Annotated in this window: 54 protein-coding genes and 1 pseudogene (2 of these 55 running past the window's edge); 35 read left to right on the forward strand and 20 right to left on the reverse strand. The window is 66.1% G+C overall.

Annotated elements, in window-relative coordinates:
• From NATOC_RS18920 to rnz, 3 genes are all read right to left on the reverse strand, one after another.
• On the reverse strand, positions 1-660 hold the 5' portion of the coding sequence (locus NATOC_RS18920) for a glutamate-cysteine ligase family protein (RefSeq protein ID WP_015323091.1). Its footprint begins 534 nt before the window's first position; 660 of the gene's 1,194 nt are visible here — the first part of the coding sequence; its start codon is at positions 658-660; the stop codon falls past the left edge of the window.
• 359 nt (positions 661-1,019) lie between these two features.
• Positions 1,020-1,286 carry a DUF7571 family protein gene (locus tag NATOC_RS18925; RefSeq protein ID WP_015323092.1) on the reverse strand — a complete coding sequence of 89 codons (267 nt, stop codon included), beginning with the start codon at positions 1,284-1,286 and terminating at the stop codon, positions 1,020-1,022.
• A gap of 88 nt (positions 1,287-1,374) precedes the next feature.
• The gene (rnz, locus tag NATOC_RS18930) at positions 1,375-2,301 is read right to left on the reverse strand and encodes a ribonuclease Z (RefSeq protein ID WP_015323093.1); all 927 of its coding nucleotides are present in this window, start codon (positions 2,299-2,301) and stop codon (positions 1,375-1,377) included.
• 154 nt (positions 2,302-2,455) lie between these two features.
• Between rnz and NATOC_RS18935 the strand changes: the two genes are divergently transcribed.
• From NATOC_RS18935 to NATOC_RS18945, 3 genes are read left to right on the forward strand one after another with little or no spacing between them, the layout of a single operon-like run.
• Complete coding sequence (locus tag NATOC_RS18935) at positions 2,456-3,580, forward strand: DUF7282 domain-containing protein (protein WP_015323094.1); 1,125 nt, start codon at positions 2,456-2,458, stop codon at positions 3,578-3,580.
• A 51-nt stretch (positions 3,581-3,631) separates the two neighbouring features.
• Positions 3,632-4,636, forward strand: coding sequence for an AAA family ATPase (locus NATOC_RS18940; RefSeq protein WP_015323095.1), 1,005 nt, complete (start codon positions 3,632-3,634; stop codon positions 4,634-4,636).
• A gap of 48 nt (positions 4,637-4,684) precedes the next feature.
• Entirely contained in the window at positions 4,685-5,122 is a 438-nt protein-coding gene (locus tag NATOC_RS18945; RefSeq protein ID WP_015323096.1) for an acyl-CoA thioesterase, read from the forward strand.
• Between the two features lie 7 nt (positions 5,123-5,129).
• Here the strand turns inward: NATOC_RS18945 and NATOC_RS18950 are convergent, their stop codons facing one another.
• Together NATOC_RS18950 and NATOC_RS18955 are read right to left on the reverse strand one after the other, a co-directional pair.
• Positions 5,130-5,549 carry a nucleoside 2-deoxyribosyltransferase gene (locus tag NATOC_RS18950; protein WP_015323097.1) on the reverse strand — a complete coding sequence of 140 codons (420 nt, stop codon included), beginning with the start codon at positions 5,547-5,549 and terminating at the stop codon, positions 5,130-5,132.
• 86 nt (positions 5,550-5,635) lie between these two features.
• A complete protein-coding gene (locus NATOC_RS18955) occupies positions 5,636-6,712 on the reverse strand; it encodes a methyltransferase domain-containing protein (RefSeq protein ID WP_015323098.1) in 1,077 nt (358 codons plus the stop codon).
• Positions 6,713-6,935: 223 nt separating this feature from the next.
• On the opposite strand from NATOC_RS18955, the gene NATOC_RS18960 reads away from it, so the two are divergent.
• Positions 6,936-7,496, forward strand: a complete 561-nt coding sequence (locus tag NATOC_RS18960) for a TATA-box-binding protein (RefSeq protein ID WP_006671604.1) — start codon at positions 6,936-6,938, stop codon at positions 7,494-7,496.
• A gap of 289 nt (positions 7,497-7,785) precedes the next feature.
• Complete coding sequence (locus tag NATOC_RS18965; RefSeq protein WP_015323099.1) at positions 7,786-8,184, forward strand: DUF7344 domain-containing protein; 399 nt, start codon at positions 7,786-7,788, stop codon at positions 8,182-8,184.
• Positions 8,185-8,246: 62 nt separating this feature from the next.
• On the opposite strand, the gene NATOC_RS18970 is transcribed toward NATOC_RS18965, so the two are convergent.
• The 3 genes and pseudogenes from NATOC_RS18970 to NATOC_RS18980 all read right to left on the reverse strand — a co-directional run bounded on the left by NATOC_RS18970 (position 8,247) and on the right by NATOC_RS18980 (position 12,062).
• Entirely contained in the window at positions 8,247-9,017 is a 771-nt protein-coding gene (locus NATOC_RS18970; protein ID WP_015323100.1) for an SDR family NAD(P)-dependent oxidoreductase, read from the reverse strand.
• 167 nt (positions 9,018-9,184) lie between these two features.
• Positions 9,185-10,042, reverse strand: a complete 858-nt coding sequence (gene hisG, locus NATOC_RS18975; protein WP_015323101.1) for an ATP phosphoribosyltransferase — start codon at positions 10,040-10,042, stop codon at positions 9,185-9,187.
• A gap of 186 nt (positions 10,043-10,228) precedes the next feature.
• A pseudogene (locus NATOC_RS18980) lies at positions 10,229-12,062 on the reverse strand (HAD-IC family P-type ATPase).
• Between the two features lie 219 nt (positions 12,063-12,281).
• On the opposite strand from NATOC_RS18980, the gene NATOC_RS18985 reads away from it, so the two are divergent.
• A complete protein-coding gene (locus tag NATOC_RS18985; RefSeq protein WP_015323103.1) occupies positions 12,282-12,857 on the forward strand; it encodes a helix-turn-helix transcriptional regulator in 576 nt (191 codons plus the stop codon).
• Positions 12,858-13,071: 214 nt separating this feature from the next.
• On the opposite strand, the gene NATOC_RS22070 is transcribed toward NATOC_RS18985, so the two are convergent.
• Complete coding sequence (locus NATOC_RS22070; protein WP_049888858.1) at positions 13,072-13,353, reverse strand: hypothetical protein; 282 nt, start codon at positions 13,351-13,353, stop codon at positions 13,072-13,074.
• A 182-nt stretch (positions 13,354-13,535) separates the two neighbouring features.
• Between NATOC_RS22070 and NATOC_RS18995 the strand changes: the two genes are divergently transcribed.
• Entirely contained in the window at positions 13,536-16,154 is a 2,619-nt protein-coding gene (locus NATOC_RS18995; protein ID WP_015323104.1) for a heavy metal translocating P-type ATPase, read from the forward strand.
• 81 nt (positions 16,155-16,235) lie between these two features.
• On the opposite strand, the gene NATOC_RS19000 is transcribed toward NATOC_RS18995, so the two are convergent.
• The gene (locus NATOC_RS19000; RefSeq protein WP_015323105.1) at positions 16,236-16,523 is read right to left on the reverse strand and encodes a DUF5789 family protein; all 288 of its coding nucleotides are present in this window, start codon (positions 16,521-16,523) and stop codon (positions 16,236-16,238) included.
• Positions 16,524-16,672: 149 nt separating this feature from the next.
• Between NATOC_RS19000 and NATOC_RS19005 the strand changes: the two genes are divergently transcribed.
• Positions 16,673-17,458, forward strand: a complete 786-nt coding sequence (locus NATOC_RS19005; protein ID WP_015323106.1) for a PHP domain-containing protein — start codon at positions 16,673-16,675, stop codon at positions 17,456-17,458.
• 50 nt (positions 17,459-17,508) lie between these two features.
• Positions 17,509-17,673: a DUF6757 family protein gene (locus NATOC_RS22545; RefSeq protein WP_007141157.1), complete on the forward strand. Its 165-nt coding sequence runs from the start codon at positions 17,509-17,511 to the stop codon at positions 17,671-17,673.
• Here the strand turns inward: NATOC_RS22545 and NATOC_RS19010 are convergent, their stop codons facing one another.
• Both NATOC_RS19010 and NATOC_RS19015 read right to left on the reverse strand, forming a co-directional pair.
• Positions 17,674-17,997 (reverse strand): 4Fe-4S dicluster domain-containing protein, encoded by a 324-nt coding sequence (locus NATOC_RS19010; RefSeq protein ID WP_015323107.1) that lies wholly within the window; start codon positions 17,995-17,997, stop codon positions 17,674-17,676.
• Between the two features lie 91 nt (positions 17,998-18,088).
• The gene (locus NATOC_RS19015) at positions 18,089-18,877 is read right to left on the reverse strand and encodes a TrmB family transcriptional regulator (protein ID WP_015323108.1); all 789 of its coding nucleotides are present in this window, start codon (positions 18,875-18,877) and stop codon (positions 18,089-18,091) included.
• 379 nt (positions 18,878-19,256) lie between these two features.
• Between NATOC_RS19015 and NATOC_RS19020 the strand changes: the two genes are divergently transcribed.
• From NATOC_RS19020 to NATOC_RS19050, 7 genes are all read left to right on the forward strand, one after another.
• Positions 19,257-20,741, forward strand: coding sequence for a sodium:solute symporter family protein (locus tag NATOC_RS19020; protein ID WP_015323109.1), 1,485 nt, complete (start codon positions 19,257-19,259; stop codon positions 20,739-20,741).
• Positions 20,742-20,835: 94 nt separating this feature from the next.
• Positions 20,836-22,437 carry a succinic semialdehyde dehydrogenase gene (locus NATOC_RS19025; protein WP_015323110.1) on the forward strand — a complete coding sequence of 534 codons (1,602 nt, stop codon included), beginning with the start codon at positions 20,836-20,838 and terminating at the stop codon, positions 22,435-22,437.
• A complete protein-coding gene (locus tag NATOC_RS19030) occupies positions 22,434-23,531 on the forward strand; it encodes an SDR family oxidoreductase (RefSeq protein ID WP_015323111.1) in 1,098 nt (365 codons plus the stop codon). Before NATOC_RS19025 ends, NATOC_RS19030 begins: the two co-directional genes overlap by 4 nt.
• Positions 23,532-23,580: 49 nt before the next feature.
• Positions 23,581-24,606 carry a porphobilinogen synthase gene (gene hemB, locus NATOC_RS19035; RefSeq protein WP_015323112.1) on the forward strand — a complete coding sequence of 342 codons (1,026 nt, stop codon included), beginning with the start codon at positions 23,581-23,583 and terminating at the stop codon, positions 24,604-24,606.
• Positions 24,607-25,067: 461 nt separating this feature from the next.
• Positions 25,068-26,870 (forward strand): ammonium transporter, encoded by a 1,803-nt coding sequence (locus tag NATOC_RS19040; RefSeq protein ID WP_049888859.1) that lies wholly within the window; start codon positions 25,068-25,070, stop codon positions 26,868-26,870.
• A 115-nt stretch (positions 26,871-26,985) separates the two neighbouring features.
• Positions 26,986-28,263 carry a glutamate-1-semialdehyde 2,1-aminomutase gene (hemL, locus tag NATOC_RS19045; protein ID WP_015323114.1) on the forward strand — a complete coding sequence of 426 codons (1,278 nt, stop codon included), beginning with the start codon at positions 26,986-26,988 and terminating at the stop codon, positions 28,261-28,263.
• An 82-nt stretch (positions 28,264-28,345) separates the two neighbouring features.
• A complete protein-coding gene (locus NATOC_RS19050) occupies positions 28,346-29,032 on the forward strand; it encodes a hypothetical protein (protein ID WP_015323115.1) in 687 nt (228 codons plus the stop codon).
• A 2-nt stretch (positions 29,033-29,034) separates the two neighbouring features.
• On the opposite strand, the gene NATOC_RS19055 is transcribed toward NATOC_RS19050, so the two are convergent.
• A complete protein-coding gene (locus tag NATOC_RS19055) occupies positions 29,035-29,400 on the reverse strand; it encodes a group I truncated hemoglobin (protein WP_015323116.1) in 366 nt (121 codons plus the stop codon).
• Between the two features lie 218 nt (positions 29,401-29,618).
• Here NATOC_RS19055 and hemC point away from each other — a divergent pair, with 218 nt between their 5' ends.
• The 6 genes from hemC (at position 29,619) to NATOC_RS19085 (ending at position 34,583) form a co-directional block, all read left to right on the forward strand.
• Positions 29,619-30,746, forward strand: a complete 1,128-nt coding sequence (hemC, locus tag NATOC_RS19060; protein ID WP_015323117.1) for a hydroxymethylbilane synthase — start codon at positions 29,619-29,621, stop codon at positions 30,744-30,746.
• On the forward strand, positions 30,747-31,544 hold the full coding sequence (gene cobA, locus NATOC_RS19065; protein ID WP_015323118.1) for a uroporphyrinogen-III C-methyltransferase: 798 nt from the start codon (positions 30,747-30,749) through the stop codon (positions 31,542-31,544).
• Between the two features lie 4 nt (positions 31,545-31,548).
• Positions 31,549-32,292: a uroporphyrinogen-III synthase gene (locus NATOC_RS19070; RefSeq protein WP_015323119.1), complete on the forward strand. Its 744-nt coding sequence runs from the start codon at positions 31,549-31,551 to the stop codon at positions 32,290-32,292.
• Positions 32,293-32,456: 164 nt separating this feature from the next.
• Entirely contained in the window at positions 32,457-32,816 is a 360-nt protein-coding gene (locus NATOC_RS19075) for a hypothetical protein (protein ID WP_015323120.1), read from the forward strand.
• A gap of 51 nt (positions 32,817-32,867) precedes the next feature.
• The gene (locus NATOC_RS19080; RefSeq protein ID WP_015323121.1) at positions 32,868-34,352 is read left to right on the forward strand and encodes a DHHA1 domain-containing protein; all 1,485 of its coding nucleotides are present in this window, start codon (positions 32,868-32,870) and stop codon (positions 34,350-34,352) included.
• A 48-nt stretch (positions 34,353-34,400) separates the two neighbouring features.
• The gene (locus NATOC_RS19085) at positions 34,401-34,583 is read left to right on the forward strand and encodes a hypothetical protein (protein WP_015323122.1); all 183 of its coding nucleotides are present in this window, start codon (positions 34,401-34,403) and stop codon (positions 34,581-34,583) included.
• Positions 34,584-34,769: 186 nt separating this feature from the next.
• Here NATOC_RS19085 and NATOC_RS19090 read toward each other — a convergent pair whose 3' ends face one another.
• A complete protein-coding gene (locus NATOC_RS19090; RefSeq protein ID WP_015323123.1) occupies positions 34,770-35,156 on the reverse strand; it encodes a hypothetical protein in 387 nt (128 codons plus the stop codon).
• Between the two features lie 163 nt (positions 35,157-35,319).
• On the opposite strand from NATOC_RS19090, the gene NATOC_RS19095 reads away from it, so the two are divergent.
• Both NATOC_RS19095 and NATOC_RS19100 read left to right on the forward strand, forming a co-directional pair.
• The gene (locus NATOC_RS19095) at positions 35,320-35,637 is read left to right on the forward strand and encodes a DUF5783 family protein (RefSeq protein ID WP_015323124.1); all 318 of its coding nucleotides are present in this window, start codon (positions 35,320-35,322) and stop codon (positions 35,635-35,637) included.
• Between the two features lie 48 nt (positions 35,638-35,685).
• Positions 35,686-36,042 carry a NifU family protein gene (locus NATOC_RS19100; protein WP_015323125.1) on the forward strand — a complete coding sequence of 119 codons (357 nt, stop codon included), beginning with the start codon at positions 35,686-35,688 and terminating at the stop codon, positions 36,040-36,042.
• Positions 36,043-36,097: 55 nt separating this feature from the next.
• Here NATOC_RS19100 and NATOC_RS19105 read toward each other — a convergent pair whose 3' ends face one another.
• The 4 genes from NATOC_RS19105 to NATOC_RS19120 all read right to left on the reverse strand — a co-directional run bounded on the left by NATOC_RS19105 (position 36,098) and on the right by NATOC_RS19120 (position 44,352).
• The gene (locus tag NATOC_RS19105) at positions 36,098-36,997 is read right to left on the reverse strand and encodes a ketopantoate reductase family protein (RefSeq protein ID WP_015323126.1); all 900 of its coding nucleotides are present in this window, start codon (positions 36,995-36,997) and stop codon (positions 36,098-36,100) included.
• A gap of 39 nt (positions 36,998-37,036) precedes the next feature.
• Positions 37,037-37,336 (reverse strand): DUF7130 family rubredoxin-like protein, encoded by a 300-nt coding sequence (locus NATOC_RS19110; protein ID WP_049888972.1) that lies wholly within the window; start codon positions 37,334-37,336, stop codon positions 37,037-37,039.
• 261 nt (positions 37,337-37,597) lie between these two features.
• A complete protein-coding gene (locus NATOC_RS19115) occupies positions 37,598-39,133 on the reverse strand; it encodes an alkaline phosphatase (protein ID WP_015323128.1) in 1,536 nt (511 codons plus the stop codon).
• A 95-nt stretch (positions 39,134-39,228) separates the two neighbouring features.
• Entirely contained in the window at positions 39,229-44,352 is a 5,124-nt protein-coding gene (locus NATOC_RS19120; protein WP_015323129.1) for a DNA polymerase II large subunit, read from the reverse strand.
• A gap of 340 nt (positions 44,353-44,692) precedes the next feature.
• On the opposite strand from NATOC_RS19120, the gene NATOC_RS19125 reads away from it, so the two are divergent.
• From NATOC_RS19125 to NATOC_RS22550, 6 genes are all read left to right on the forward strand, one after another.
• The gene (locus tag NATOC_RS19125) at positions 44,693-46,366 is read left to right on the forward strand and encodes an ABC transporter substrate-binding protein (protein ID WP_015323131.1); all 1,674 of its coding nucleotides are present in this window, start codon (positions 44,693-44,695) and stop codon (positions 46,364-46,366) included.
• Between the two features lie 81 nt (positions 46,367-46,447).
• Positions 46,448-47,449: an ABC transporter permease gene (locus tag NATOC_RS19130; protein ID WP_015323132.1), complete on the forward strand. Its 1,002-nt coding sequence runs from the start codon at positions 46,448-46,450 to the stop codon at positions 47,447-47,449.
• A gap of 3 nt (positions 47,450-47,452) precedes the next feature.
• Positions 47,453-48,451 carry an ABC transporter permease gene (locus NATOC_RS19135; RefSeq protein ID WP_015323133.1) on the forward strand — a complete coding sequence of 333 codons (999 nt, stop codon included), beginning with the start codon at positions 47,453-47,455 and terminating at the stop codon, positions 48,449-48,451.
• Between the two features lies 1 nt (position 48,452).
• Positions 48,453-49,568, forward strand: a complete 1,116-nt coding sequence (locus NATOC_RS19140) for an ABC transporter ATP-binding protein (RefSeq protein ID WP_015323134.1) — start codon at positions 48,453-48,455, stop codon at positions 49,566-49,568.
• On the forward strand, positions 49,561-50,880 hold the full coding sequence (locus NATOC_RS19145; RefSeq protein WP_015323135.1) for an ABC transporter ATP-binding protein: 1,320 nt from the start codon (positions 49,561-49,563) through the stop codon (positions 50,878-50,880). The genes NATOC_RS19140 and NATOC_RS19145 overlap by 8 nt, the downstream gene beginning before the upstream one ends.
• Before the next feature lie 171 nt (positions 50,881-51,051).
• Positions 51,052-51,207 carry a hypothetical protein gene (locus NATOC_RS22550; protein ID WP_015323136.1) on the forward strand — a complete coding sequence of 52 codons (156 nt, stop codon included), beginning with the start codon at positions 51,052-51,054 and terminating at the stop codon, positions 51,205-51,207.
• A gap of 12 nt (positions 51,208-51,219) precedes the next feature.
• Here NATOC_RS22550 and NATOC_RS19150 read toward each other — a convergent pair whose 3' ends face one another.
• Both NATOC_RS19150 and NATOC_RS22555 read right to left on the reverse strand, forming a co-directional pair.
• Entirely contained in the window at positions 51,220-51,720 is a 501-nt protein-coding gene (locus NATOC_RS19150) for a hypothetical protein (RefSeq protein ID WP_015323137.1), read from the reverse strand.
• A gap of 57 nt (positions 51,721-51,777) precedes the next feature.
• Entirely contained in the window at positions 51,778-51,939 is a 162-nt protein-coding gene (locus tag NATOC_RS22555) for a DUF7556 family protein (protein WP_015323138.1), read from the reverse strand.
• A 132-nt stretch (positions 51,940-52,071) separates the two neighbouring features.
• Here NATOC_RS22555 and NATOC_RS19155 point away from each other — a divergent pair, with 132 nt between their 5' ends.
• From NATOC_RS19155 to NATOC_RS19175, 5 genes are all read left to right on the forward strand, one after another.
• Positions 52,072-52,923, forward strand: coding sequence for a CBS domain-containing protein (locus NATOC_RS19155; RefSeq protein ID WP_015323139.1), 852 nt, complete (start codon positions 52,072-52,074; stop codon positions 52,921-52,923).
• A complete protein-coding gene (gene glyS, locus NATOC_RS19160; RefSeq protein WP_015323140.1) occupies positions 52,916-54,685 on the forward strand; it encodes a glycine--tRNA ligase in 1,770 nt (589 codons plus the stop codon). The genes NATOC_RS19155 and glyS overlap by 8 nt, the downstream gene beginning before the upstream one ends.
• A gap of 192 nt (positions 54,686-54,877) precedes the next feature.
• Positions 54,878-56,020 (forward strand): bacterio-opsin activator domain-containing protein, encoded by a 1,143-nt coding sequence (locus NATOC_RS19165; RefSeq protein WP_015323141.1) that lies wholly within the window; start codon positions 54,878-54,880, stop codon positions 56,018-56,020.
• Positions 56,021-56,066: 46 nt separating this feature from the next.
• Positions 56,067-56,393 carry a HalOD1 output domain-containing protein gene (locus NATOC_RS19170; protein ID WP_015323142.1) on the forward strand — a complete coding sequence of 109 codons (327 nt, stop codon included), beginning with the start codon at positions 56,067-56,069 and terminating at the stop codon, positions 56,391-56,393.
• A gap of 73 nt (positions 56,394-56,466) precedes the next feature.
• Positions 56,467-56,596, forward strand: partial view of a diacylglycerol/polyprenol kinase family protein gene (locus NATOC_RS19175; RefSeq protein WP_015323143.1) — the 5' end (the start) only. The gene runs 455 nt beyond the window's last position; 130 of the gene's 585 nt are visible here — the first part of the coding sequence; its start codon is at positions 56,467-56,469; its stop codon lies off the right edge, out of view.

A 56,596-nucleotide genomic window follows, 5' to 3' on the forward strand; every position in this document is an offset into this window, starting at 1 on the left:
AATCGCGGCCTCGGTCAGGAACTCCTCGTAGCAGCGGTCGACGCGCCTCGCCCACGTTTCCCTGTCAGCGGCGTACGGCCACAGTCCCCCCTGGTGGGAGAGCGCGGCGTAGGCCAGCCGGCGGTACAGCTGTGATCTCGCACCGGCGGCCAGCTTCGTCGTGCCGAAGTACGGCGAGGAGTTGACCAGCGCCAGCGCGGGATCGAGTGCGATGAGCGTGTTTAGCTGATCGATCTCGCGACCGGGTTGCTGTTCGATGTGGATGTGCGTTCCGGCGCAGTGTCGGACGTACTCGAAGTTCTCGCCGAGGACGCGGTCCTGAATCCGCGTGCGCTCGCTCGGACGGTCCTCGATCGGGCCGTGGTGGATCGGGGTGGCAAGCGGGACGAGCCGCTTACCTCTGTCCTCGGCCCGACGGAGAACGCGACCCAGCCGGTCGAACAGCTCGTCGCGGAGGGCGGCCGTTGACTCACACGGCGTCGTCTTAATCTCGAGCAGCGGCGCGACGAACTCCCGTTCGACGCCCGGGGAGGCATCGAGGAGGTCACCGGGCTCCGTCAGTCGGCCGCGATCGTCGATCACCCAGTACTCGACCTCGACGCTCCGTCGCACCGGTTCGCCGTCGTTCGACGAGGTTGCGGTATCGAGTGGGGCAGCCATCTCTCACCCACGGGAGACGCGCGTCGGTCGATCGCTGGGGAACGTCGGTCGCCGCAGAATCGAGGCAGTCGGATCCACGGCGATCGCCCCGCTCGCTCCGCGTCTCGGCCGTCGACAAATCGACGGGCCGGCGCTGCGGCCCGGACGGCTGTGCAGGATGTTCACGCGAAGCAAGAACGGATTCTGCCTAATAACCGTTGTGTACACACAGTGAATATACACCTTATACACTGTCGAGGTGGTCACTTATTTCCGAGAGGACAACCGATCCAGCGATATTCGTTGTTCGAGCTGCCCGTCATTCACAGCTCCCCGCCCCGTTCGAAGGGTCGAGGACGGACTCGCTCGCCGACTGGCCGTCAGGAGGTGTTCTCGACGGTCCAGCCGGGATCGCGACCCGTCCGCTCGATCCGGTCCGATCGACAGGCCGGGCAGTAGTCGGGAGTCACCGTTTCGTTTCGGGGAACGTAAACCGCGCCGCCACACTCCACGCAGGCGTCGGGAACGACCGTTACACAGTCCACACAGAGATTGAAATCGTCGACTGTGAGTCCGCGCAGGGGTTCGAGCTGTTTGTCCAGGATGTACTCGTCGATGATCGCCTGACAGTTCTGGCACGGTTGCATGTCGATACCTCCGATACTGTGTGATAGTCCCACAAAGTCCTATCGGCCGAACGCAGTACGGGACGCCCTTCCCCGCGGTCGGCCTCGTTCAGGCGTCCGGGTACTCGATCTCGACGGTCTCCCCGTCGTCGGGAACGATCACCTCGCCTGCGAAGACCTCCCGAGCCTGCTCGAGGTGAGCCGAGACGTCGCCGGCGTACCGCGAGGAGAGGTGCATCAGCGCCAGCCGCTCGGCGCCCGCGCGGTTACCGATCTCGGCTGCCTGGCGGGCCGTCGAGTGGGCCGTGTCGGCGGCCCGCTCGGCGCGGTCGTCCGCGAACGTCGCGTCGTGAATCAACAGTTCGGGCTCGTCTGCGGCCTCGATCGTCCCGGCCGTCGGACGGGTGTCGCCCGTGTAGACGATCGATCGTCCCGGCCGTGGGGCGCCGACTACCTGCTCGGGGTCGACGACGGTACCGTCCTCGAGCTCGACCGACTCGCCCTCGTGGAGCGTCGAGAACTTCGGCCCCACGGGGACGCCGAGCTCCTCGGCACGCTCGCGGTCGAACCGTCCCTTGCGGTCGTCCTCGACCAGCGCATAGCCGACCGAGCGGGTGTCGTGGTCGGTCGCAAACGCCCGTACCTCGTACTCGTCGGCGCGGTAGGCGACGTCACCCCCGCCGACCTCGTTGATTCGCACCGGAAACGAGGGGCGGTTCCCCAGCGCCTCGACCAGCGATTTCAGTTCCCGGCGCGTGCCACGCGGGGCGTGGATCGCCAGGGCGTCCTCGCGGTCGTTGAAATCCATCGTCTGGAGCAGCCCCGGAAGCCCGAGGACGTGGTCGCCGTGGAGGTGCGTGACGAAGATCTGGGAGACCGCAAACCCCGTCCCGAACCGCATCATCTGGCGCTGGGTCCCCTCCGCGACGTCGAACAGCAGTCCCTCGCCCTCGCGGGCGACGAAGAGTCCGCTGGGATTGCGCTCGGTCGTCGGAACGGCCCCGCCGGTCCCCAGAAACGTCACACGCAGTGGCATCACTGCGTGTTCGACGCGCTGAGACTAAACCGCCTTCGGATCCGGCGCGACCGTCGGTCGGACACGAAGCAGTCGGCCGTCGGTTCGGAACGGCGAACGGACTGTGCGTTTTACGTCCCTGCAGCCCTAACGTGTCGAGCATCACCACCACCAAATGAGTTCGAGAGCGACGTTCGGCACTATCAAGCGAGTTACCGCCATCCTGATCGCGATCGCGGTCGTCCTCGCGGCGGGAATCGTCGTCGGCCAGGCACCAGTCATCTTCGGCGTCGACGAGGACCCGTCGGCCTCGATCAGCTTCGAGGATCAAGAGAACGACGGTGTGAGCGTCGGCATCGACGAAGTTACCCTCTCCGACGGCGGCTTCGTCGTCATCACGGACGGCGGCGACGAACCCCTCGCCGTTTCGACGTACCTCGAGGACGGAACCCACGAGAACGTCACCGTCGAGAGCGAGGACAACGAGACCGAGCTCGCCGGCCAGCTGACCGCGACGGTCCACCAGGACACCACCGGCGACGAGACGTTCCAGTACTACGAGACCGACGGCGAGGAGGACCAGCCCTACCTCGAGGACGGCTACCCCGTCAGTGACACTGCGTCGGTGACCCTCGACGAGGACGAGGCGGTCTCCGACTCGTTCGTCGTCGAATCGATGACGGCGCCGGAGTCGGCGACGACCAACGAGACGATCTCGGTCACCGCGGAGGTCCGGAACCCGACCGAGTTCGCCCAGCAACAGATCGTCGAATTCCGGCTGAACGGCACCGTCCTCGAGCGCCAGATCCTCGAGCTCGACGGCGGCGAGGACCGCGAAGTCACGTTCGAGGTCGATACGAGCGGCACGCCGCCCGGAACACAGGCGATCGGCGTCTACACCGACGACGACGGCGAGATCGGCGAGATCGAACTCGAGTTCCACACCGATCCGTCGATCTCGGTCGTCGACGCCGACACCGACGAAGTGACCGTCGACGTCGCGACTCCCGAGGACGGCTTCGTCGCCGTCGAGGACGACGACGAGCTGCTCGGCACGAGCGACGAACTCGAGGCCGGCGAACACGAGAACGTCACCGTCGAGTTCGACGAGAACGCGAGCGTCGAGGATGACGACGAGCTCACGGCCGTCGTCTACGAGGGCGATCCCGACGACGTCGACGACGCAGAGCCGCTCGAGCACGACGACGAACCGGTCGAGGCGACGTTCAGTATCGCCGATATCGAAGCCGAGGACGAGTCGGACGACGAGGACGACGACGCGGGTGACGACGACGAGTAACGCGGCGTCCAACCGACCGATTCTTACCGCCCTCTCCCCTACCGACGAGCGATGGACGCGCCGCTGTGGACCGACACCCACGCCCCGGAGCTGGCCGAGTTGCCACAGGACGACGCTCGCGAGTACTTAGAGCGAGCCGTCGAGGAGCCGCTGAACCTCGTCCTGCAGGGACCGCCCGGCAGCGGGAAGACCGCGGCGGCGCGCGCGCTCGCTCGAGAAGCGCACGAGGACCCGGACAACGATCTGGTCGAGATCAACGTCGCTGACTTCTTCGGGCGAACCAAGACGGAGATCAAAAACGACCCCCGTTTCGCCTCCTTCCTAACTGGGCGGTCGTCGATGTCCAAACGCGACATGATCAACCGCGTTCTCAAGGAGTCGGCGAGCTACGCGCCCGTCTCCGGGGAGTACAAGACGATCCTGCTCGACAACGCCGAGGACGTCCGCGAGGACTTCCAGCAGGCGTTGCGGCGGATCATGGAACAACACCACCGGACGACCCAGTTTATCATCGCGACCCGCCAGCCGACCAAGCTCATCCCGCCGATCCGTTCGCGGTGTTTCCCCGTCTCGGTGCGGGCGCCGACCAGCGAGGAGACCGTCGCGGTGCTCGAACGGATCGTCGACACGGAGGAGGTCGACTACGACGCCGAGGGCCTCGAGTTCGTCGCCGGCTACGCGAACGGAAACCTCCGGAAGGCGATCCTCGCGGCCCAGACGACCGTCGAAGACGCGGGCGAGCTGACGATGAGCGCGGCCTACGAGACGATCGGCGAGGTCGGCCTCGAGGACGAGGTCGAAGAGATGCTCGACGACGCCGAGGCGGGACAGTTCACGGACGCCCGAAAGGCGCTGGACGACCTGCTCGTCGACGAGGGGCTCGACGGCGGGGAGGTACTGGATCTCGTCCTCGAGGTCGCGCGAAAACGCTACCAGGGCGAGAAGCTGGCCCGTACCCACCGGCTCGCGGCCGACGTCGAGTTCGAGATGCAGGAAGGGTCGAGCGATCGGATCCACGTCTCGCATCTGCTCGCGGAGCTCGGTCGGAACGCGTAGTCACGTTCCGGGCCCGGACTTTTCGTCACTCCGAACCGAGACGTGAGTATGCCGACCGTCTGCGAGACCCATATCGAGAACCGATTCCGCGTCCAGCCCAACCACGCGAACAACAACAACACGCTTCACGGTGGGAACCTGATGAAGTGGCTCGACGAGACCGCCGCGATGTCGGCGATGCGCTTTGCCGGCGAGACCTGCGTCACTGCCCGCGTGAACGAACTCGACTTCGAGCGGCCGATCAGGATCGGCGACATCGCGCTGGTCGAGGCCTACGTCTACGACGCGGGTCGTTCGAGCGTCCACGTCGCGCTCCGGGCCTGGCGCGAGGAGCCCCGAACCGGCGAGACCGAGAAGACGACCGAGTCCTCCTTTACGTTCGTCGCGATCGACGAAAGCGGAAAACCCCAGCCGGTGCCCGAACTGACCGTCGAGAGTGATTCGGGGCGGCGACTCCGGGAGCGCGCGCTCGGCGACGAGCCGTAGCCGACGATCACTCCCGTCGAAGGAACGCCTCGAGGACGGGTGCGACCTCCTCGAGGGTCCGGTACTCGGCCACCTCGACGGCGTCGTTGCCCCGCACCATCGCGGACAGTTCGTGCTCGCCGTCCGGACGGTAGAGCGCGAGGACGGGCGTCTCCCACGCGACGGCCCGGCCGAGCTCGTAGCCGACCCCGAGGCTCGGCGTCGTCACCTCGGCCACGACGGCGTCGGCCCGCCGGAGCCAGGCGACGTCCTGGTCGTGGATGTCGCCGTCGGTCAGTCCCGCCGCCTGCTCTTTCGTCTCGACGTCCTCGGTCCCGACGTGTTCGGTGAGGACCGTTCCGTGTTGCTCGAGGAGAGCGATGAGATCGGCGTACAGATCGACGTCGTCCCGCCCGCCGCGGATGGAGCCGCTGAAGAAAATATCCATGGCGGGTCGTTGTGATATCGGACCTTAACAGTCCCTTATCCGGTCCGTGAGAGCCGACGACGGTTCGGCTCGGTCCCGAACGGCCGTCACTCGAGTACCAGTACGTACCGCGTCAGCGACCGGTGGACGCGGCGTTCGAACGCGGCCTCGAGCTCCCAGCCGACCTCGCGAGCCTCCGCGGCCCACGAGCGGTCGGCGACGACGACGGCTCGAGAGGCGACCCGACGGGCTTCGGCGAGCGCGCCCGAAACGAGATCCTCGAGGCGGTGGGTGTCGACCTTCGACTGGCGACCGTAGGGCGCGTCGAAGACGACGCCGTCGACCGCGTCGTCGGCAAACGGCAACCGCGTCGCGTCGCCGCGGCCGACGTGCCACGACCCTCGGGAAACGCCCGTCGGCGAGGGGTCGTCCCGGTCGAGGAAGTGCTCGAGGTTCCGGCGTGTGCCCACTGCCATCTTCTCTTGGGCGTCGGTGCCGACGACGTCGGCTCCGACCAGTCCTGCCTCGACCAGCACGCCGCCTGTCCCACACATCGGATCGAGAACGGTCGCGCCGAGGCGGGCGCCCGCGACGTTCGCGACCGAACGGGCCAACAGCGGATCCATGCTGCCGGGCTGGAAGAACGGTTTGTCCGTCGGTGCACGCGAACCGAAGTCCCGGACGCTCGCTGCTGTGAGCCAGCCCAGCGCACAGACCGACACCTGCTCACCTCGCGTCGGGTCCTCGCCGTCGGCACTCGAGAGGAGGCCGTCACGTTCGTCGCGCTCGAGTCGCCCCGACGAAAACGCCGCTCGCAGGACGTGATCGGGGTCTTCGAGGTCGACCGCGAACCCACGGTCGACCAGGATCTGGCCGAGTTCCCGCTCCACGCGGTCGGTCGCGACGCCCGTCGAGCCGTGAACGTCGGTCGCGCGCACCGCGACTGTTCCCTCGCGGTCGATCGGGGCGGCCTCGAGTAACACCTTCGCACTGGCGAGGTCGGCGTCGGTCCGGCCCAGCAGCGCGCTCACACGGTGCGTGTAGGCCAGTCCGCGGACACGCTCGGGAACGACGGCGTTCGCGACCGCGAGCCCGGGCGCGATCGGGCGAACGTCTGCCGCGGCGCTTTCGGCCTCGCAGACTGCGAACGCGTCGTCCTCGCCGCCGAGCTCGAGGAAGTACACGTCCGACTATCGCTCGGGCGCGGGTATCAGCGTACCGTTTTTCGTACTCGAGGTTCGACCGCGTCTCACAGTGGTGAGAGAACGCGGCGCACGATCTCCATCGAACCGCCCGGACGGCGTCGAACGCCGGCGATTTCGTTACTAGACCGTCCGATATAAACCGGATATATCAGGTGCCGGTACCAACCTTTATAAGCCTTAAATACGTCTTTTTAAGCGACTTATGACGGATCCGAAGGACACCATCAATATCGAAAACGTGGTGGCGTCGACCGGCATCGGACAGGAGCTCGATCTGCAAAGCGTCGCGATGGACCTCGAGGGGGCCGACTACGACCCCGAACAGTTCCCCGGCCTGGTCTACCGTACGCAGAACCCCAAGTCCGCCGCCCTGATCTTCCGTTCCGGGAAGATCGTCTGTACCGGTGCAAAAAGCACCGACGACGTCCACGAGAGTCTCCGCATCGTCTTCGACAAGCTCCGGGAACTCCAGATTCAGGTCAACGAGGACCCCGAGATCGTCGTCCAGAACATCGTCACCTCGGCCGACCTCGGACGCAACCTCAACCTGAACGCGATCGCGATCGGTCTCGGTCTCGAGAACATCGAGTACGAGCCCGAGCAGTTCCCGGGCCTGGTCTACCGGCTCGACGAGCCCGAGGTCGTCGCCCTGCTGTTCGGCTCCGGGAAACTCGTCATCACCGGCGGGAAAAAGCCCGAGGACGCCGAGCACGCCGTCGACAAGATCGTCTCTCGTCTCGAGGACCTCGGCCTGCTCGAGTAACGAACCCGACGCGATTCTCGCGGTCGTCGCCGCCGTAGATCCATCGTTCTCACTGACCGTTTCACCGCTTTTGTCGCTGAAAGCGAACGCTGCTTTCGGTTCGCCGCGGTAACCGACTGGGTAACGTCGGTTTAACTCCCTCATTATCGCCGAGAGTCGGATTCGACGCGATCGTTCGCTCGAGTTGGTAACCGTTCATACCGGCCCGAATCGTCGGGACTGGCCTGAACCGGAGCGGAGGATCGGAAACGACCGACCGCGTTTATTCGGCCCGACTGAGTCTCCATCGATGATGACGCTCCATCCGGACCGAACGACGTCCGTCGCCGAGGGACCGAGCGGGGAACCGACGCCCCTTCGCGCCCTCACGCGCGGAGAGTTCGGTCGTGTGCTGGCAAACGACCGGCGACGGGAGGTGCTCAGGTACCTGCTGGCCGCCGAGGAGCCGATCACGGTCCAGCGACTCGTCGGCTGGCTCGCCGACACCGAGGACGAGACGACCGTCCTGACGACGATCCACGAGCTGCGCCAGCGTGTCCACGTCGCGCTGTGTCGCACTCACCTGCCGCTGCTCGAGCGGTACGGTCTCGTGCAGTACGACCGCGATCGAGGGCTGGTCTCGCCCGCGGCGAACCTCCGGGAGTTCGAGTCCGTCCTCGAAGACGTCGACCTCGAGCGACCCTGGTAACGGATTCACCCCACAGTGCAAGCCGTGAGCTTTCGCCTGTGATACACGAGGGGAGCTGACGGCTAGTCAGCCGCCTGACCGCCGTCGACCGGGACGGTGACGCCGGTCACGAATGATGCGCCCGCGGAGCAGAGAAAGGCCACGACACTCGCCATCTCTTCCGGTTTGGCGTGGCGCCCCATCGGGACGTCGGACATGGCACTCGTGTCGAACGGCAATTCGCGGGGATCCGAACCGCCCGCCATCGTCTCCTGGATGTTCGTCTCGGTCGGCCCGGGCGCGATCGCGTTGACGCGGACACCTCGGTCGGCGTATTCGAGTGCGGCCGTCTTCGTGAGTCCGACGACGCCGTGTTTGCTGGCGACGTAGTTTCCGAGTCCACCCATCCCGACGAGTCCTGCTTCGGACGCCGTGTTCACGATGACTCCCCTCCCCTGGTCTTCCATTACGGGTAGTTGGGCTTTCATTCCGGCCCAGACCCCCTTCAGATTGACGTTGACGAGCCGTTCCCAGTCGTCCTCGTCGATGTCCGCGATGTCCTCGAAACCGGTGAGGATACCGGCGTTGTTGTGGGCGATATCGAGACTTCCGTACGTCTCGACGGCGACCTCGACGAGCCGCTGAACCGCTTCGGGGTCGGTGACGTCGGCCGAGACGAAGGTGGCGGTTCCACCGTCGTCCTCGATAGCTGTGACCACGTCCTCCCCACGGTCCTCGTCGACGTCGGAAACCACGACGTTAGCGCCCTCGGTGGCGAGCCGTCGAGCCGTTGCGCGTCCGATTCCCGATCCAGCTCCGGTAACAAGTGCCGTATCGCCAGTAAATCGTTCCATAGCCCATTGAACGTACGTTCAGAGGAAGTATATAGTTCAGGACGGATCCTGCCTCGCCCTTGAGCGATCGGTATACGCGACCGACGTCCCGCGCCACGTCCGATCCGTGGCGCCGTTTCACCGGAACGGGCCCTCATCGACACTCCTCCGCCAGTCTTTCGAGAACCCTACTCGACGAGCCGCTCGATCTCGGTCACGAGAATGTCGCTGGCGCCAGCTTCCTTGACGTCGGTGATCGTCTCGAAGACGTTTCGCTCGTCGACGACGGCATGAACCGCGAGCATCTCGTCGCCGTTATCGTCCGCGATGTCCATGATCGTCGGCCCGCCGAGGCCGGGGATCTCCTCGCGGACGTCCGCGAGCCGGTCCTCGGGGACGTTCATCATCAGGTAGCGTTTCCCCTCGGCGTGTTTCACCGACGACAGCGCCGTCTGCACTTCCTGGACCTTCGGCTCCTCGAGGACGTCCTCGCGGGCGAACAGCCGGACCGAACTCGAGAGCACCTCCTCGACGATCGCCAGCCGGTTCATCTTCAGGGTCGTCCCGGTGCTCGTGATGTCGACGATCGCGTCGGCCATCTCGACGTGAGGCGTCAGCTCGGTCGCACCCGAGACCTCGACGATGTCGGGTTCGACGCCGGCGTCGTCGAAGAAGTCGCGGGTGATGTTCGGGAACTCGGTGGCGACGGTTTTCCCGGCCAGATCCGCGACGCCTTCGATGTCGCCGTCCTCGGGCGCCGCGAGGACGAGCCGACAGCGCCCGAACTCGAGATCCAGCAGTTCGGCGACGTCGTCGACGCGGGCCTCCCGAACCTGGTCGTAGCCCGTGATCCCCATCTCGGCCGCGCCGTCGGCGACGTACTCGGGGATGTCGGCCGCGCGGGCGAACAGCACCGAGACGTCGGGGTCGACGGTGTCGGCGTACAGTTTGCGGTCGGCACCGTTCTCGAGGTGCAGCCCCGCCCGCTCGAGGAGGTCGATCGTCGGCTCGTGCAGGCGGCCCTTGTTGGGAACGGCGATTCGCATTGTCGAACCGTTCGGCGTCGGCGGGGAACTGTCTTTTCATCCCGGCGACGCTGCCGTCCGCGTCGCTGTCGGGAGCCACGACTACCGGAAGCGAGAACCGAGAGAACGACGACTTCCCGTCATAGCTTCACCTTGTGACCAGAACCACTTAAAGAACGATCCACGGATCCCGAACCCTGACGGCGATCAGATCGAGAGATCGACCCGGCGCAGCAGTTGCGCATTGATCGCGACGATCACCGTGCTGGCGGACATAAGCACCGCGCCGACCGCCGGCGAGAGCAGGACGCCGATCGGCGCCAGCACGCCGGCCGCAAGCGGCAACGCGAACACGTTGTACCCTGCGGCCCAGGCGATGTTCTCCTGCATCTTCCGGTAGCTCTTCCGGCTCAGGCACACGAGCCGGGCGACGTCGCGGGGGTCGTTCTCGACGAGGACGACGTCGGCCGACTCGACGGCAACGTCGGTCCCCGAGCCGATGGCGACGCCGACGTCGGCGCGGGTGAGCGCGGGCGCGTCGTTGACGCCGTTCGCAAGAGCGTAGCTCTTGCGAGCCAACCATCGCGACGAGCGTGCCCTCCTCCTGGAGTTCGACGATCTTCTCGTCTTTGTCCTCGGGCAGGACTTCGGCGAAGACGGTGTCGATGCCCAGTTCGTCGGCGACGCTGTGAGCGACCTCGGCGTCGTCGCCCGTCAGCATCGCCACCTCGACGCCCATCCCCTGCAGCGCGTCGATCGCCTCGAAACTCTCCTCGCGGATCACGTCGGCCAGCGCGAGCGCGCCGACGACCGAGTCGTCACACAGTACGTAGACGACTCCGTACCCCCGTTCGCCGGCCTCCTGGGCGAACTCCTCGAAGGCGGTCCCGGGCTCGATCCCGAGGTGACCCAACAGATTCGGGCCGCCGACGGAGACGGTGCGGCCGTTCCGGTCGCCCGGTTCGCTCCTGTCCGCGGTTCCGCCGGGACCGCCCGCTGTTGCGGCCGGAACCGCGTCCCGTTCGACCGTCGCGCGAACGCCCCGTCCCTCGAGGGCCTCGAAACCGCGAACGTCGGGTGCGGAAAGCTCACGCGCCTCGGCTTCCTCGCGAACGGCCTGTGCGATCACGTGCTCCGAATCGCCCTCGGCCGCGGCCGCAAGCGTCAACACGTCGTCCTCGCTCCAGCCCTCGATCGTCTCGAGGACGACGTCGGCCGGCTCCTTTTTCACCGGCGTCGATTCCCCCGTGACCATCGCCTCGTTGACGTTCGACGTCCCGTCCTCGACGACGCCGTCGGCGGGAACGTTCGCGCCCGGTCGGACGAGTACGAGATCGTCCTCCTCGAGGACGTCGGTCGGAACCGTCCGAGTTTCGCCGTCCTCGGTGATCCGCTCGGCGGTGTCGGGCATCAGCTCGGCCAGTTCGTCGAGCGCGCCCGAGGCTCGTCTGACCGAGCGCATCTCGATCCAGTGACCCAGCAGGAAGATGATGATCAGCGTCACGAGCTCCCAGAAGAACGGGTCGCCGATCCCGAAGGCGACCGCCGCGACGCTGTAGCCGAACGCGACCGTGATCGCCAGCGAGATCAGCAGCATCATCCCGGGTTCGCGGTTGCGCGCCTCGACCGCGCCCATCCGCAGGAACGGAACGCCGCCGTAGGCGAAGACGACCACGCCGAGGACGGGGCCGACGAACTTGCTGCCCGGGATGGTCACGGCGGTGTAGCCGAGCCACTCCTGGAGCATCGGGCTGTAGTACAACACCGGTAGGGAGAGCACGAGACAGACGAAAAACCGCTTCCGGAACATCTCCTCGTGGCCCGAGTGGTCGACGTGAGCACCGTGCTCGTGATCGTCTTCGTGAGCGGCGTCCTCGCGGTCGTCGCGACGTTCGACCGGCTTCTGGTCGGGTTCGGGTGCGTCCCGGTAGCAGTCACACACCCGACAACACGAGCAGTAGCGGTCCGTGGGCCTCTCGCGGCGAGCGGACTCGCCCTCCGGGCGGGCGCCGTCGCCGTGATCGTGGGTCGGCTCGGTCATGGATTTCGAGTCCGCTTATCCGGCTCGCTCGCGTTGGCTTCGAGCGTCACTCTCGAGTGATCGTCGCTCGGCTACACTCCGAATCGTCGGCGGTCGTCGTCGCTAGTTTTCGTCGAATCGTCTTAATTCTCATACACGGTTCTCGATGCCGACGATGGCATCTGCCGGTGCCGTCGGAAGCGGAAACGTATAGGTGAGCGACGCCACACGGACTAAATAGTGGGCCGAACGACACGCGACACCGCCATCGTCGCGCTGGTTGCCGGGATCCTCCTGCTCGGTGTCGGGGCCGCCTGGCAGGCGTATCGACAAGCTCAGGCGCACGGCGAGATGATGGGTCACGCTGCGGTTCACGGGACAAATCCGGGCTGGTATCTGCTCGGCTCGGTTCTCGTTGCGGGGGTCGTCGCTGGCGCGTACTGGATCGTTCGCGAGGAGCGAGGACGGAACCCCAAGCGGCAAACCACACCTCGAGAGGACGGCCCGTCGATCGCGGCTGACGACGAGCGAGACGAATCCTCGACCGACCGAACGGACGAGCCAGCGGCTCGGGCGTCTCCTCACATCCTGACCGTTCTGCCCGAGGACGAACGCCGCGTCCTCGAGCCAGTCGTCGACTCTCCCGGAATTACGCAGATCGCACTCCGGGATCGGTCGGAGTTCTCCAAGAGCAAGGTCAGCCAGACCGTCACCGACCTCGAGAAACGCGGCCTGCTCTACCGCGAGCGACAGGGGCGGACGTACCGCGTCTACCCGAGCGACGAACTGATCGACGACCTGGACGGCGAACGGTGACCGCTCTCCGGCGACACGGGTCGCTTCGGTGCGACGATTGGATCGGCGGGATCGAGACCGCCACACAGAGGCCGAACGAACGGTCTCTCCGATAAGAAACGATTAGATCGGCGCACGAACGATCTCGAACGATCTCCGACGCGGGTTCACACCCAGATCTACAACCGTTACCCGCCCGTTCGATCGACTGAGGAGAAGACTAATGACGATACCCCTACTCCGACTCCTGGCAGCCACGGTCGTGATCGTCGCGTTGCTCGGCGGCGTCGCGGTCGTAAGCGCGGACACGGGTCCGGTCGACGTCCTCGACCGGATGCACAGCGACGGCGAACATCATGCCGAACATGACCACGGCGAACATCACGCCGAACACGATCACGCCGAACACGATCACGGCGAACATGACCACGCTGAACATCACGGCGAACACGATCACGGCGAACATCACGCCGAACACCCCGAGGACAACGGAACGCACCATCAGGTGGGCGGTCACTGCTAACCCCGGTTGCGACGGGGTTCCGTCGTCACGGCCGAAGCGATCAATCCGATCATCGCCAGCCGGTTTCAGTTAGAAGGGTTCTTCGAATTCTAAATTTATATTCGAGTTTCTAAATCCGAATTATTTTGGCTATATGAGACGCAACCCGCTTCAACGTAGAGGACGTACCATCGACCATGAGTACCAGACGAGCGCACCTCGAGATCACCGGGATGTCCTGTGCGACGTGTTCGGGCAGCGTCGAGGACGCGGTCGGTGAGCTCGAGGGGGTCGCGTCGGTGAGCGCGAACTACGCCACCGACGAGGGGACCGTCGAGTACGACCCCGCAGAGACGTCGCTGGCCGCGATCTACGACGCGATCGAGGCGGCGGGGTACGAGGCGGCCTCGGCGACGGAGACGATCACCGTGATGGGGATGTCGTGTTCGACCTGCTCGGGGACCGTCGAGGACGCGGTCACCGAGCTGCCGGGCGTGGTCCGTGCGGACGTGAATTTCGCCTCGGACGAGGCCCGCGTCGAGTACAACCCCGACGACGTCTCGATCGGCGAGATCGGCGACGCAATCGAGGAGTCGGGGTACGACCCCGTCCGCGACGAGCTCGAGGAGACCCAGGGCGCGAGCCAGCGCGAACGCGCCGTCGAGCGGGAGCTGCGGCGCCAGCGCCGACTCGTGATCGGCGGCGGGCTGCTGACGCTGCCGTTCGTCCCGATCATGCTGGCGATGTTCGGCCTCGTCGAACTGCCGGAGGCGGTGTTCGGGATCGGATTGGGTTGGGTCGAGTTCGTCTTCGCGACCGCCCTGATGGCGACGCTCGGCAAGGAGTTCCTCGTCGGCGCCTACCGCGCGTTCGCGAACGACCGCCGGGCGAACATGGACACGCTCGTGGCCGTCGGCACCTCGGCGGGCTACGTCTACAGTACGGCCGTTCTGCTCGGGATCGTTACGGGCGGGTTCTACTTCGAGGCCGTCGCCTTTATCCTGTGGTTCATCACGCTCGGGAACTGGCTCGAGGTTCGCTCGAAGGCCCGCGCGGGCAGCGCGCTGCGGGAACTGCTCGAGATGGAGGCCGACGAGGCGACCATCGTTGTGGACGGCGAAGAGAAGCAGGTCCCCCTCGAGGACGTCGAGCCGGGCGACGTGATGAAGGTTCGACCGGGCGAGAAGATCCCCACCGACGGCGTCGTCCACGAGGGCCAGAGCGCGGTCGACGAGTCGATGCTCACCGGGGAGTCCGTCCCCGTCGAGAAAGGGGAGGGTGACGAAGTCGTCGGCTCGACGATCAACGAGAACGGCGTCCTGCTGGTCGAGGCGACGAAGGTCGGTTCCGAGACGGCGATCCAGCAGATCGTCGAGCGGGTCAAGGAAGCCCAGTCCCGCCAGCCCGAGATCCAGCGGCTCGTCGATCGGGTCAGCGCCTACTTCGTCCCCGCGGTGATCGTCAACGCCGTCGTCTGGGCGGTGCTGTGGTTCCTCTTCCCCGAGACGCTGTACGGCCTCTCGGCGGCGCTCGGCTCGTGGATCCCGCTGCTCGAGCCCGTCGGAGGCGGGCCCGTCGTCGGCGGCGTCCCGGTCTTCGAGTTCTCCGTGGTCGTGCTGGCCTCGGCGCTGCTGATCGCCTGTCCCTGCGCGCTGGGACTGGCGACGCCCGCGGCGACGATGGTCGGCTCGACGCTCTCCGCGAAAAACGGCGTCCTGTTCAAGGGCGGCGACGTCCTCGAGCAGGTCCGGGGGATCGACACGATCGTCTTCGACAAGACGGGGACGCTGACCCACGGCGAGATGACCCTGACCGACGTCGAGCTCGTCGGCGAGCGGGCCGCGACCGACGGAGGCAACGATCCCGCGCCCGACGGCGGCCTGATCATCGAACGCGAGGAGTCGCCCGAGTCACTGCTGCTGGGCGCCGCCGCGACCGCCGAATCCGGCTCCGAACACCCCATCGCGCGGGCGATCGTCGACGGCGCCGCGGACCGCGGCGTCGAGGTCGGCGAAGTCACCGAGTTCGAGAACGTCCCCGGCCACGGGATCCGCGCCGAGACCGATCGCGGCAGCGTCCTGATCGGGCGCCGGAAGCTCCTCGAAGAGGCCGGGATCGACACCGGACCCGCCGAGGAAACCCTGACGCGACTCGAGCGGGAGGGGAAGACCGCGATGCCGGTGGCCGTCGACGGTCGGCTGGTCGGCGTCCTCGCGGTCGCCGACGAGGTTCGCGCGAGCGCGAAGCGGACCGTCGCGGCACTACACGAGCGGGGAACCGAGGTCGTGATGCTCACCGGAGACAACGAGCGCACCGCGAGGGCGGTCGCCGAGCAGGTCGGGATCAACCCCGAGAACGTCCGCGCGGAGGTGCTGCCCGAGGACAAGGCCGACCACGTCGAGGACCTCCAGACGGGGGGTGCGAAGGTGATGATGGTCGGCGACGGCGTCAACGACGCGCCCGCGCTGACGACCGCCCAGGTCGGCGTCGCCATCGGGTCGGGAACCGACGTCGCCATCGAGAGCGCCGACGTCACCCTGATGCGCGACGACCCCGCCGACGTGTTGAAGGCGGTTCGGATCTCAGAAGCGACGATCTCGAAGGTGCGCCAGAACCTGTTCTGGGCGTTCGTCTACAACGCGACGCTGATCCCGGTCGCCTCGCTGGGGCTGCTCAACCCCGCACTCGCGGGGCTAGCGATGGCAGCCTCGAGCGTCAGCGTCATGAGCAACAGTCTCGCGTTCGCGAAGTACGATCCCCACGAGGACTACCGGCTCGCAGTCACGAAACCGCTGTCGTGGCTTCGCGGGCACTGACGGCGAACTCGAGCTGTCGCTGTCGGGATCGGGACGCCAAAAAACACGTTCGGAGCGAGATCGAGCGTTGGTGGAACGGTTCTAGAACGACACCGCGTCCGGGGAGTACGGACTGCCAAGCGGCGTCGGATCGCGGTCGCTGTAGCCGACCCGACCGACGGCCTTGTCGCTCACCGCCGAGTAGACGGCGAACCGGGCGTCCTCCGGATTGTCGAAGGTCTCGGACTCGAGACGCTCGAGTACCTCCTCGACCGTCTCGGTCCCGTTCGGGAGCTCGAGGGTACGGTCGCCGTGTTCTGCGATCAGTTCCTCGGTGGTCGCGGGGTACTCGTAGTCGTCGATGACTTCGCCGGTGCCGTTGAGCAGCATTACACTACCACCCTCGTGAACAATGATTATAAACATTTTCCATAATCGATCTCTAGGAGTGCCGTACACCTTAAACACCTAGAGGGGGGCGACGCCGGTAACGACGGCACAACAGTGGGCTTACGATCCCGGGAGGGCTCGGGTATGGCATGGCCTACGCGGATCTACACGTCCACACGACGCGCTCGGACGGGGCACTCGAACTCGAGGAGATTCCCGCGGCCGCGCGTCGATCGGACGTGGCCGTCGTCGCCCTCACCGACCACGATCGGCTGCAGCCGTTCGACGAGCGCGCGATCGAACGCGACGGCGTAACGATCGTCCACGGGATCGAACTCCGGGTCGAGACCGACACCGGCCAGCGCGTCGACTTGCTGGGGTACGGAATCGAGCCGACGAGCGAACTGGAGGCAACGACCGAACGGATCCAGCGCAACCGGATCGAACGCGGCCGGGCGATCGTCGAGCGGGTCGAGGATCGGCTCGGGATCGACCTCGGCGTCACCGTCGAGGACGGGTTCGGCCGACCACACGTCGCCAGGGCGATCGACGCCCATCCCGACACGAGCTACGACTACGAGGACGCCTTCGAGCAGCTCATCGGCAACGCCGGCCCCTGCTTCGTTCCCCGGGAACTCCCGTCGTTCGAGCGCGGACGGGACGTACTGGCCGAGGCCGGCCGAATCGTCTCGCTGGCTCACCCGTTCCGGTACCCCGATCCCGCGACCGCCCTCGAGCTGACAAGCGAGCTCGACGCCGTCGAGCGCTACTACCCCTACGGCCGCGAGATCGATCCCGGACCGATCGATCGCGCCATCGAGCGACGCGGGCTGTTTGCAACGGGCGGCACCGATGCCCACGAGCGTGAACTCGGCGTCGCCGGGCTCTCGGAAGCCGCGTACCGACAGCTCGGACTCGAGGACGTGCCGAGGTGAAGACGGCCGAGAGCGGAGGGTTCAATGTCTCCTGGCTCGTACGGCCATCCATGAACTGCCACTACTGCGACCGCGAAGCGGCCTTCGCAGCCGAATCCGACGGGCTCAAGGTCGGGCTCTGCGAGGAGCACTTCCGCGAACGGTTGCAGGAACTCGCCGAGGCCGACGGCCTCGAGACGCTCAAGGAGCAGGTCGACGTCGACCGCGCCGAGTAGTCAGGCCGTTCGGCCGGCGTCGACGTCGATCGCGTCGACGGGACAGACGTCGACACAGAGCATACAATCGATACACTGGGCCTCGTTCGCGGGATCTGCTTTCTCCTCGCTTTCGGGGTGGCCCGGCGTGTCGACCCACTCGAAGACGTCGACGGGGCAGTCCTCGAGGCAGGCGCCGTCGGCGATACAGAGGTCGAAGTCGACCGCGACGTGGGTGCCGTGGATGCCGAGCTCTTCGGGCTCGTCGACCGGTCCCCAGACGGCGTGGCCGTTGTGTTCGTCGACCTGGTCCCGGTTCTCGTGAAACTGCGGATCTATGGTCATTGCTAACAGGTAAAAATCTCCGCCAGGACTTAAAAGTATGTCCTGACTTCACGGCCGAAACTCGCGGCACGGAGCGGCGATCGGGAACGGGTCAGTCGTCCCGGTCCCGGATCGCGCGCCGATCGTCGAGCAGTTCGCGGATCCAGACCGCAAGCCCGTGGTCGTGGCCGTACGTCCAGATCGCCGTCTCCTGGACGACGTCGGGGAGCCCGCCCTCCTTGAGCGCGGCCGCGACGACCGCCTCGTGGTCGACCAGCAGGAGCTGTGCGGGCCACTCCGAGTAGACGGCGTGTGTCGTCTCGAGGTCGGGGGCGACGACGACGGTCGCGTCCGGAATCGCCTCCTCGAAGGCGGCCTGGACGTCCTCGGTCGGCACCTCGAGGACGACCTCGACGCCGCGGTCGGTGGCCGATCGCAGCTCCGCGCGGATCGCGTCGTCGACTACCTCGTCGGCCGCGACGAGGTGGTGGATCGACTCCTCGGCGTTCGAGAGGAACGTGACGATCCGATCGCTGACGTGGTCGGTCTCCGAGATCGACCAGACCCCTGCGTCCTCGGTGGAGTCGGGTTTTTCGATCTGCTCGAGGGCGTTCTCGGCGGTGTTGATCCGAGAGTCGTAGTTCTCGCGGATCCGTCGACAGGCCGTCTCGATCTCGATCGCGCGGTACTCCCGGGGGTCGGACTGCTGGATGTCGACGAGTCCCTTCCGATCGAGCCGCTCGATCGTGTCGTACACCCGGGATCGCGGGACGTCCGAGACCTGACTGATCTCCTTTGCCGTCCCCGTCGTGATCTTGGTCAGGGCGACGAAACACCGCGCCTCGTACTCGGTGAGTCCGAGCTCTGACAGCGCGGTGACCGCCTCCTCCGTTTTGGCCATACGTACCCACGAGCGCCGGCGGCCAAAAGTCGGACGCTCTCGCAATCCTCGTCGATTTGGCGCCCCGAGCCCGCTTTCGCGGCCGGGGGCCCGTCGGGAGTCGACCGTTCGGCGAACGGCAACGCAGGTTCGGCCAACGGCAACACGGAGGCGGCAAACGGCGACACAGGGGCGGCTGTCTCCCCCCCGATCTCGGCTCACGGGTCGCGAGGACGCTCGATCGACGACGGCCGTCGAACGGTCCTCGCTAGTGACGACCGTCCTCGTCGAAGGCGCTCGACGAGCGCATAACGGGCCTGTATATGCAGGCCGTTCAGCGAAAGTTCCAATTGATGGAGATGTCGTATGACGCGAAGTGATTTTTTCGCGTGGTACTCGTATGATTGATACGATCACCGATCCGGTCGTCGCGACCATGATCGGCTACTTCGCGCTGACGCTCGTGGTCGGGATCTGGTTCGGACGGGGTGCCGGTGAGGGGTACGTCGAGTTCACCCTGGCCGGTCGGAACCTGAGCCTGCCCGTGTACATGATGACCTACTTCGCGACGTTCGCAGGTGGCGGTCTCACGATGGGGATCGCCCAGGAAGCGTTCATCGAGGGGATCAGCGCCCAGTGGTACGCGATGACCCAGGGGCTGGCCTGGATGACGATGACGCTGTTTATCGGCTTCATTTACTCGTTCGAGGTCGTCAGCGTCCCCGAGCTGCTGGGGCGGGTCTACGGCGAGTACACGAAGTACTTCGCCGCGCTGTTCACCGTCGTCGGCCAGATCGCGTTGACGACGGGACAGACGATCGGGATGGCGTCGGTGCTCGCGGTCACCACCGGACTCGATCTGACGACGGCGTTCTGGGTGAGCGTCGCGGTCTTCGTCGGTCTCACTGCCTACGGCGGGATGAACACGGTCGCGTACACGGACACGCTCCACGGAATCATCATCATCTTCGGGATGGTCGTCGCGATCCCCCTCGCGGTGACCAACGCCGGCGGCGTCGGAACGATCACCGCCGGCGTTCCGGAAGGACACACGAACTGGATCGGCGTCGGGATCGTTCAGATCGGGACGTGGTACCTGATGTACATCACCGTCGCCGGAGCACAACAACAGATGCTCCAGCGCACCTGGTCCGCCCGCAGCAGAAAGGTCGCGATGTTCGGGACCTTCCTCGCCGGGACGGTCATCACCGGCTACGGTATCCTCACCGCCGCGGCCGGCATGATCGCCAACGCGCAGGGCGCCGACATCGAGTCCGAGATGGCGTTCGCCTGGACGATCACGAACATGCTCCCGGACGTCTTCGCCGGTCTGTTACTGGCTGCGGCCGTCTCCTCGGTCATCACCGGCGCGGACTCGTTCCTGCTGGCCGGCTCGACGAGTTTCATCAACGACCTCTACATCCCGTTCCGGGGCGGGCGCGAGAACCTCACCGACGCTCACCTCGTCCTCGTCACGCGGCTGACGATCATCGGCTTCGGCGTCGGCGCCGCGTTGATCGCGCTCAGCGGCATCGAGATCATCGTCATCAACACCCTCGGGATGGGGATTATGTCGGTGCTGTTCGCGGGGCTGGTGATGATGTTGTGGGATCGCACCGTCCGCGAGTCCGGTCTTCCCGCCTTCATCGTCGGCGGGGTCGTCTTCGTCATCTGGGAGTTCGGCCTTGGCTCGCCCGAGCTGTTCGGCGAGGGACAGGTCGAGCCGGCAGTCCCCGCAACGGCCGCGGCGATCATCACTATCGTCGTCGTAAGCCTGCTGTACGACGGAGAGACCTTCAGCAACCAGAAAGTCAGGGATCTGGCGAGTCGGGACATGGACCGGCTCACCGCCGAGGACGTCCGTTCGGCGGAGGACGACGACTGAACGGTCCCTCGAGGCGACGGCCGCGGGTCGAGCCGACCTGCCCCTGCGTTCCGGGAAAGGCGTATCAGCACGGGAGTGGTCGTCAACGCCGTTCATGGAACTGGAGTCCCCGGCGACCGCGCTCGCGGCGTCCCGCCTTTCACAGAATCGACTCGAGATCCTATCGAACCGGATCGAGGCCGACGCCACCGATCGCATCCCCGTCCACGCACCAGCGACTACCGAGCCGATCGGGGACGTCCCCGCCTGTACCGACGACGACGTCGAAACGACCGTCGGTCGCGCTCGACGGGCCCAGACGTTGTGGGCCGAAACGTTGGTCGACGAGCGTGCCACGATCCTCGAGCGGTTCGGCGATCTCGTCCTCGAACACCGCGCGGAGCTGCTGGATCTGCTCCAGCTCGAGACGGGCAAGTCCCGCCGCCACGCCGTCGAGGAGGTACTCGATGTACCACTGACCTGCTCGTACTACGCCGACTGCGGGCCGACAGCGGTTACCGACGAACGCCGGCGCGGGGCGATCCCGCCGGCGACGACCGCCCGCGTCACGAAGAACCCGGTCGGCGTCGTCGGCGTTATCTCCCCGTGGAACTACCCGCTCACGCTCTCGCTCACCGACGTCGTTCCCGCACTGCTCGCCGGGAACACCGTCGTCCTGAAACCCGACGAGAAGACGCCGTTTATCGCGCTCGCGCTCGCCGAGCTGCTCGAGCGAGCCGGCCTTCCCGACGGCGTCCTCGAAATCGTGACGGGAGCAGGGTCCGTCGTCGGTCCGGCACTGATCGACCACGTCGACTACGTGAGCTTCACGGGAAGCACCGAGACCGGTCGGACCGTCGCCGAGCGGGCCGGTCGGAACCTGATCGACTGCTCGCTCGAACTCGGCGGGAAGAACCCGCTGGTCGTGCTCGACGACGCCGACGTCGAGGAGGCCGCCCGCGGTGCGGTCCAGGCCTGTTTCACAAACGCCGGCCAGCTCTGTCTCGCCGCCGAGCGCGTCTACGTCGACGAGTCGGTGTACGACGCGTTCGTCGACGCCTTCGTCGGCGAGACGCGGCGACTCTCGCTGGGTACCGGCCTCGACTTCGAGGACGACGTCGGCTCGCTGATCGACGGCGACCACCTCGAGCAGGTCGAGACCCACGTCGAGGACGCCGTCGAGTCGGGGGCGTCCCTGCTCACCGGCGGTCGCCACCGGCCCGACGTCGGCCCGTTCTGTTACGAGCCGACGATCCTGACCGACGTCGATCCCGACTCGCTGGTCGCTCGCGAGGAGACGTTCGGCCCCGTTGTCTCCGTACGGTCGGTTCCCGGCACCGAGGCGGCGATCGAGGCAGCTAACGACTCCCCGTACGGACTGAACGCGAGCGTCTGGGCCGGTAGCCGAGACCGAGGACGCGAGGTCGCCCGCCAGATCGACTGTGGCACCGTCTGTGTCAACGACGCCTATATCTCGGGCTGGGCGGCGGTCGACGCCCCGATGGGCGGGGTCGGCGACTCCGGACTCGGCCGGCGCCACGGCCCGGAGGGGATCGAGCGCTACCTCGAGGCCCGAACGATCGCGACCTCCCGGGTCGGGCCGCTCGACGCACCGCCGGCCGTGCCGACCTCCTGGTACGCCCGCGGGATGGTCGCGCTGACGCGGCTGCAACGCCGGCTGCCGACCGCCGCGAGCGTCGCGAGGTGGCTCCGATGAGCGGCGACGACGGCGACGGGGAGCCGCCGACCGTCCTCCTCACCGGCTTCCCCGGTTTTCTGGGTGTAGCGCTGGTCGATCGGCTGCTCGAGCGCGGCGACGGGCCGATCGCCTGTCTGGTCCAACCGATGTACCGCGCCCTCGCCGAGCGCCGCGCGGCCGAACTCGCCGGCCCCGACGACGACCGGATCCGACTCTACGAGGGCGATATCACCGAGCCCGGGCTCGGACTCGAGAACTCGCTGGCCGAACTCGAGCCCGTCGAGGAGCTGTACCACCTCGCGGCGATCTACGACCTGGCCGTCGATCCCGAACCCGCCGAGGCGGTCAACGTCCGAGGAACCGAACACGTCCTCGACGTCGCCGAGGAGCTCGCTGTCGACCGGTTCCAGTACGTCAGCACGTGTTACGTCAGCGGTCGATACGACGGCGTCTTCACCGAGGCCCACCTGCGTGAGGGCCAGCCGTTTAACAACCACTACGAACGGACGAAGTACGAGGCCGAAGTCGCAGTCCAGGAGCGACTGGCCGATGGGCTTCCGGCGACGATCTACCGACCGGCGATCACCGTCGGCGACAGCGAGACGGGCGAGACCGAGAAGTACGACGGGCCGTACTATCTGCTCCGGATGCTCCGCTCCCAGCCGTCGTGGCTTTCGGTGACGACCAGCCTCCCCGGCGCGGCCGGGAGCGAACTCAACGTCGTCCCGCGGGATTTCGTCATCGACGCGATCGATCACCTGAGCGCCCGCGAAGACACCACTGGCGAGGTGTACCAGCTCTGTGATCCGGCGCCGCTGTCGGTGCCCGCGTTCGTCGACGCCGTCGCCGACGCGATCGGACACCGCGTCCTCTCGGTGCCCGGCTCGAAATCGGTCACGAGGCGCCTGCTAGATGTCGCCGCGGCGCGAGGGGTGCCCGCCGAGCCCGCGACGCTCGACTATCTGGACCATCCGACGCGGTACGCCTGTCCGAACACCCGGCGCGCGCTCGCCGGAACCGGGATCGAGTGTCCACCGTTCGAGTCCTACGTCGACGTCCTCGTCGAGTTCGTCCGCGAGAATCCCGAGGTCGATGACGAGGCGATGTCCTGACTCCGTCCTCGAGCGCACCGCTTTTTGTCGTTCCCTCGGTAGCACCGGTATGGATCTCACACACCGTCCGCGACGACTCCGCCAGGACCGGGTCCGCGGGCTCGTCAGTGAAACGAGCCTCGAGCCCGCCGACTTCATCGCCCCGGTGTTCGTCGACGCGACGACCGACGAGCGACGACCGATCGAGACGATGCCCGGCCACGAGCGGGTTCCGATCGACGAGGCCGTCGCCCGCGTCGAGGACGTCCTCGAGACCGGCGTCGAGGCCGTCATGCTCTTCGGGATCCCCGAGTCGAAGGATCCGGAGGGGACTCGCGCCTGGGCCGAGGACGGCGTCGTCCAGGAGGCGACCCGGCGAATCACGAGCGAGACCGACGCCTACGTCATCACTGACGTCTGTCTCTGCGAGTACACCGACCACGGCCACTGCGGGCCCCTTGAGGAGGAGCTGCGGGCCGAGGACGGCGTCGCGGAGGGTAGCCCGGCCTGCGAGCCGACGCTGACGGTCGACAACGACGCGACCCTGGAGGCGCTGGATCGGATCGCCGTCTCCCACGCCGAGGCCGGTGCGGACATGATCGCCCCCAGCGGGATGATGGACGGGATGGTCGCAGCGATCCGCGAGGGGCTGGATCGCGAGGGGTTCGAGCACGTTCCGATCATGAGCTACGCGGCGAAGTACGAGAGCGCCTTCTACGGGCCGTTCCGGGACGCGGCCGACGGCGCCCCCGCCTTCGGCAACCGGCGACACTACCAGATGGACCCCGCCAACGCTCGCGAGGCGATGCGGGAGGTCCGGCTAGACGTCGAGCAGGGTGCGGACGTTCTGATGGTCAAACCTGCCCTGCCGTACCTCGACATCGTCAGCGGGCTCCGGCGGGAGTTCGATCACCCGATCGCGGCCTACAACGTCTCCGGGGAGTACGCGATGTTACACGCCGCGAGCGAGAAGGGGTGGCTCGACCTCGAGGACGTCGCCCGGGAGTCGCTGCTCTCGATCAAGCGTGCGGGTGCGGACCTGATCCTCACGTACTTCGCCGAGGACGTCGCGAGGCAGCTCCCCGATCGAAACTGATCGGACGCGTCCTCGGTTCGATCGATGCGAGCGGAGTAGCTCGGAACGGAGAGCTAACGCGCCGACGAGCGGTTTCGGACGAACGTCCAACGACGGACCGACGGCTGTCGCCGCTCGGCAATATCTTCCGCGCGGGCTCCGATCGGCACCGACGGAGAAGAAATTTACCCCAAGCGGCGATAATCTCACGCGACAGCCGCTTACAATCGGCTCGTCGGCGGGCGAGACCGCGTCCGTGACCGGGTTCGAACCCCCTTATACAGGATATATTGCCTTTAAATAGCTACGCTCGTCACGAATATCCACATATAGATGGTCAACCGTCAACGCTAAACCTTATACTATTGACTTCCATCAGCTGTATCCGTGATTCAGAGCACATACACGGAAGAAGGTGGATGGGTGTCGGACAATCGTTTACAGCTCCTGGACGGAGGGTCGACGGCGGAGGTGAGCGACCCGTGATCGAGCCGATCGCGCTCGAGGTCTCGACGGGGGACATCGAACAGCTTGCGACGGGAATGAACCTGATGTGGGCGCTGACGGTCACCTTCCTGATCTTCTTCATGCACGCCGGCTTCGCGATGCTCGAGGCGGGGCAGGTCCGCTCGAAGAACGTCGCGAACCAGCTGACGAAGAACATGCTGACCTGGGCAGTCGGCATCTTCGTCTTCTTCGTTATCGGAATGGGGATCTCGAACAACGTCGGCGCGGCCCTTGGTGGCGGCGACGCCGGCCCGCTGACGATGTTCGGCGAAGGATCGTTCGACTGGGCGATGTGGCTGTTCAGCGCGGTGTTCGCGATGACCGCGGCCACGATCGTCTCCGGGGCCGTCGCCGGCCGCGCGAAGCTCCGGGCGTACGTCACGTACACGTTCCTGCTCGCGGCGGTCATCTACCCGGTGGTCGCGGCGATGGTCTGGTACGCACCGGGCGGAGAGCCGATCCTCGCGAGCTTCGGCTTCTCCGACTTCGCTGGCGGGATGGTCGTCCACGGCGTCGGCGGCGTCGCCGGGCTCACCGCCGCCTGGATCCTCGGCGCCCGGATGGACAAGTACAACGAGGACGGGAGCGTCAACATCATCCCAGGTCACTCGATGACCTTCGCGGTACTGGGAACCCTGATCCTCTGTTTCGGCTGGTTCGGCTTCAACGTCGGGACGGCCGCGACGGTCGTCGACGTCGACGCCGGCGCTGCGGCCGGCGAGGTCGTCGGACTGGCCGACTTCGAGTACGTCGGGAGCGTCGCGATGGTCACCGCGCTCGGGATGGGTCTGGGCGCGATCGGCGCGTCGTCGGTCTCGCTGGCGATAAACGGTAAGGTCGACACGCTGTACGTCGCCAACGGGATGCTCGCCGGACTCGTCGGCGTCACTGGACCGACGGACCTCATCACACCGATGGGCGCGATCGCGATCGGCTTCCTCGCCGGCGCGCAGCTCCCGATCGTCTTCAAACTCGTCGACGAGCGGCTCAATATCGACGACGTCTGTGCGGTGTTCCCGGTCCACGGGTCGGCGGGAATGCTCGGACTGATCGTCTACCCGCTGTGGTCGATCGAGGGAACCGCGATCGGCGGCGGCGTCGTCGCCGGCGGGATTCTGTCGATCGAGGCGAGCGCGTTCGCTCCCCAGATCGTCGGCGTCGCCGTGATCACGGTCTGGACGGTCGTCGCGACCGCCGCGGTCTGGGGCGCGTTCAAGGCGATCGGACAGGCCCGCGTAACCCCCGAGCACGAGCGCGACGGGCTCGACGTTGCCGAACACGGCGTCGACACCTACCCCGAGTTCGGCAAACCCGACATCGCCGCCGACGGCGGACACGCCCTTGACGACGGCGTTCGCACCGACGGCGGTGAGCCGACCGATGCGAGGCGATCCTCGTCCGAGCTGTGCTCCGACGGCGGACGCCCCAACGACGGCGAGATCAAGATGGTCACCGCCATCGTTCGTCCCGACCGCCTCGGCGCAGTCAAGCAGTCACTGGCGGAAGCCGGTGCGCCGTCGCTGACGGTCACGAACGTCTCCGGCCGGGGGTCCCAGCCCGCCAAGAAGGGCCAGTGGCGCGGCGAGGAGTACACCGTCGACCTCCACCAGAAGGTCAAGATCGAGTGCGTCGTCGCCGACATTCCGGCCGAGGCCGTCGTCGACGCGATCTGCGAGGGCGCAAACACCGGCGAACCAGGTGACGGGAAGGTCTTCGTCACCCCCGTCGAGCGCGCCGTCCAGATCCGGACCGGCAAGACCGGCACCGACGCGGTCTGAACCCGGGCAGGTAGCTTTTCTTCGGTCGGATCGAGACGAGGACGCGATCCCGGCGAGCGCGAGCCGGCGAGCGAACCTCGGTACTACTTTGCCGTCCGACCGACAAGGGCCGCTCATGAACGACGACCACTCTCGTGAGCTGTACGATCGGGCGCTGTCGGTACTGCCTGGCGGTGTCAACTCGGCGGTTCGAGCCGCGATCGAGCCATATCCGTTCTTCGTCCGGAAGGGTGACGGCGGCCACATCATCGACGCCGACGGCAACCGCTACGTCGACTGGGTGATGGGGCTCGGCCCCTTGCTGCTGGGCCACGACCTGCCCGAGTCCGTCCGGGCCGGCATCCAGCAGAAGGCCAGCGAGGGACCGATGTACGGCGCCCCGGCCGAGGTCGAGGTCGACCTCGCGGAGTTCGTCGTCCGCCATGTTCCAAGCGTCGAGAAGATCCGCTTTGTCAACTCCGGGACGGAGGCGACGACCTCCGCCGTGCGACTGGCCCGGGGGTACACCGGGCGAAACAAGATCGTTGTCATGCAGGGTGGCTACCACGGTGCCCAGGAGTCGACGCTGGTCGAGGGCGACCACGAGAACCCGAAACCGTCCTCGGCGGGGATCCCCAGCTCGTTCGCCGAGCACACCCTCCCGGTGCCGTTCAACGACGAGGACGCCGTCCGCGAGGTCTTCGAGGAACACGGCGACGATATCGCGGCCGTTCTCACCGAGCCGATCCTGGGCAACCACGGGATCGTCCACCCCGAGGACGGCTACCACGAGTTCCTCCGGGAGATCACCGACGACCACGGCGCCCTGTTGATCTTCGACGAGGTGATCACCGGGTTCCGAGTGGGTGGTCTGGGCTGTGCCCAGAGCGAGTTCGGGATCACGCCGGATCTGACGACGTTCGGCAAGATCGTCGGCGGCGGCTTTCCCGTCGGCGCGATCGGCGGCCGCGCGGAGATCGTCGAGCAGTTCGCGCCCTCGGGGCCGGTGTTCCAGGCCGGCACGTTCTCGGGCCACCCAGTCACAATGGCGGCCGGCCTCGAGACCCTGCAGTTCGCCGCCGAGAACGACGTCTACGACCACGTCAACGAACTCGGTGATCGGCTCCGGAGCGGTCTCGAGGACGTCGTCGCCGACCAGGCGCCGAGCTACACCGTCGCCGGGACCGACAGCATGTTCAAGGTCATCTTCACCCGAGAGGGAACGGGGGTACCGGCGAACGCCGCCGACGTGAAAAACGCCGAAACCGACCGCTGGCGGCGAATCTTCTGGGGCCAGATGCGGGATCGGGACGTGTTCCTCTCGCAGAACCAGTTCGAGTGCCAGTTCGTCAGCTACGCCCACACCGACGAGGACGTCGAGGCGACCCTCGAAGCGTACAAGGAGGCACTGTAGGCGCGGCGCCGATGGCCGTCCCCGAACGCGACCGTGATCCGTCGACGGCCCGACCGACTGGCAGTCGATTTCACGACGCCGGATGAACGTCGACCTCCCCGTAAGCGCCGACGCGCTCGACTGGGCCCGCGTCGTCGAGCGGCTGCTCTATCTGTTCCCGCCGGTGGTCGGCGTCGGCGTCGTCGGCGTGCTCCGGGAGGCCGACCTCGGGGTCCCGCTACTCCAGCGGGGGCTGGTCCTGTTCGGCACGTTCGGCTACACGGTTCTGACCCTCGGACTGGCGGGAGCGATCCTCCTGGACGCCCGTCGAGTCCGTCGGCAGCCACGAGCGAGCGGCGAGTGGCGGCCCAGCCCGTGGCTCAACGCGGGCTTCGCGCTGCTGTGGGCGCCGCTGGCGGGCGTCGTCTACCTCTTCCGGCGCCACCGTCGATTCGGAACGCCCCCCGGGTGGGGCGGCTGGTGGCTCGTCGTCGCGGTCTCGCTCGCGGCGACCGTGATCGGCCTCGTCGCGGCGACGATCGCCGTCGTCCTCGCGTTTCCGGGATCGCTGCGGACGGTGATCGGCGTCACCGGAGCGATCGCGTTCGGTACGTTCCCGATCGCGATCCACCAGGACGCGGCCTACGTCTGTACCCGAAGCGACGCCTGGCGACCGAACCCGGGGCTCTATCTGGGGCTTGCCTTTCTGAGCCTCTCGATCGCACCGCTGCAGCCGCTACTGGCGGGGTACTACCTCCTGCGTCGGCGCGAAACGCTCGGAACGCCGTAGCTTCAGTCCGACGCGGTGACGATCGCCGGACGGTAGCTGTCGACCGCCTCGAGGACGGCCCGCCGGTCCGCCTCGTCGACGTCGAACTCGGCCAGCGCGTCGTCGAGGTGGGTCGCGATGGCGTCGAACTCCGTCGGCGTGATCCCCATCCCCTCGTGGGCCGCCTCCATCTCCTCGCCCGTGTACTCGACCGGCCCCCCTGCTACGGAGCTGATGAACTGGGTCTGGTGGGCCCGCTGTTTCTGCATGTCGACGTCCTCGAAGTAGTAGGCGACCCGTTCGTCGGCCACAACGCGGTCGTAGAACTCGTCGACGACGGCACCGATCGCGTCCCGGCCGCCGAGTCGATCGTACAGCGTGTCTGTCATCACACACGGGTTGGCAGTTGCAGGGGATAAAATATAACCCGAATATGTTGGCTAAAATATGGTTGGAGATGACACGCACGACTGCTACCTGCCCGACTGCAGCCGATCGTCGACGGAGCGGCCCGAACCGGACGAACGGCGATCGGTTCGAGATCGGATGCGGCGCAAGTCGCGCGACAAGCGTGCGCTTTTCATACCCCAGGCGACGAGTACTGCCCATGAGAACGCGCGGGACGCTGCGACTGGCGACGCGGGGTTCGGACCTGGCCCGACGACAGGCCACCCTCGTGAAGGAGGCCCTCGAGGACCGACGGTACGAGGTCGAGCTGGTTACCGTCGAAACGAAAGGCGACCAGATCCGGGACGAACTGATCCACCGGCTGGGGAAGACGGGAGCGTTCGTCCGCGAACTCGACGAGCGCGTCCTCGAGGGAGACCTCGACGGGGCGATCCACTCGATGAAAGACATGCCGACCGACCAGCCCGACGAGCTGGTGACCGCGGCAGTTCCCGAACGAGGACGCCCGGGGGACGTCCTCGTCACGCCCGACGGGGCGACGCTGGGGGAGCTACCGGACGGGGCAACCGTCGGCACCTCGAGCCTGCGCCGGCGCGCGCAGCTGCTGTCGGAACGCCCCGATCTCGAGGTCGAGCCGCTGCGGGGGAACGTCGACACGCGCCTCGAAAAGCTGCTCGCGCCCGGGCTCCAGGAGGAACACCAGAAGCGCAGCGAGGCAGACAAGGAGCGCAAGGGGAACGCGGACGACGAGGAGTTCGAGCCCGAGTACGACCGCACGGTCGACGAGTGGTTTGACGACCTCTCGGAGCTCGAGAAACAGGCACTGGGCCGGGAGGTCGAGACCGAGTACGACGCGATCGTGCTCGCCGAGGCCGGTCTCGAGCGCAGCGGGCTCGCCCACTACGTCGACTACCGGGAGCTCTCGCCGACGACGTTCGTTCCCGCACCCGGACAGGGAGCGCTGGCGATCACCGCGGTCGACGGCGAGACCGCCCGCGAGATCCAGTCGCTGATCGATCACCCACGGAGCCGCGTCGAAACGACCGTCGAGCGCACCGTCCTCGCCGAGCTTGGCGGGGGCTGTATCGCCCCGATCGGCGTCTACGCCGTCCTCCAGGGCGAGTACGTCCATGCGTCGGTCACCGTCTTCGACCGCGACGGCGAGGAGTCGGTAACCGCGAGCCGGGACCTCCCGGTCGATCGCCACGCCGAGGCCGCCCGCGAGTTCGCCGCCGACCTCGCCGACCGGGGCGCCGCGGAACTGATCGAGGCCGCCCGCAAGGACGAGAACGAACCCGCGCCGGAGGAGCAACCGGAGGGAAAGTAGATGACCGATCCCGAACCGGGAACCGTCTACCTCGTCGGTAGCGGCCCCGGTGATCCCGAACTGTTGACCGTGAAGGCGAGACGACTGCTCGATGGGGCCGACGTGGTGCTCCACGACAGGCTTCCGGGTCCCGAGATCCTCGAGCAGCTGCCGACCGACCGCAGCGAGGACGTCGGCAAGCGGGCCGGGGGCGAGCGCACGCCCCAGTCGGAGATCAACGAGCGACTCGTCGAACTCGCCCGCGAGGGGAACTCGATCGTTCGGCTGAAAGGCGGCGACTCGTTCGTCTTCGGTCGCGGCGGCGAGGAAGCCGAGTACCTCGCGGCCCACGACGTCCCGTTCGAGGTCGTCCCCGGGGTCACGTCAGCGACCGCCGCGCCCGCCGTCGCCGGCATCCCGGTCACTCACCGTGACCACGCGTCCTCGGTCTCGCTGGTCACGGGCCACGAGGACCCGATGAAAGAGGAGTCAGCCGTCGACTGGGAGGGGCTGGCCGCCGTCGGCGGGACGATCGTCGTCCTGATGGGCGTCAGTCGGCTGCCCGAGTACACTGCGGCGCTGATCGAGGCCGGCATGGCCGCCGAGACTCCGGTCGCGCTCGTCGAGCGTGCCACCTGGCCGGACCAGCAGGTCGCGACGGGCACCCTCGAGACGATCGTCGAGGCCCGCGACGAGGTCGGTATCGAGCCGCCCGCAGTGACCGTCATCGGCGAGGTCGCCGCGACCAGATCGCAGGTTCTTGACTTTCTGGCGAACGAACCCGACTACAACTCCGTCGAGACCGACGAGGGGGTGTAACCGAATGCGAGACCTTTCCGTCGCCGTGTTTCGGCCCGACGACGAACGGCTCGCCGACGCCGTCGAACTGCTCGACTCGCTGGGTGCAACCCCGGTACCGGATCCGATGCTGTCGGTCGAAGCGACGGGTGCAACGCCCCGCGAGGACGCCGACTACGCCGTCCTGACGAGCAAGACGGGCGCTGAGCTGGTCGCCGGCTCCGGCTGGGAGCCCGGTTCGGCGACCGTCTGTGCGATCGGCCCGAAGACCGCCGACGCCGTTCGACGGGTCGGCTACGACGTCGACGTCGTCCCCGAGGAGTACACCTCGAGCGGACTGGTCGAGACCCTCGCCGACGAGCTCGACGGGGCACGCGTCGAGGTCGCCCGCAGCGACCACGGCAGCCCCGTTTTGCTTTCGGGGTTCGAGGACGCCGGGGCGTACGTCCACGAGACGATCCTCTACCGGCTCGTCCGCCCCGCGGGGAGCGGCGAGTCGGCCGAGCGGGCCGCCGCCGGCGAGCTCGACGCGGCTTGCTTTACGTCCTCGTTGACCGTCGAGCACTTCCTCGAGGCGGCCGCCGACCGCGGCCTGCGCGAGGAGGCGATCGCAGGACTGGAAGCGGCAACCGTCGGCGTCATCGGTGAGCCGACCCGCGAAACCGCCGCTGAGCTGGGGCTCGACGTCGATCTGGTCGCGAGCGAGGCGACCTTCGACGCGCTGGCCTGCGAGACCGTCGAGGCGGCCGCCCCGACCTACCACGACTGAGGCGGATCGCTGGACCGCAGTTTCCACGGTCCGGGTCGACGGCTCGGCGCGTCGTTCCGTTCAGTGTCGAGAGACGGTCTCGGAGCCGAACAGGTGCGACGGGGTCCCAAACCGGAGCTGGCAGGGCCACTCCATAATCACCTCCGGGACCTACTGGCGGCGGGATGACGAACGTACGAACTCCCGGGATCGACGGCATCGACCTCGACCCACCCGGCTCGATCGGGATGCGAGCGATGTTTTTCGTCCTCTGGGGGATCGATATGGTCGCCGCTACCCTGTTCTTTCTCGTGCCGTACGCGACCGAGCTCAACCCCGTCACCGTGTGGTTCTACGAGCAGTTCGGGCTGGGAGGCGTCCCCATCGCAGCGATCTGTTACGCCGGACTCGTGGTCGCGATCGGCCACTACCTCTCGGAGCCGATCGATCGCCGGTTCGTCGGCGCGATGGTCGTCGTCTACTTCGTGCTCGTCACGAACAACGTCGTCCTGCTGCTCTCGGGGGACGCTCCGCTCGGTGTCTGATGGCACGCGAGGACCGGAGGTTTATTTCCGAAGCCGCCCCACCATCGACCGATGACCGGGCCGGTTCCCGAACTCGCCGAGCGAGCGACCGCCTGTGCGGAGTTCCTCCGCGACTGCGATCGCGTTCTGCTCGCCTCCCACATCGACGCCGACGGACTGACCAGCGCCGCGATCGCCGCGACCGCCCTCGAGCGCGCGGGGATTCCCTTCGAGGTCGTCTTCGAGAACCAACTCGACGAGGACGCGATCGCCGAGATCGCCGCGACCGACTACGACACCGTCCTCTTTACCGACTTCGGGAGCGGCCAGCTCGATATCATCGGCGACCACGAGGACGCGGGCGCGTTCACACCAGTCATCGCCGACCACCACCAGCCCGCCGACCGTGACACCCAGTACCACCTCAACCCGCTTTTGTTCGGGATCGACGGCGCCGCCGAACTGTCGGGCGCGGGGGCGAGCTACGTCCTCGCGCGAGCGCTGGCCGAGGCTGCCGACCACGACGTCGCGGCCGACGGCGGACAGACGGCCACGACCGCCCGCGCCGACAACCGCGACCTCGCCGGGCTGGCGGTCGTCGGTGCGGTCGGCGACATGCAGGCCTCCGGCGGCGAGCTCCACGGCGCCAACGAGGGGATCGTCGCCGAGGGCGTCGAGGCCGACGTCCTCGAGACCGGAACCGACCTCGCGCTCTATGGCAAACAGACTCGGCCGTTGCCGAAGCTCCTCGAGTACGCGACCGACGTCCGAATTCCGGGAATCTCGGGCGATCAGAGCGGTGCGTTACGGTTCCTCGACGGACTGGATCTCGATCTGAAGGCCGACGGCGAGTGGCGTCGCTGGGCGGAGCTCACCCCCGCGGAGAAACAGACCGTCGCGAGCGCACTCGTCAAGCGGGCCGTCTCACGAGGCGTCCCCGCCAGCAAGATCGATCGGCTCGTCGGTACCAGCTACGTCCTCAGCGAGGAACCAGTCGGAACCGAGCTCCGGGACGCCAGCGAGTTCTCGACACTGCTGAACGCGACCGCCCGGTACGAGCGGGCCGACGTCGGGCTGGGCGTCTGTCTGGGCGACCGTGACGAGGCTCTCGAGCGCGCCCGAACCCTGTTGCGGAACCACCGTCGGAACCTCTCGGAGGGGATCGAACTCGTCACCGAGGAGGGGGTTACCCACGAGGACCACCTCCAGTGGTTCCACGCCGGCGACCGGATTCGCGAGACGATCGTCGGGATCGTCGCGGGGATGGCGATGGGCAACGCGGGCGTCAGTCGATCGAAGCCGATCGTCGCCTTCGCCGAAAAGACGGCGGACGAGGGTGACGACGCCGACGCCGATGCGGTCAAGGTCTCGGCCCGCGGCACGCACAGTCTCGTTCGCGAGGGGCTCGACCTCTCGGTCGTGGTCGGCGAAGCCGCCCGCGACGTCGGCGGGGACGGGGGCGGACACGACGTCGCCGCCGGCGCGACGGTCCCCGCGGGTCGAGAAGCAGAGTTCGTGGACCGCGCCGACGAGATCGTCGGCGAGCAGCTCGGGTAGCCCGTCGCCCTGACAGTCGTTTTCTATAGTACTATCGTAGACGCAGGTATGAACAGAACCCTGCTCGTCGGAGTCGCGTTAGTGTTCGCGACCGGCGTTCAGCTCTGGATAACGACCCTCGTCAGCGGCTACACCCTGCAAGTGCTCTCCGCACTGGCGACGGTCGGACTCGCCGTCGCCGCCGTCGCCGTCCTCGCTCGGTCATTCGATGGTAGTACTGGTCGCGGTTGACCCGGCGATCGCTCGGACGGTTCCTCGAGTCCATCCTCGGACTAGTGGTTGCCGAGGTCTGATTTCTATATCGTAATATGGGATTTATTGGGTGTATATCGGCGGTGTGAATCGGACGGTACGTTACCTCGAAAAGCTGCGCCTCGAGCGGTCGGATCGACGGTAAGCCGCTGTTACCCGATCGGATCACGACGTGCTCGAACCGTCCGGGATCGCGTCGGCGAACGAGATATCGGCCAGCAGACCACGGAGCTCGGCCGGATCGGGCTGGTCACCGACGCGACCGTGAATCCGGGACATACACTCGAGCAATCCTTCGACCGCGGCGTGACGAGTCGAGACGCAGCCGATACGCTCCGTAATCGTTCGGTCCTCGAGCAGACACTGGAACTGAAGTTCCCAGTAACACCCCAGACCGAGTCCGGGATGACAGCCGTCTGCGGTCGTGCGGTCCGCAATGAGTTCGATCGGTGGTCGAGCGCGACGGTACGCGAGGTAGTCACGACAGCACTCGACCGGCCCCCATCCCGGCGGAAGTGCCTCGGGCGGGACAGGGTGTTGATCGGATGACATCGTAGCTCGCTATCCCAGTGAGAGGAATGTTGGTGCCGCTTGCGTACGCGTGTGTCGTATGTAGGTACCCCGTACCGTATCAGCGCCGCTACTAGTGTCTGCGTTACCCGGTTGCGAGCGCCCAATCGTCCGACTTTTGTCCTCGCTCGCGTTCGTACACGGTATGGCAGAGTTCGACCCCGAGAAGTTCGAGGACAAGTACGCCAACTACTTCCCTGAACTCCAGCAGGCATACAAGAACGCGTTCAACCGAATGAACGACCGCTACGACTCCGAGCTCGTTCACGCGATCGACCAGCAGGTCCTCAACGAAAGCGAACCCTTCTACGAGGGCGACGGCGAGTTTCGCGTCGAGCTTCCCGACAACCCCTACGAGCGGGTATCGGGGGTGCTCGTCGAGGAGGAGCGTTTCGAGGACGTCCTCGAGATCCACGTCGAGGAGATCGAGACCGAACTCGAGCGGGTCTTCGAGTTCGACTGACCGGGAAGCGACGGAAGGTTTAGGAAGGTTGGCCCCCAACGGCGAGACATGAGCACCGAAACTCAGGGTGGAGACGATCTCGAGGACCGCGTCTCGAACTTCCTGCGACGGAACTTCCCGCAGATCCAGATGCACGGCGGCTCGGCGGCGATTCAGGATCTCGACCGCGAGAGCGGCGAGGTCACCATCGCGCTCGGTGGCGCCTGCAGTGGCTGTGGCATCTCGCCGATGACGATCCAGGCGATCAAGAGCCGGATGGTCAAGGAGATCCCCGAGATCGAGAAGGTCAACGCCCACACCGGAATGGACGGTGGCGACGACATGGGCGGCGGCATGGAGCCGTCGTTCCCCGGCGAAACCGTCGACGACGGGGAAGCCGACGAAGGTCCCGAAGCGCCGTTCTAACGCGTCCTCGTTCTCGATCCGTTCTCGTGTTTTTCAGTCCGGTAGCTGCCGCACTCTACCGGAGGTCGTGGCCGCGCTCCCAGGCCCGGACGAGCGCCGCGAGGACGCGGTTCGACGGGACCTCGATCCCGTGTGTGGCCCCACACTCCAGAACGTAGCCGTTGATCGCGTCGATCTCGGTCCGCCGTTCGGCCCGGACGTCCTGGCGCATCGAGGAGGTGTTGGCGGCCGTCTCAGTCGCGACCGTCTCGAGGGCGGTAAGCGCCTCATGGTCCGAGAGGGCGACACCCTCCGCGCGGGCGACGCAGGCTGTCTCGCGGGTCGCGTCCCGGGCGACGTCCTCGGCCGGCGCCTCGAGAACCGCGCCGTTCTCGGTCGCGGTAAGCGCGGTCACGGCGTTGATCCCGGCGTTGACCGCGAGCTTCTCCCACAGTTGGCGATCCATCTCGTCGGTGGCGGTCGTTTCGAGACCCGACGCACGGAACGCCGCGCCGACGCGGTCGGCGATCGCAGAGGCGGTGCCGCGGCGGTCGCCGAGGACGATCTCGCCGACGCCGGTACACTCGACGACGCCCGGCTCCCGTAAAACGGCGCCGTAGGAGGCCGTTCCCGCGAGCACGGGACAGGCGAGCGTGTCGGCGAGCGTCTCCTCGTTGCCCATCCCGTTTTGCAGGGAGAGAACGGCCTCAAACGCGCCCGTCGCGAGGACGTCGGCGGCCCGCGGCGTGTCGGCGGATTTTACCGTCACGACCGCGAGATCGGCCACCAGCTCCGTTCCGTCGGTCGTCGCCCGCGGCGCGACCGCGGCCTCGAGCTCGCCCTCGAGGACGAGCCCGTGCTCTCGGACGGCCTCGACGTGGTCCTCGCGGCCGACGAGCGTTACCCCGTGGTCGCGCGCGAGGACGGCGCCGACGAGGCTCCCGAGGCTGCCGGCGCCGAAGATGACGATCTCCATCGCTCGACGGTGACGCCCCAGCGGTGAAAACGGTTGTCGTTAGTCCTCGGTCCAGTAGTACAGCTCCTCGCGCTCGGCGCCACAGGAGGGACAGTTCTCGGGTAGCTCCGAGTCGAGCCGACCCATCTCACCACACTCCCAGCAGCGCCACATGAGGTGGGCCTCGCCGAAGTTCTTCCCCGAGCGGACGTGCTCGACGCTCATCCCCTCGAGTCCCTCGCGCACCGTGACGTAGAACCCGTCCTCGTCGAACCCGCGGATACGTCCGACCTGGGTTCCGTCCTCGGTGTAGATTCGCGTTCCGAACCCGAGACGGGTGGTGTCTCTTTCTTCGGCCATACGACCCCCGACGTTGCCGAGCGTCATAAAGGAGGGACGGTCTTCGGACGGTCTGAACGTACTGTTTTCGAGACTGTCCCGTTCGCGGTCCGGACGACCGGCAGTTCAGTGATAAACCAGTAACCACGATACTAATTTCAGTTGACCTCGACCACGGTCGATCCGGAGGAGAGCGGACGTCGAGCAACGAGCGTCGGAATATTGGCCTTCCGGGCACCAACCGTCGAGATCTCTCAGTAGGGTGTTCGCGTCAGGGATGAGTTACTTGACACCCAGCGCGTCAGCCATCACGTCAGCGATATCGGTGTTGTCTCGTGCCCGGTCGAAGAACTCCGCGTTCGGCCCATCGGCGTACAGCGGCACGTCGACGCCCGTGTGGCCGTGGGAGGTGAAGTCGATCAGCATCTGTCGGTTGAGCATGTCCCGAAGCGCCGGAACTTCGGCGTACAGGGGCCCGAGGTCGATCGACCGGTAGATATCGGCCTCGGAGTGGTTGCGGTCGACGTCCTCGAGTTCGATCCCGGCGACCTCGGACATGACTTCCTGGAGGTCCGTGACGTCCTCGACGTCGTCGTCGATCGCCGGGACGATCCCCTCGGTGACGCTGGCCTCGAGGGCGTCGATCATCTCGTAGTCGACGTTGTAGATCCCGTCACGGCCGAGCGAGAAGCCGCCACACTCGTGGTCCGCCGTCGTCACGACGCTGGTCGGCGCCGTCGCGTCGTCCCGCGCGAAGTCCAGACAGGTGCCGACCGCTCGGTCGCCCTCGAGCTGTTCGTCGAGGATCGCCGGATCGTTCTTGTGGCCGCAGTGGTCGACCCGTCCCGCCTCAACCATGATGAAAAAGCCCTCGTCGTTCTGCGAGAGCAAGTCGAGAGCCTTCTCGGTCATCTCGACCAGCCCCGGCTGGGTCGTCCCCGACTGGCGGTCGAGGTAGTAGTTCAGGTGGCTGTCGTCCTCCGTGAAGAGCCCGAGGACCGGCGACTCATCCACGTCGGCGAGCTCCTCGTCGGTCTCGACGATCCGATACCCCTGTTCCTCCGCGGCGCCGAGCAGGTCCCGGCCGTCCTCACGCTGGTCGGGATCGAAGTGGGCCTTCCCGCCGCCCAGCAACACGTCGACGTCGGCGTTCTCGACGTACTGTTCGGCGATTTCGTCCTCCATCGACCGGTGGGGGACGTGGGCGGCGAACGCCGCCGGCGTCGCGTGGGTGATCCGCGTGGTCGTCACCAGCCCCGTCGCGAGCCCCGCGTCGCTGGCCGCCTCGAGGATCGTCTCGACCGGGACGAACTCGCCGTCCTCGTTTCTGATGCCGCCGATCGCGCCGTTGTACGTCTTGACCCCGGCACCGATCCCGGTAGCCGAGGCGGCACAGTCGATCGCACCTGGGCTCGTCGCCCCCGCCGCCGAGTCGATGACGACCTCGTTTGGATCGTCGGGGAAGACGGTCATCGTCCCGTGGGCCTCGTGGCGATCCATGTGCAGCGGCGTCTCGGACGGATCGGCGTTCAGCGGGAACTGCTCGGCGTCCTCCTGGTAAGCCTTGAGGTAGCGAGCGCCCGTGACCTGGGTCGGCCCCATCCCATCGTGGATGAACATGATCGCGTTTCGACACTCCTCCGCGGAGTCCGCGTTGCTCTCCTCGTCGGTGTCGTCGGCGGCCGCTCGACCGGAGAGCGCGGCGCCCCCGGTGAGCGCACCGACCCCCTTGATAAAGGATCGCCGCTCGGTCGCGATCGGCGGGAGACTGTCCGGGTCCGGCGCGATACTACCGGTACAACAGTTATTGCGGCTCATGGTAGAGCGTCGACAGATCCCGTTATTTGATTTCTGCCTTCTGATTAATGGTAAATATACAATCCGTCCGGACGGAACTCACGAAGTCCGCGAGATCACATGAAGTCCTCGATCCCGGACTGTTTGTTCTTGTCGTCCTCGAAGATGCTCTCGAGCGACTTCTCGAGCACCTCCAGGCGCTGTTTCGTGTAGTCCCGACAGTCGTACTCGTCGGCGACCTGGATCGCGGTCTGCATGTACTTGTTGACCGACCCCTGGTGGACCGTGAGGTTGACGCGGCCGCCACACTCCCGACAGTCTCCGGTCAGGGGCATCCGCCGGAACTTCTCACCGCAGTCCAGACAGCGGGTCTCCTGGCGAGAAAAGGCCCGCAGGTTCCCGATCAGGTCCGGCAGGAAGTGGTACTCGATCACTCGTTCGGCGACGTCGGTCTCGTCGACCGCCCGGAGTTTCCGCGAGAGTTCGAGCTGGGCGTCCATCTTCTCCATCATCGAGCCCAGCGTCTTGTACGCCGATAGGTCCGGCCCCATCGCGATGTCGGTGACGTCGTGAGTGTGCTCGAATCCGGTGTACTCGCCGTCGGTTCCCAGCGTGTCCTCGCCGACCTGGATGTCGACCGCGTCGGGATCGGCCTGCTCTAAGGTCGCGAGGTAGAACTCGCGTGGGTACTGCGAGACGATGTCCATATTGTGGGCCTCGTCGTCGATCTCCGAAGGATCGATCCGCGAGGACATGACGAGGGGTGCGTCCATTTTTCCCCCTCTTTTATCAGGCAAGAAAGACTTACTGAAGTTCAACAATCCGTCGAGAAGAAGCATCACACAGTCCTCGTCACCGTCGCATTGTTTCTGTGACATGTTGTTCGCGACGAGCGAGTGTGTCTCCGCGACGGTGAGACAGTAGACCGAATCGACGGTCGATTCGACGTACTCGACCGTCGAGATCGGTTCGACGAGCGCGGACTCGGCCCCGCCGTCGAACACGCGCCGTCCGCGCGGAGTGATAGCGTCGATCTGGGACCGTAACCGGTCGTCCTTTCGAGTGAGGTGGAATCCGACGGTCTCGGCGAACCGGGTCGCGTCCTCGGACGAAATCTCGAGGACGTACGACGTCGCGGTCATCGAGGAATCGTCGGCCGCGTAGAGCTCCGGGAACTTCTCGGAGGGCGGTACCGGATCGGTGACGGTTACTCGGCCACAGATGCCCAATCGACTCAGTAGGGCGAGGACGTCTTCCTTGAGTTCGCGACTGACGGTCGTCGCCGAAACCAGCAACCCGTTCGAATCGACGCCGCCGTCGCCGCTGAAGTAGCCGCGAAGGTAGGCGGCGACAACCTCGTCGGACGCATCAAAGATCGGCTGGGGAACGCGTTTCGTCTCCGCGAAGATCCCCGCCTCGAGCACCGACTCGAAGAAGACCCGGAGGAGCCGACCCGAAACGGTGACTTTCGCCTCGTTCTCGCGGTACGGTTCGACACCGAACGCCTCGCGAAGCACCTCCACGTAGAACTCCCGCGCTTCGGTCTCGGTGCCACAGATCGTCGTCTGGTGGATCCGTCCCTTCGGCGTTTCCTGCTCGCGCGCGAACCCCTCGGCGGCGTAGTACCCTAACAGGGTTCCGACGCGTTCGTCGAGTTCGACGAACCGATCTATCTCGGTCCGGTCACGTCGCATCCCGAGACTGACGTCGTCCGGAACGAACTCGAGTAACGCCTCGCGGGAATCGAACAGGTCGAGAAGCAATGCCGCGGGGAAGCTCTCCCGGTACAGGTAGTTGCTGAACGTCTTCTTGCTCAGTCCGAACTGTTCGGCCGTACTCGTAAGCGGATAGAACTGTCCGTCCCACTCCTCACCGAGTCGGTCCTCGAAGAGGTCGTACAGTCGATCCTTCTCCAGGCCCTTGATCATCAGCCTGGACGAGTCGACGGCGTCGGTTTCGAGAAACTCCTCGAGAAGGTCGAAGACGCGAGGATCGTCGGTTCCCTCGACGATATCGAGGTCCTCGGGAACGACGGCATAGTCCTCCGTCGTCAGGTTGCCGGCCCGCTTCGATCGGAGCTCGCCGTTCTCGGAGACGTGCACCTCGTGGTCCGGCGTGAGCGTGATCTCGCGACCGCTGCGTGTCTCGAGTCGAACGAGGTGGTCGGGAGCGGGATGTTTCGAGACGGCGTCGATCGGTTGTTCGGTGAGAGTTCCGGTGTCGTCGATCGACGGGACGGCGAGCTCGCCGTCGAGTTCCTGAACCAGCGTTCCGAAGTCGTCCCGTTCCGGATCGTCCAGTCGCTGTTCGACGAGCGTTTCGATCCGTTCGTGGTGCCACTCGTCGGCTTCGTCTCGATACCAGACCTTTGTCCTGGGATGGAAGCAGTTCCGGCGTTTCGCGGCGTGAAAGTACGGATGCGCGTATCCCACTGCGGCGCTCGTAAATCCGATCACTCGACCGACAGTTGCCGCACTCGTGTGAGGTGCCATCCCGAAGACGAGTTCGCCCACGAGATCCTGGCGGTCCTCGAGCTCGTAGAACGGCTCGAGCCCGTAGTACTGCTCGAGGAGATCGTCGATGAACGCCGCGGTCTGTATCATGTGCTCGGCGGCGCCGTCCGAGAGGACGACGTCCTGGACTTTCAGCTCCACGAGCTGGTCCTCGTGGACGAGCGGTTCGCCGTGGATGTCCTCCTCGTAGCCAAGCGCCTGGAGCTGGCCGACGTCGACGTCGAGTTCGCTGGCCCGCACGGCGGTGACGGGGAGGTCGGTCATGTCGTAGCGGACGGTGCCGTCCTTGAACGCCGAGACGTCGTGTTTGGCCCGCAACACTCCCTTCTCGATCGGTTCGGGAACCTTCGTTGTCGAGGTCAGTCCCTTGACCCCCTTGAGGATCTCGAAGGCGTTCTCGCGCTCGCCGACCGATCCGAGGGCGTCGCGGTACTGCGCGTTGAGATCGACCTCGCGGGTCTCGACGCAGGTCGCCTCGACCTCGCAGCGACCGCACTCGACGCGGCCGGCCTCGTCGGGTTCGATCTGGCTGTCACAGTCCGGACAGCGGTAGTCGGGGGTCGTGCGCTCGTTGCAGTCCGGACACCGGTTCTCGAACGTCTCGGTCCCGCAGTTCTCGCAGCGCTGGCGGCCGATCTGGAGCTCGACGACGCCGGGCGTATCCGACATCGTCTCGGCGTGTTTGGCCGCGTCCGCGACGTTTCGCTGGGGACCGCCGGCCTCGCCGATGGGAAACAGCGTGTGGACCGGCGGGCTCAGATCCCGGCGCTCCGATTTCTCGGGCCGACCCATCCGATTCCCGACCCGCGTCGGGGCGCGCTCGCGCACGTCGAAGGGGGCGACCTCGGCGACCGCCTCGATCGCGTTCGCGCCGTCGGGCTCGTCCTCGTGGCCCCACGTCCGAGCCCGTTCGGAGAGGTCGTCGTCGGACCAGGTGCGTTCGAGCTCGACGGTCGGTTCCTCGAGGACGGCGCCGTCGGCCGACGCGCGCCGGATTTCACAGCCGAGCGAGCGGGCGAGCGGTCGCCAGTCGTCGACCTCGAGGCGGTCCTCGCGCTGGCGGTGTTCGATCACGATCGTCTCGAGGGCCTCCCGAACGGTGTCGGTGTGCTCGAGGACGAGCGTCTCCCCGGCGTTCGTGACGCGGCCGTCCGCGACGGCGTCGGCGAGGGTACAGAAGTTCTCGACCGAGAGGTCGTGCCAGAGGTAGGTGTAGGCGGGGTGTAACGGCGCGTCGTACTCGGTCGCCCACTCGAGGACGCGGTCGGCGTCGGGATCGGTGAGATCGATCCGGGGGTCGTCCTCGAGGGCCTGGACGTCGGCGCCGGCGGCCGCGAGGTCCTGGATCCACCATTCGGGGGTGTAGGAAGCAGGTGCAAGCGGGTGGTTGTTCTCGACGAACTCGCCGTAGTTGACGAGGTACTCGCCGAGATCGAGGATCTCCTCGACTCCGTTTCTGATCTCTTTGGCCTCTTCGGGGTCGTCGATCCGACGGACGTCTCCGTTCGCGAGTTTGACCGTCGGCCCCGCGATCGTGTCGACGGGGACGACGCCGGCGGCCTTCCCGGGTCGTTCGGTCTTGATCTGGGTGCCCGTCGCCAGGAAGTCGTCGACCAGGTGCATCGCGGCGGGGTGGACGCCGGCGGTCGCGAACCCGTGGTTGCGGGCTCGCCCGTAACGAAGCCTGAACCCGCCCTCAGAACAGGGGTGAGAGAAGACTGGGCGGCCGGCGATCAGATCTCGGAGGAACTTCTTCGAGGTCCCGACGCGGGGCGGGCCCGCGGGGTCGTCGCTTTCGTCGAGAGCGTCCTCGTCCTCGAGGCTTTCGGCCTCGTCCTCGGCGTCCTCGTCCGTTTCGGCGTCGTCGGGCCCGTCCTCGGCGTCGGCCTCGTAGTTCCCGTCGATCAGGTCCTGGAGCCAGGGCCAGTCGATCTCGTCGAGCGCGGAGGTGTACCGTTGAATCTTCGGCGCCTTCAGCGCGATTCCCTCGGCCAGAACGAGACACATCCCGCCGCGGGCGTTGTTGGTGTCGACCCGCTCTAGGTCCCGAAAGCCCGAGACCTCCTCGTCGCCAGTGGCCTCTCCATCGAGCATGATCGGGAGGTGCGTGGCGATGAACTTCGTCTCCTTGTCCTTGGGGGTGTACTGCAGCCCCGTCTCCTTGTCGTAGAGGCCGATCTCCTCGGCGTAGCGCTCGACCTCTTCCTGGCGTGCGTCGTACTGTTCGATCCCGACGAGCGCGCGCGTGTAGTCGGCGACGAGCACTGAGAGGGCCTGTGCGGTCCCGCCCGCCGAGCGGATCGGTCCCGCGTAGTAAACGTTGACGAACTCGGTGCCGTCGTCGTTCTCGAGGAGTTCGACCTTGTCGATCCCCTCGATCGGTGCGGCGACGACCCCCTCGGTGAGCAGGGCGACCGCCGTTCGAACCGCACCCTCGACCTTCCCGGCTTTCGTCTCGTAGTCGCCGACCCGTCCCTCCGCGAAGTCCTCGGCGAGTTCCAGCGCCGCCTCCTCGCGGCTCATCTCACCCTCGAGCTCGCGGACCCGCTCGGCGACGCCGTCGATCCCGAGGATGTTCTCGACGCGGTCGGCCATGTCCTTGGCGACGGGAATCTCGACCTCGGGTTCGGGGTCCGCGCCGCGCTCTTTGGCCCGCTCGGCGACGTCGAACGCCGTGTCGAGCTGGGATTCGAGGCGTCGGAAGTAGCGTTCGTCTTCCTCGCGCATCTCAGAGCCAGCGATCGAACGCGGTCGTCTCGTCGTCCTCGCGCTCGGAGCGAACGGAACGAAGGTCGTACTCGTTCGCAGCGTCGACGGCTCGATAGGTCATACGACACTACTGTGGCGGCCGGGAGAAAAAGCGCACCGGTCGCGACCGAGTGCTCTCGTGATCGCGTTCCGGATCTGTACCCGTCCGTCAGAAGTAGAATTAGTAACTGAGTATTGTGAAAACCCACTCGGAACACGCGAGAACGACAGGCATGTTATACGATCGAGGTGCGATCGACCGATTTCTAGGGATAAACCAAAACATATATAGTTTGCTGCTACGGCCATTACTGTGAGAATGGCAAACAACCAGCAGGTTTGGACCCGACGGCGAATTCTCGCCTCGGGTGCCGCGGTCTCCGCCGCGGCCGTTGCAGGGTGCATCGGTGGGAACGGCGACGAGGACGAAGAGGGCGGCGAGATCCTCGACCCCGAGGAGTACGACTACGAGCGAGACGAACCGGACGACCCCGACGCCGTCAGCGACGGGACGATGGTCTACACGCAGGAGCTCGAGCGCGACGAGGACTTCGACCCCGTCGTCTCGAACGACGCCTACAGCTTCCAGATCATCACGCAGGTGTTCGACGGGCTCTACGAGTTCAACTACGACTACGAACTCGAGCCGAAGGTCGCGGTCGACTTCCCGGAGGTCGAACGGGACGACACCCGGTATCTCTACGAGATTCACGACGGGATCGAGTTCCACAACGGTGAGGAGCTCACCGCCGAGGACGTCGCCCACTCGTTTACGGCGCCCGTCGAGGAGGAGACGCCGAACATGTCGGAGTTCGACATGATCGAAGACGTCGAGGTGATCGACGACTACCAGCTCCAGGTCGACCTCGAGAACCCGTACGGCCCCTGGGAGATGTTCAACCACGCGGTCGAGATCGTTCCGGAGGGGGCCCGGACCGACGACCGCGAGGAGTTCAACCAGAACCCGATCGGTTCGGGGCCGTTCGAGTGGAGCGATTTCGAGTTCGGCGAGTTCATCGAGCTCGAGCGGTTCGACGACTACTGGGACGACCCCGTTCCACATCTCCAGGGGATCCGGTTCGAGGACAACGTCGACGACGCGAGCCGGGTCAGCGAGATGCTCTCCCACGACACCGACGCGATCGGCGACGTTCCCAACGACGACTGGGACGAGCTCGAGGGCGAGGACGACATCAGCGTTCACGTCACCGAGAGTCCGTCGGTAACGTACATCTTCTTCAACACCAACGAGGGTGCGGGGACGGCCGATCCGAACGTTCGCCGGGGGATCGCCCACGCGTTCTCGATGCAGGATTACGTCGAGACGTACCTGAACAACGCCGCGATCCCGCTGGTGACACCGACGTCCCGGATCACCAACGACCTGTGGGATTTCCCGATCGACGAGTGGGAAGAAGACGTCTATCCCGAATACGATCCCGAGCAGGCCGAGGAGCTGCTCGACGAGCACGCGCCCGACGACTGGAACCCGACGTTCATGGCGCCCGACGACGAGCGGGCGACCCTCGCCGAGCGCGTCGCGACCCGCCTCGACGAGATCGGCTACGATATGGAGGTCCAGACGATGGACTTCGGCGCCATGCTCGAGCAGACGATCTACAGCGAGGCCAACCCCGACGACTACGAGCTGTACATCCTCGGCTGGACCGGCGGCCCGGACCCGGACCAGTACCTCTACTCGCTGTTCCACGAGAGCATGGAGGAGCTGAACAACGGCCACCACTACGAGGGACGCGACGACTTCCACGACAGAATCGTCGAAGCACGCCAGTCCGCCGACGACGACGAGCGCGAGGAGCTCTACATCGGAATCATCGAGGAGATCCTCGAGGAGCTGCCGGCGCTACCGGCCTACACCGAGCACAACTCGATGGCGACCGGCGAGCAGATCAGGGATATGCACGTCCATCCACAGATGCAGTACAACCCTAACCTCGTCTCCGACGAGAGCAACGTCTGGGTCGACGACTAATCAGTTCGACGACCCGAATAGAACAGAAACGAAAATACCTACATACCCCTTTCCGACAACTACTGATAGCACGATATCCAGATGGGACTACTTCGTTACACGCTGTACCGGCTCGTTCAGGCGGTTCCCGTACTGATCGGTATCACGATCATTACGTTTCTCCTCGCGAACTCGGCGCCGGGTGATCCGGTCCGGCTCATGCTACAGGGCCAGGAGGTCGACGAGGAGCTGATTCAGACCATCGAGCAGCGGTACGGTCTCGATCAACCGCTTCACGAGCGGTATCTGACGTATATGAGCGGTCTCGTACAGGGCGATTTCGGACACAGCATTCACTACAACGAACCGGTGTCGGATCTCATGTGGAGCCGGCTCGGGCCGACGCTGTTGCTCGTTCTCTCGGCGTACGCGTTCGCGGTCGTCACCGCGATTCCGCTCGGAATCCTGGCGGCGACGAAACGAAACGAGCCGACCGACCACGTCTCCCGTATCGTGGCGCTGCTCGGTGTGAGCACCCCGTCGTTCTGGATCGGGATCATGCTGATCCTGCTCTTTGCCGTCCAGCTCGGCTGGTTCCCTTCGACCGGGCTCGTCTATCCGTGGTGGGGCCCCGAGGGGTACGACTGGATCGACACGTGGCCCGAGTTGCTCTACCAGACGGCGTTGCACCTGTTGCTCCCGATGATCGCTCTCGGGACGTTACAGATGGCGACGCTGATGCGCGTCGAACGCACACAGATGATCGAGTCGCTGCAGGGCGAGTACGTCAAGCTCGCGCGTGCCTACGGTGTTCCGGAGCGGACGATCCTCCGGAAACACGCGTTCCAGAACGCCCAGCTGCCGATCATCACGATCATCGGACTGAACCTCTCGACGGCGCTTGGCGGGGCAGTCCTGATCGAGTACGTCTTCAACATCAACGGGATGGGGCGGCTGTTCATCGAGGCGATCCAGACGCTCGACTACCAGCTAATCATGGGGATCACGATCGTGATCGGGACGATGTTCGTCATCGGCGTGATCATCACGGACATCTCCTACGCCTACATCGATCCCCGCGTCACCTACGGTGAGGAGGAGTAAACGATGGCGATAGGCGAATCTCAGATGGGGGACGAATCGGGCCCCTCCGAGGAGGTCGAGGCGAAGTTCGGGTGGCGCTACACCCTGAAGAAGGTGATGGACGACGCGACCGCACGGTGGGGGCTGTACATCGTCGCGGTCGTGATCGTGATCTCGGCGTACACGATGGTCGACAGCAACCTCTCTCGGATCACGTTCGGGATGGTGTCGGACTTTACGTTCGCCGAGGCACTACCGATCTTCGATCACCCCGAGCGCATCCCGCCACCGGGCGAGGGCGAGAGCCACGTACCGCCGGCGTTCCACGCCGACGGATCGATGGCCCACCCGCTGGGCACCGACGCCGACGGCCGCGACTACTTCACCAGAATCGTCTACGGCGCGCAGGTGTCGGTCAGCGTCGGCATCGTTTCGACGCTGATCGGATTCGTCGGCGGGACGATCGTCGGCGCGGTCGCGGGCTTTTACGGCGGAAAGATCGACGACGTCCTCATGCGGGCCGTCGAGACGGTCTACGCCATCCCTCCGCTGATCCTCATCATCGTCTTCACCGTGTTCGTCAGCGGCGGCAGCCCCGACATCACCTACGCGATACTGGGCGTCGGGATCACGTTCATTCCGGTGTTTGCCCGCATCATCCGCAGCGAGGTGCTCTCGATCCGCGAGATGGATTACATCGAGGCCGCCAGGGCCTCGGGGGTCAAAAACCGGAACATCATCCTCCGGCACGTGATCCCGAACAGCTTCGCGCCGGTGTTGGTCTACGCGACGCTCCAGATCGGCGTCACGATCCTGATCGTCGCCGGCCTCTCGTTCCTGGGGTACGGCGCCCAGCCGCCGACGCCGGACTGGGGCGAGATGCTGAACGTCTCGCACGGGTATATGCACGCGAACGTCTGGCTGAGCGTCTGGCCGGGCCTTGCCATCCTCGTCACCATCATGGGGTTCAACCTCTTCGGCGACGGCCTGCAGGACGCGCTCGATCCGCGACTCAAGAACTAACATGAGCTCCGAACCACTACTTCGCGTCGAGAATCTCAAGACGCAGTTCTTTACGGACGCTGGCACAGTACGCGCAGTCGACGGGATCTCTTTCGAGGTCCACGAGGGCGAGATCGTCGGCCTCGTCGGCGAGTCGGGGGCTGGCAAATCGGTCGCCTCGATGAGCCTGTTACGACTCGTCGAGAACCCCGGCGAGATCGTCGCCGGCGAGATCACCTACAAGGGTGAGACGATCTTCGGCCTCGAGGAGGGTTCCGATGGCGACCTCCGCGAGCGCGAGGACATGCTCTCGAACGAGGCGGTCCGGGATCGGATCCGGGGTAACGAGATCGCCGTCATCTTCCAGGATCCGATGGAGTCGCTCAATCCCGTGTTCACGGTCGGGGGGCAGCTCCGCGAGTTCATCGAGCTCAACCGTGACCTCTCGGGGGCGGAAGCAAAGGAGGAGGCGATCGAGATGCTCCGGGAAGTCGGTATCCCCGATCCCGAGGAGCGCTACGAGGAGTACCCCCACCAGTTCTCGGGCGGGATGCGCCAGCGCGTATTGATCGCGATGGCGCTTGCCTGCGAGCCGAACCTCATCATCGCCGACGAGCCGACGACGGCCTTGGACGTCACCGTCGAGGGCCAGATCATCGACCTCGTCGACGACCTCCAGGAGAAGTACAACACGAGCTTCATCTGGGTCACCCACGACATGGGCGTCGTCGCGGAGATCTGCGACCGGGTCAACGTCATGTATCTCGGCGAGATCATCGAGCAGGCGCCGGTGGACGAGCTGTTTCACGACACCAAACACCCCTACACGCAGGCACTGTTGAACTCGATGCCCCGACCCGACCGGACCGTCGAGGAGCTCGAACCCATCGAGGGCGTGATGCCCGAAGCGATATCACCGCCCTCGGGCTGTCGGTTCCACCCGCGCTGTCCGGACGCCAGGGAGGTCTGCCAGCGAGTCCACCCCGAGCCCAAGGAGGTCGCCCGAGCCGACGGCCACCCGCACAACGCGGCCTGTGTCAAACACGACGTCTTCGACGTCGGCTACGACGAGAGCCCGCCCTTCGAGGAGGAGCCACAGCTAACCGCGGGGACGCCGGGAGGTGAGGACGGTGAGTAGTCCCGTCGGCTCCGGAGCGACCGGCGAGGAGCCGCTGCTCCGGGTCCGAAACCTCAAGAAGTACTTCAATCAGGACTCGGGGCTCCTGAGCGGGATCTCCTTCGATTCGGACCAGTTTCCGCCGATCGACGTCGGCCAACAGCGGGTCAAGGCCGTCGACGACGTCGACTTCGAGATCCGACGGGGCGAAACCCTGGGACTCGTCGGCGAGTCCGGCTGCGGGAAGAGTACACTCGGGCGAACCCTGCTGCGTTTGCTCGAGCCGACGGAGGGAACGATCGACTTCAAGGGCGAGGACTTGGCGGAGTTAAGCGGCGAGGAGCTCCGCCAGAAGCGCTCGGAGATTCAGATGATCTTCCAGGATCCCCAGGCCTCGCTCGATCCGCGGATGAAGATCGGCCAGATCGTCGAAGAGCCGATGCGCGCCCACGGAATGTTGGACGACGAGGGTCGCGAGCAACGCGCGAAGATGCTGCTCGAGAAGGTCGGGCTCGACCCCCACCACTACAACCGCCACCCCCACGCGTTCTCCGGCGGGCAGCGCCAGCGGGTCAACCTCGCTCGAGCGCTGTCGGTCGATCCGGAGTTTATCGTCTGTGACGAGCCCGTCTCGGCGCTGGACGTCTCGATCCAGGCCCAGGTGCTGAACACGATGGAGGAGCTCCAGGAGGAGTTCGGTCTGACCTACCTCTTTATCGCCCACGACCTCTCGGTGATTCGGCATATCTCCGATCGGGTCGCCGTGATGTATCTGGGCAACATCGTCGAGCTCGCGGACAAGGAGGAGCTGTTCGAGAACCCCCAGCACCCCTACACGAGGGCGCTGCTCGACTCGATCCCCGTTCCCGATCCGCGGGAGCGAGACGCCCGGGGCGTCCTCGAGGGCGAGGTACCGAGTCCGGTCGATCCGCCCTCCGGCTGTCGATTCCGGACCCGGTGTCCACGGCTGATCGCCCCCGAGGAGTACGAGCTGACCGACGAGGAGTGGGCCCACACCCGGACGTTCATGCGCGCGGTCAAACGCCGGACCCTCGAGCCGATGTCGGCCGACGAGCTCCGCCGGGAGTTCTTCGGCGGGGAGCTCCCCCGCGGCGAGGCCGGCGAGATCGTCGCGGAGGCGATCGACCTCCTCGAGACCGATCCCGAGTCGGCGGCGGTCGCCGACGACCACGAGGACTGGGAGGAGGCCCGTGAGCTCCTGCTCGAGTCGTTCGCCCGTCGAAGCATCTGTGCAACCGAGCGGCCGGCCTACGAGCTCGAACCCGAGTACGGCACCGATCCCCACTTCGCGGCCTGTCACCTCCACCGCTAATCGCGGCCGGTGGGTTCCGATTCGGGAGTTTCGAGTCGCAAGCCATCGGCTCGCTCGCACTCCGTTTCGGCGCCGTTTGGGAAGCCGAGACGTATCCCGTGCGAATTATTCTACAACACCATTGTTGGTGGCATAAACTCTTAAGCGGCCGGCCTCATTATTAACTCGTGAATGAGTAAGATTATGTCCGTCCTGACGACGACCGCCGTGTTCGGCACCAAAGTACGACGAGCAATCGACAACTCGCCGGAGTTCACCGGCGTTCAGACGAGCGACGACGGCCGACCGGAGACGCAGGCTCCGGCCGGCGGCATGCTGACGGGGTAGACGAAGACGTCCCTACCGGATCGCAACCGTGGTGGTATCGCTCGGCGTGTACGCGTCCTCGTGGGTGGCGACGAAAACCCGAAGTTCGTACTCACCGGGGTCGGGGACGACCGACTCGCGGAGGGCGTCCTCGCGATGCCGTTCGAACCGACCGTTCCACGTGAACGACGTTCGTTTTCGTTCTCCGCCGCCAAAGGAGAAGGAGCTTGGCCGGCTACGGGTGTAGCGGTTCTCGTCGCTGGCCTCGAGTTGGCCGTCGATCGTCCACCCCCAGCGGCGTTGCTCGGGGGTCGGGATGTCGATCGGTACCGGCAGCGGGTTCTTGAACTCGACGGTGATCTCGACCGGTTCGTCGCGGTCGTACGTCCGTTGGTCGGTCTCGACGGAGACACGAAGCAGCCGTCGAGCCAGCGCTGTCGGAACCAGCGCGGCGAGGACGTTCGCGGTCGTGTACCGGGAGTCGTCGGCGTCGGATCCGTCGGTCCGATCGCTCCGGGGGCGCGGTCCAACCATCTACCGAAAACGAACGGCCGGAGGAGCAAGTACTGTACGGAGGCGACGCGAACCGCCCTACCGCATCGACGGCAGCGTCGGCGCCTCGTCGGCCCGCATCGAGAGCCACGCCCCGTCGACGGCGATATCCGCGATGATATACCGGTCGGCCGACTCGGCCGGATCGATCGCACCGACGACCGTCTCGTCGGCTCCGACCGTGACATCGGATGACATCATACACGAATGTGAATCCCACTCACATATAAACACGTCGAATCGTCGACCGCACGTTCGGAGCCGACTACGAACGGGGGGCCGTCCGCAGGTGAAACACTGGGTTTATACTCATTTTCGCCGTACCGGGAGTATATGAACGTAGCCGACGCGATGACGCAGCGGGAAGACGTGGTGACCGTCGAGTTACCAGGCACTCGCGAGGACGTCCTCGAGTACCTGCAGGAACGGTCGTTTTCGTCGGTTCCGGTCGTCAGCCGGACCGACAGCCGCCTCGAGTACCGCGGACTGGTCTCGCGTGACGCGCTGATCGAGCAACCCGACGAGGACCAGCTCGTCATGCTGATGGACGACGTTCCCTCGGCGACCGCCGACACCGCCCTCGAGGAGGTCGCGAAGCTCATGTTCGACGAGGGCGAGCGTCGGATCCCGGTCGTCGACGGAGAGTTCGAAGGGATCGTTACGGTGACTGACGTCGTTCACGCGATCGCGGCCGGCGATCAGGAGACCGACGACACCGTCGAGGGTCACTCGAGTGGGAACGTCAACACGACCTACGAGGGGGCACCCCTGGCCGTCGCCGAGCGCGAGCTCTACTACGCGAACGTCCCCTACACCGTCGCGCTGGACGACGAGGGCCGAATGAGCGGCGTGCTGACCGAGGTCGATATCATCGACGTCGCGCGCATCGTCGAGGGCGAGGAGGAGACCGGGGACAACTTCCCCGATCAGGACGCCGAGTGGTCCTGGGAGGGGATCAAAGGCGTCGGGAGCCGCTACCTGCCGACGCGGGACATCGAAATCCCGAACGGCCCCGTCAGCGAGTTCATGAGCGAGGACGTCGTGACGGTCTCGGCCCAGACGTCGGTCCAGAACGCCGCACAGAAGATGATCAGCAACGACGTCGAACAGCTTCCGATGGTGACGGGCGAACAGCTCGTCGGCGTGGTCCGGGACGTCGATCTCCTGGAGGCGCTGTATGAGTGAGCCGACTGACGCGACCGACCAGCCAACCAGCGAGAAGCTGGTCGAACTCGCCAAACGCCGAGGGTACTTCTTCCAGTCCTCGGGGGCCTACGGCGGCGTCGGCGGCTTCTACACGTTCGGTCCGCAGGGCGCCGCGCTGAAGGGCAACGTCGAGGACGCCTGGCGGGACCGCTTTGCCGTCGCAGAGGGGAACATGGAGATCGACGCCCCGACGATCATGCCCGAGCCGGTCTTCGAGGCGTCGGGCCACCTCGACGGGTTCGACGACATGCTCGTCGAGTGTCCCGACTGCGGCGAGAGCCACCGCGCAGACCACGTCGTCGAGGACAACACGAAGTACGAGGACGCCGAGAGCCTCCCCATCCCGGAGGTCGAAGAGGTCATCGCCGAGTACGAGCTCGTCTGTCCTGCCTGTGGCGCAGGACTGGCGGGCCAGGCCGTCGAGACGTTCAACCTGATGTTCGACACGAACATCGGCCCCGGCGACTCCCAGCCGGGCTATCTGCGCCCCGAGACCGCACAGGGGATCTTCGTCGAGTTCCCCCGCCTGAAGGAGTACGCCCGCAACCAGCTGCCGTTCGGCGTCACCCAGATCGGTCGGGCCTACCGCAACGAGATCAGCCCGCGGCGCTCGATCATCCGCACCCGCGAGTTCACCCAGGCCGAACTCGAGTACTTCGTCGACCCCGAGGAGGACGAACCGCCCCTCGAGCGCGTCGAGGACGTCGAAGTGTGCCTGTACCCCGTCGGCGAACAGAACGACGAGGACGGCGAAGAGATCGAGACGACGATCGGCGCGGCCGTCGAGGAGGGGATCGTCGCCGACGAGTGGGTCGCGTACTTCCTCGGGATCGCCAAGCCGTGGTACGAGGCCGTCGGCGTCGACATGGATCGGTTCCGGTTCCGCCAGCACCTCTCGGGCGAACGGGCCCACTACGCGGCGGACTGCTGGGACGCCGAGAGCGAAATCGATGGCAACTGGATCGAGATGGCTGGCTTCGCCAACCGGACCGACTACGACCTCTCGAAACACGAGGAGTACTCCGAGGACCGCTTTACCGTCTTCAAACAGTACGACGAACCCAAAACGGTCGAACGTGCGACCGTCGATCCCGACATGAGCTATCTGGGACCGGAGTTCGGCGGCGCGGCCCAGGACGTCGTCAGCGAACTCGAGACGCTGGCCGAACGGGACCGTTCTGCGTTCGAGGGCGAGACCGTCGAGATCGAACTCGACGGCGAGAGCCACGAGCTCCCCGTCGAGAAGACCGGGTTCTCGGTCGACGAGGAACGGATCGCCGGCGAACACGTCACCCCCCACGTCATCGAGCCCTCCTTCGGCGTCGATCGGGTCGTTTACACCGTCCTCCACCACGCCTACAGCGAGGACGAGGTCGACGGCGAGAACCGCACGTATCTCGAGCTCGAGCCCGAGGTCGCGCCCACCTTCGTCGGCGTCTTCCCCTTGCAGAGCGACGACGAGCTCGAGGCCGTCGCGAACGACGTCGTCGACGACTTGCGCGAGGCGGGACTCTCCGTAACGTACGACGACTCGGGGAACATCGGTCGGCGCTACCGCCGTCAGGACGAGGTCGGCACGCCGTTTTGCGTGACGGTAGACTACGAGACCGTCGAAGCAGCGGAGACGACCGTCACGGTTCGGGAACGGGACACGACCGACCAGAAGCGACTCGCGGTCGACGAACTCGCGGAGACGCTGGCCGCGATCCGCGCCGGCGACCTCGCCTTCGAGGAGCTGTAGCGGCTCCGTCCTTGCGGTCCGACCGAAACCGCCGCGTTCCTTATTCCGATCGCGTTCCTACCGTTCTCGGATGAAGGGTGTACACAGTTCGGACTATCGGCCGACGGGCGGATCGATCGCGGTCGCGGGCGGGTGCCCCGAAAGCGAGGGGTCAGCGACGAAGCGTCGAAGCGATCCGACGGCGGTGAAGCGGTGACTGGAACGCCGTCGGACGACCGTTCCGACGATAGAGCGGACGCCGACCGACCGACCGAACGGACGCAGTCGCCTCCGGGAGATCTCGCGCGGCGATTCTTCGACGCGACTCCGGTCGGGACCGCCGTGATCGACGCGGACGGCGATTATGTGTTCGCGAACGAGCGGGCGAGGACGGTGCTCGGGCTGACGGACGAGGAGCTCGCCGATCGACCGTACGACCACGACGACTGGAAGCTCTACTACGACGACGGAACTCCCGTTCCGGTGTCGGAGAACCCGGTGATGCAGGTCTTCGAGACCGCCGAGCCAGTGTATGGGTTCCAGCACTGGCTCGAGTTTCCTGACGGCTCCGAGCGGTGGCTCTCGAGCAACTCCGCGCCGATCCTGGACGAGGCGGGCGACGTCGAGTTCGTCGTCATCGCCTTCGAGGACGTCACCGCGCTGAAGCGCCGCGAGAAACGTCTGACCAGCGACCACGTGCGTCGCCTCGAGTTTCGCGCCGACGGGCCGGCGGTCCCGTCCTCGCTTCGCGTCGAGGGTGGGGAGACGCGCATCGAGATCGATTCGGTCGTCTCGCTGTCGGACGAGACGGCCGTCCAGTACATGGGAACGGACGACCTCGGTCCCGGCGAGTTCGTCACGGCCGTCGAAGAGGTACCTCACTACAAGGACGCGCGCCTGCTCAGCTCGATCGACGGCTACAACCGCGTCGAGGCCTACGCCGAGCCGACGACCGTCGCGTCGGTGTTTCCCTCGCTCGGGGGTCGCGCCCGCAGCATCGTCATCACGCCGGACGAGGTCAGGTTCCGGGGCGAGCTACCGGGCGACGTCGATCCCCGGCTGGCCGCCGAGGGGATCCGGGAGTTCCACCCCGACGTCGAGCTCGTCTCCGAGGACCTCGTCTACTCGCCACACCTGCTGTACGACGTCGTCGCCGACGCGCTCACGGATCGGCAGCTGGCCGTCCTCGACGCCGCGTACTTCGGCGGCTACTTCGACACGCCGCGGGCGAGCACCGGTGACGAGCTGGCCGACAGGTTCGGCGTGACTCGACAGACGTTCAACCAGCACCTCCGCAAGGCCCAGCAGACGGTCTTCCGGCACCTCTTCGAGGAATCCGGTGCGGAGGCACGCTGACTGGTCAGCCTCCACGCTTACGCCGGTGGCGTAGTACTGTGGAACAATGAGCGACAGGCCGACCTCCGCAGACGCCGTTCCCTCGATCGACGCCGACGGCGTTGGCTACGACCCCACCACCGAAACGCTTCACGCCCGGTTCGATCCGGAAGCGGAATCGATTACAGTGTCGCTCGTCGAAGCGGTCGCGACCGCGATCGACCGCGACCCGGTCGCAATGACGCCGCTGTTCGAGGCCGTCGATCCCGAGGCGCTCTCGGCACTTGTGGCCTCGACCCGGGACGGACCCGTCGAGGTATCGTTCGCCTACGAGGACTGTTATGTAACCGTCTCGACCTGTGGCGACGTCGTCATCGAACCGCCCGAGACCTGACCCCCGCGGTCTCAGCCTGTCAGCCGAAACATAACCGACGCACTGAAGGTCACTTCCTTCGAGGCACGAGGTGATGGCCGACGAACTGAAGCGCCGGCTGGTCCACTCGAGCGGAGCGGGGCTGGTCGCACTGTATCTCCTCGCTGACTATTTCGGGGTCGGACTCACCTGGGATCGGTTCCGGCTCCTGATGGTGGCGCTCT

It is taken from the genome of Natronococcus occultus SP4 (assembly GCF_000328685.1).
In the GTDB taxonomy this organism is placed as follows: Archaea; Halobacteriota; Halobacteria; order Halobacteriales; family Natrialbaceae; genus Natronococcus; species Natronococcus occultus.

What these genes read in the sequence shown, in the direction of transcription:
- NATOC_RS19070 (WP_015323119.1), top strand. Translation starts at nt 31,549, where the DNA reads ATGCGAGACCTTTCCGTCGCCGTGTTTCGGCCCGACGACGAACGGCTC.
- NATOC_RS19005 (WP_015323106.1), top strand. Translation starts at nt 16,673, where the DNA reads ATGGCCTACGCGGATCTACACGTCCACACGACGCGCTCGGACGGGGCA.
- NATOC_RS19115 (WP_015323128.1), bottom strand. Translation starts at nt 39,133, where the DNA reads ATGAGCCGCAATAACTGTTGTACCGGTAGTATCGCGCCGGACCCGGAC.
- NATOC_RS19150 (WP_015323137.1), bottom strand. Translation starts at nt 51,720, where the DNA reads ATGGTTGGACCGCGCCCCCGGAGCGATCGGACCGACGGATCCGACGCC.
- NATOC_RS19055 (WP_015323116.1), bottom strand. Translation starts at nt 29,400, where the DNA reads ATGACAGACACGCTGTACGATCGACTCGGCGGCCGGGACGCGATCGGT.
- NATOC_RS19110 (WP_049888972.1), bottom strand. Translation starts at nt 37,336, where the DNA reads ATGGCCGAAGAAAGAGACACCACCCGTCTCGGGTTCGGAACGCGAATC.
- NATOC_RS19080 (WP_015323121.1), top strand. Translation starts at nt 32,868, where the DNA reads ATGACCGGGCCGGTTCCCGAACTCGCCGAGCGAGCGACCGCCTGTGCG.
- glyS (WP_015323140.1), top strand. Translation starts at nt 52,916, where the DNA reads ATGAGTGAGCCGACTGACGCGACCGACCAGCCAACCAGCGAGAAGCTG.
- NATOC_RS19020 (WP_015323109.1), top strand. Translation starts at nt 19,257, where the DNA reads ATGATTGATACGATCACCGATCCGGTCGTCGCGACCATGATCGGCTAC.
- rnz (WP_015323093.1), bottom strand. Translation starts at nt 2,301, where the DNA reads ATGCCACTGCGTGTGACGTTTCTGGGGACCGGCGGGGCCGTTCCGACG.
- NATOC_RS18995 (WP_015323104.1), top strand. Translation starts at nt 13,536, where the DNA reads ATGAGTACCAGACGAGCGCACCTCGAGATCACCGGGATGTCCTGTGCG.
- NATOC_RS19105 (WP_015323126.1), bottom strand. Translation starts at nt 36,997, where the DNA reads ATGGAGATCGTCATCTTCGGCGCCGGCAGCCTCGGGAGCCTCGTCGGC.
- NATOC_RS19120 (WP_015323129.1), bottom strand. Translation starts at nt 44,352, where the DNA reads ATGCGCGAGGAAGACGAACGCTACTTCCGACGCCTCGAATCCCAGCTC.
- hemC (WP_015323117.1), top strand. Translation starts at nt 29,619, where the DNA reads ATGAGAACGCGCGGGACGCTGCGACTGGCGACGCGGGGTTCGGACCTG.
- NATOC_RS19030 (WP_015323111.1), top strand. Translation starts at nt 22,434, where the DNA reads ATGAGCGGCGACGACGGCGACGGGGAGCCGCCGACCGTCCTCCTCACC.
- hisG (WP_015323101.1), bottom strand. Translation starts at nt 10,042, where the DNA reads ATGCGAATCGCCGTTCCCAACAAGGGCCGCCTGCACGAGCCGACGATC.
- NATOC_RS22555 (WP_015323138.1), bottom strand. Translation starts at nt 51,939, where the DNA reads ATGATGTCATCCGATGTCACGGTCGGAGCCGACGAGACGGTCGTCGGT.
- NATOC_RS19135 (WP_015323133.1), top strand. Translation starts at nt 47,453, where the DNA reads ATGGCGATAGGCGAATCTCAGATGGGGGACGAATCGGGCCCCTCCGAG.
- NATOC_RS19140 (WP_015323134.1), top strand. Translation starts at nt 48,453, where the DNA reads ATGAGCTCCGAACCACTACTTCGCGTCGAGAATCTCAAGACGCAGTTC.
- NATOC_RS18940 (WP_015323095.1), top strand. Translation starts at nt 3,632, where the DNA reads ATGGACGCGCCGCTGTGGACCGACACCCACGCCCCGGAGCTGGCCGAG.
- hemB (WP_015323112.1), top strand. Translation starts at nt 23,581, where the DNA reads ATGGATCTCACACACCGTCCGCGACGACTCCGCCAGGACCGGGTCCGC.
- NATOC_RS19125 (WP_015323131.1), top strand. Translation starts at nt 44,693, where the DNA reads ATGGCAAACAACCAGCAGGTTTGGACCCGACGGCGAATTCTCGCCTCG.
- NATOC_RS18970 (WP_015323100.1), bottom strand. Translation starts at nt 9,017, where the DNA reads ATGGAACGATTTACTGGCGATACGGCACTTGTTACCGGAGCTGGATCG.
- NATOC_RS18950 (WP_015323097.1), bottom strand. Translation starts at nt 5,549, where the DNA reads ATGGATATTTTCTTCAGCGGCTCCATCCGCGGCGGGCGGGACGACGTC.
- NATOC_RS18960 (WP_006671604.1), top strand. Translation starts at nt 6,936, where the DNA reads ATGACGGATCCGAAGGACACCATCAATATCGAAAACGTGGTGGCGTCG.
- NATOC_RS19100 (WP_015323125.1), top strand. Translation starts at nt 35,686, where the DNA reads ATGAGCACCGAAACTCAGGGTGGAGACGATCTCGAGGACCGCGTCTCG.
- NATOC_RS19000 (WP_015323105.1), bottom strand. Translation starts at nt 16,523, where the DNA reads ATGCTGCTCAACGGCACCGGCGAAGTCATCGACGACTACGAGTACCCC.
- NATOC_RS19010 (WP_015323107.1), bottom strand. Translation starts at nt 17,997, where the DNA reads ATGACCATAGATCCGCAGTTTCACGAGAACCGGGACCAGGTCGACGAA.
- NATOC_RS19085 (WP_015323122.1), top strand. Translation starts at nt 34,401, where the DNA reads ATGAACAGAACCCTGCTCGTCGGAGTCGCGTTAGTGTTCGCGACCGGC.
- NATOC_RS22545 (WP_007141157.1), top strand. Translation starts at nt 17,509, where the DNA reads ATGAACTGCCACTACTGCGACCGCGAAGCGGCCTTCGCAGCCGAATCC.
- NATOC_RS19025 (WP_015323110.1), top strand. Translation starts at nt 20,836, where the DNA reads ATGGAACTGGAGTCCCCGGCGACCGCGCTCGCGGCGTCCCGCCTTTCA.
- NATOC_RS22550 (WP_015323136.1), top strand. Translation starts at nt 51,052, where the DNA reads ATGAGTAAGATTATGTCCGTCCTGACGACGACCGCCGTGTTCGGCACC.
- NATOC_RS19075 (WP_015323120.1), top strand. Translation starts at nt 32,457, where the DNA reads ATGACGAACGTACGAACTCCCGGGATCGACGGCATCGACCTCGACCCA.
- NATOC_RS19155 (WP_015323139.1), top strand. Translation starts at nt 52,072, where the DNA reads ATGAACGTAGCCGACGCGATGACGCAGCGGGAAGACGTGGTGACCGTC.
- NATOC_RS18945 (WP_015323096.1), top strand. Translation starts at nt 4,685, where the DNA reads ATGCCGACCGTCTGCGAGACCCATATCGAGAACCGATTCCGCGTCCAG.
- NATOC_RS18925 (WP_015323092.1), bottom strand. Translation starts at nt 1,286, where the DNA reads ATGCAACCGTGCCAGAACTGTCAGGCGATCATCGACGAGTACATCCTG.
- NATOC_RS18935 (WP_015323094.1), top strand. Translation starts at nt 2,456, where the DNA reads ATGAGTTCGAGAGCGACGTTCGGCACTATCAAGCGAGTTACCGCCATC.
- cobA (WP_015323118.1), top strand. Translation starts at nt 30,747, where the DNA reads ATGACCGATCCCGAACCGGGAACCGTCTACCTCGTCGGTAGCGGCCCC.
- NATOC_RS19050 (WP_015323115.1), top strand. Translation starts at nt 28,346, where the DNA reads ATGAACGTCGACCTCCCCGTAAGCGCCGACGCGCTCGACTGGGCCCGC.
- NATOC_RS18965 (WP_015323099.1), top strand. Translation starts at nt 7,786, where the DNA reads ATGATGACGCTCCATCCGGACCGAACGACGTCCGTCGCCGAGGGACCG.
- NATOC_RS19090 (WP_015323123.1), bottom strand. Translation starts at nt 35,156, where the DNA reads ATGTCATCCGATCAACACCCTGTCCCGCCCGAGGCACTTCCGCCGGGA.
- NATOC_RS19095 (WP_015323124.1), top strand. Translation starts at nt 35,320, where the DNA reads ATGGCAGAGTTCGACCCCGAGAAGTTCGAGGACAAGTACGCCAACTAC.
- NATOC_RS19130 (WP_015323132.1), top strand. Translation starts at nt 46,448, where the DNA reads ATGGGACTACTTCGTTACACGCTGTACCGGCTCGTTCAGGCGGTTCCC.
- NATOC_RS19170 (WP_015323142.1), top strand. Translation starts at nt 56,067, where the DNA reads ATGAGCGACAGGCCGACCTCCGCAGACGCCGTTCCCTCGATCGACGCC.
- hemL (WP_015323114.1), top strand. Translation starts at nt 26,986, where the DNA reads ATGAACGACGACCACTCTCGTGAGCTGTACGATCGGGCGCTGTCGGTA.
- NATOC_RS19015 (WP_015323108.1), bottom strand. Translation starts at nt 18,877, where the DNA reads ATGGCCAAAACGGAGGAGGCGGTCACCGCGCTGTCAGAGCTCGGACTC.